Annotated in this window: 52 protein-coding genes and 3 pseudogenes (1 of these 55 only partly in view); 23 read left to right on the top strand and 32 right to left on the bottom strand. The window is 71.3% G+C overall.

All coding sequences use genetic code 11. The features are described 5' to 3' along the window. Positions 1-3,997 carry the 3' portion of an SbcC/MukB-like Walker B domain-containing protein gene (locus DFR69_RS31090; protein WP_244198548.1) on the top strand. Its footprint begins 680 nt before the window's first position, so only the last 3,997 of its 4,677 coding nucleotides appear in the window; its start codon lies beyond the left edge, outside the window; its stop codon occupies positions 3,995-3,997. Positions 3,998-4,199: 202 nt separating this feature from the next. Here DFR69_RS31090 and DFR69_RS31085 read toward each other — a convergent pair whose 3' ends face one another. Continuing rightward, positions 4,200-5,162 carry a helix-turn-helix transcriptional regulator gene (locus DFR69_RS31085; RefSeq protein ID WP_110041250.1) on the bottom strand — a complete coding sequence of 321 codons (963 nt, stop codon included), beginning with the start codon at positions 5,160-5,162 and terminating at the stop codon, positions 4,200-4,202. Between the two features lie 84 nt (positions 5,163-5,246). On the opposite strand from DFR69_RS31085, the gene DFR69_RS31080 reads away from it, so the two are divergent. Next, on the top strand, positions 5,247-6,380 hold the full coding sequence (locus DFR69_RS31080; protein ID WP_110041326.1) for an epoxide hydrolase family protein: 1,134 nt from the start codon (positions 5,247-5,249) through the stop codon (positions 6,378-6,380). A gap of 15 nt (positions 6,381-6,395) precedes the next feature. Here the strand turns inward: DFR69_RS31080 and DFR69_RS31075 are convergent, their stop codons facing one another. The 6 genes from DFR69_RS31075 to DFR69_RS31050 all read right to left on the bottom strand — a co-directional run bounded on the left by DFR69_RS31075 (position 6,396) and on the right by DFR69_RS31050 (position 13,167). Beyond that, positions 6,396-6,914 (bottom strand): M15 family metallopeptidase, encoded by a 519-nt coding sequence (locus DFR69_RS31075; protein ID WP_244198547.1) that lies wholly within the window; start codon positions 6,912-6,914, stop codon positions 6,396-6,398. Between the two features lie 68 nt (positions 6,915-6,982). Then, a complete protein-coding gene (locus DFR69_RS31070) occupies positions 6,983-8,257 on the bottom strand; it encodes an MFS transporter (RefSeq protein WP_110041324.1) in 1,275 nt (424 codons plus the stop codon). Between the two features lie 47 nt (positions 8,258-8,304). Continuing rightward, a complete protein-coding gene (locus tag DFR69_RS31065; RefSeq protein ID WP_110041249.1) occupies positions 8,305-9,408 on the bottom strand; it encodes a PLP-dependent cysteine synthase family protein in 1,104 nt (367 codons plus the stop codon). Positions 9,409-9,509: 101 nt separating this feature from the next. After that, complete coding sequence (gene lpqS, locus DFR69_RS31060) at positions 9,510-9,896, bottom strand: putative copper homeostasis (lipo)protein LpqS (RefSeq protein ID WP_146229474.1); 387 nt, start codon at positions 9,894-9,896, stop codon at positions 9,510-9,512. Positions 9,897-9,995: 99 nt separating this feature from the next. Continuing rightward, positions 9,996-11,369 (bottom strand): ABC1 kinase family protein, encoded by a 1,374-nt coding sequence (locus tag DFR69_RS31055; protein ID WP_110041247.1) that lies wholly within the window; start codon positions 11,367-11,369, stop codon positions 9,996-9,998. A 121-nt stretch (positions 11,370-11,490) separates the two neighbouring features. Continuing rightward, complete coding sequence (locus tag DFR69_RS31050) at positions 11,491-13,167, bottom strand: fumarate hydratase (RefSeq protein ID WP_167456474.1); 1,677 nt, start codon at positions 13,165-13,167, stop codon at positions 11,491-11,493. A 220-nt stretch (positions 13,168-13,387) separates the two neighbouring features. On the opposite strand from DFR69_RS31050, the gene DFR69_RS31045 reads away from it, so the two are divergent. Then, positions 13,388-13,927: a MarR family winged helix-turn-helix transcriptional regulator gene (locus DFR69_RS31045; RefSeq protein ID WP_244198546.1), complete on the top strand. Its 540-nt coding sequence runs from the start codon at positions 13,388-13,390 to the stop codon at positions 13,925-13,927. Here DFR69_RS31045 and DFR69_RS34920 read toward each other — a convergent pair. The 3 genes from DFR69_RS34920 to mftE form a co-directional block, all read right to left on the bottom strand. Beyond that, the gene (locus DFR69_RS34920; protein ID WP_146229473.1) at positions 13,924-14,451 is read right to left on the bottom strand and encodes a hypothetical protein; all 528 of its coding nucleotides are present in this window, start codon (positions 14,449-14,451) and stop codon (positions 13,924-13,926) included. The two genes, DFR69_RS31045 and DFR69_RS34920, sit on opposite strands and share 4 nt — an antisense overlap. Before the next feature lie 125 nt (positions 14,452-14,576). Then, the gene (gene mftD, locus DFR69_RS31035; RefSeq protein WP_110041244.1) at positions 14,577-15,791 is read right to left on the bottom strand and encodes a pre-mycofactocin synthase MftD; all 1,215 of its coding nucleotides are present in this window, start codon (positions 15,789-15,791) and stop codon (positions 14,577-14,579) included. Further along, on the bottom strand, positions 15,788-16,492 hold the full coding sequence (gene mftE, locus DFR69_RS31030) for a mycofactocin biosynthesis peptidyl-dipeptidase MftE (protein WP_110041243.1): 705 nt from the start codon (positions 16,490-16,492) through the stop codon (positions 15,788-15,790). The genes mftD and mftE overlap by 4 nt, the downstream gene beginning before the upstream one ends. Before the next feature lie 63 nt (positions 16,493-16,555). On the opposite strand from mftE, the gene mftR reads away from it, so the two are divergent. The 6 genes from mftR to DFR69_RS31000 all read left to right on the top strand — a co-directional run bounded on the left by mftR (position 16,556) and on the right by DFR69_RS31000 (position 21,926). Further along, entirely contained in the window at positions 16,556-17,155 is a 600-nt protein-coding gene (gene mftR / locus DFR69_RS31025; RefSeq protein WP_110041242.1) for a mycofactocin system transcriptional regulator, read from the top strand. A gap of 119 nt (positions 17,156-17,274) precedes the next feature. Next, entirely contained in the window at positions 17,275-18,180 is a 906-nt protein-coding gene (locus DFR69_RS31020) for an STAS domain-containing protein (protein WP_110041241.1), read from the top strand. 11 nt (positions 18,181-18,191) lie between these two features. Then, the gene (locus DFR69_RS31015) at positions 18,192-18,575 is read left to right on the top strand and encodes an STAS domain-containing protein (RefSeq protein WP_110041240.1); all 384 of its coding nucleotides are present in this window, start codon (positions 18,192-18,194) and stop codon (positions 18,573-18,575) included. Beyond that, positions 18,565-18,978, top strand: coding sequence for an ATP-binding protein (locus DFR69_RS31010; protein ID WP_110041239.1), 414 nt, complete (start codon positions 18,565-18,567; stop codon positions 18,976-18,978). Before DFR69_RS31015 ends, DFR69_RS31010 begins: the two co-directional genes overlap by 11 nt. Further along, a complete protein-coding gene (locus DFR69_RS31005) occupies positions 18,971-19,594 on the top strand; it encodes a PP2C family serine/threonine-protein phosphatase (protein ID WP_110041238.1) in 624 nt (207 codons plus the stop codon). Before DFR69_RS31010 ends, DFR69_RS31005 begins: the two co-directional genes overlap by 8 nt. A gap of 10 nt (positions 19,595-19,604) precedes the next feature. Next, the gene (locus tag DFR69_RS31000) at positions 19,605-21,926 is read left to right on the top strand and encodes a SpoIIE family protein phosphatase (protein ID WP_110041237.1); all 2,322 of its coding nucleotides are present in this window, start codon (positions 19,605-19,607) and stop codon (positions 21,924-21,926) included. A 16-nt stretch (positions 21,927-21,942) separates the two neighbouring features. Here the strand turns inward: DFR69_RS31000 and DFR69_RS30995 are convergent, their stop codons facing one another. The 14 genes from DFR69_RS30995 to hutC form a co-directional block, all read right to left on the bottom strand. After that, a complete protein-coding gene (locus DFR69_RS30995; protein ID WP_110041236.1) occupies positions 21,943-23,439 on the bottom strand; it encodes a flavin-containing monooxygenase in 1,497 nt (498 codons plus the stop codon). A gap of 9 nt (positions 23,440-23,448) precedes the next feature. Further along, complete coding sequence (locus DFR69_RS30990; RefSeq protein ID WP_110041235.1) at positions 23,449-24,621, bottom strand: hydroxymethylglutaryl-CoA synthase; 1,173 nt, start codon at positions 24,619-24,621, stop codon at positions 23,449-23,451. Next, complete coding sequence (locus tag DFR69_RS30985) at positions 24,618-25,667, bottom strand: hydroxymethylglutaryl-CoA reductase (protein ID WP_110041234.1); 1,050 nt, start codon at positions 25,665-25,667, stop codon at positions 24,618-24,620. The genes DFR69_RS30990 and DFR69_RS30985 overlap by 4 nt, the downstream gene beginning before the upstream one ends. Position 25,668: 1 nt before the next feature. Beyond that, a complete protein-coding gene (gene fni, locus DFR69_RS30980; RefSeq protein WP_110041233.1) occupies positions 25,669-26,766 on the bottom strand; it encodes a type 2 isopentenyl-diphosphate Delta-isomerase in 1,098 nt (365 codons plus the stop codon). Continuing rightward, positions 26,763-28,178 (bottom strand): phosphomevalonate kinase, encoded by a 1,416-nt coding sequence (locus DFR69_RS30975; protein WP_244198545.1) that lies wholly within the window; start codon positions 28,176-28,178, stop codon positions 26,763-26,765. Before DFR69_RS30975 ends, fni begins: the two co-directional genes overlap by 4 nt. A gap of 107 nt (positions 28,179-28,285) precedes the next feature. Beyond that, positions 28,286-29,320 (bottom strand): diphosphomevalonate decarboxylase, encoded by a 1,035-nt coding sequence (gene mvaD / locus DFR69_RS30970; RefSeq protein ID WP_110041232.1) that lies wholly within the window; start codon positions 29,318-29,320, stop codon positions 28,286-28,288. Then, positions 29,317-30,363, bottom strand: coding sequence for a mevalonate kinase (gene mvk, locus DFR69_RS30965; RefSeq protein ID WP_110041231.1), 1,047 nt, complete (start codon positions 30,361-30,363; stop codon positions 29,317-29,319). The genes mvaD and mvk overlap by 4 nt, the downstream gene beginning before the upstream one ends. 76 nt (positions 30,364-30,439) lie before the next feature. Continuing rightward, the gene (locus tag DFR69_RS30960; RefSeq protein WP_110041321.1) at positions 30,440-31,243 is read right to left on the bottom strand and encodes a methyltransferase family protein; all 804 of its coding nucleotides are present in this window, start codon (positions 31,241-31,243) and stop codon (positions 30,440-30,442) included. Then, complete coding sequence (locus DFR69_RS30955; RefSeq protein WP_110041230.1) at positions 31,234-32,226, bottom strand: fatty acid desaturase; 993 nt, start codon at positions 32,224-32,226, stop codon at positions 31,234-31,236. The genes DFR69_RS30960 and DFR69_RS30955 overlap by 10 nt, the downstream gene beginning before the upstream one ends. Positions 32,227-32,284: 58 nt before the next feature. Continuing rightward, on the bottom strand, positions 32,285-33,556 hold the full coding sequence (locus DFR69_RS30950; protein WP_110041229.1) for a hypothetical protein: 1,272 nt from the start codon (positions 33,554-33,556) through the stop codon (positions 32,285-32,287). Next, entirely contained in the window at positions 33,553-34,629 is a 1,077-nt protein-coding gene (locus DFR69_RS30945) for a polyprenyl synthetase family protein (RefSeq protein WP_244198544.1), read from the bottom strand. The genes DFR69_RS30950 and DFR69_RS30945 overlap by 4 nt, the downstream gene beginning before the upstream one ends. A gap of 613 nt (positions 34,630-35,242) precedes the next feature. Further along, the gene (locus DFR69_RS30940) at positions 35,243-35,845 is read right to left on the bottom strand and encodes a hypothetical protein (RefSeq protein WP_110041227.1); all 603 of its coding nucleotides are present in this window, start codon (positions 35,843-35,845) and stop codon (positions 35,243-35,245) included. Between the two features lie 9 nt (positions 35,846-35,854). After that, a complete protein-coding gene (locus DFR69_RS30935; RefSeq protein WP_146229472.1) occupies positions 35,855-36,115 on the bottom strand; it encodes a hypothetical protein in 261 nt (86 codons plus the stop codon). Between the two features lie 350 nt (positions 36,116-36,465). After that, on the bottom strand, positions 36,466-37,245 hold the full coding sequence (gene hutC, locus DFR69_RS30930) for a histidine utilization repressor (RefSeq protein WP_186817497.1): 780 nt from the start codon (positions 37,243-37,245) through the stop codon (positions 36,466-36,468). A 141-nt stretch (positions 37,246-37,386) separates the two neighbouring features. Here hutC and hutU point away from each other — a divergent pair, with 141 nt between their 5' ends. From hutU to DFR69_RS30915, 3 genes are all read left to right on the top strand, one after another. After that, a complete protein-coding gene (hutU, locus tag DFR69_RS30925) occupies positions 37,387-39,066 on the top strand; it encodes a urocanate hydratase (RefSeq protein ID WP_110041225.1) in 1,680 nt (559 codons plus the stop codon). A 103-nt stretch (positions 39,067-39,169) separates the two neighbouring features. After that, positions 39,170-39,739 carry a TetR/AcrR family transcriptional regulator gene (locus DFR69_RS30920; RefSeq protein ID WP_110041224.1) on the top strand — a complete coding sequence of 190 codons (570 nt, stop codon included), beginning with the start codon at positions 39,170-39,172 and terminating at the stop codon, positions 39,737-39,739. Next, the gene (locus tag DFR69_RS30915) at positions 39,736-40,263 is read left to right on the top strand and encodes a hypothetical protein (protein WP_110041223.1); all 528 of its coding nucleotides are present in this window, start codon (positions 39,736-39,738) and stop codon (positions 40,261-40,263) included. The genes DFR69_RS30920 and DFR69_RS30915 overlap by 4 nt, the downstream gene beginning before the upstream one ends. Before the next feature lie 42 nt (positions 40,264-40,305). Here DFR69_RS30915 and acpM read toward each other — a convergent pair. Further along, positions 40,306-40,609, bottom strand: a pseudogene (gene acpM / locus DFR69_RS30910) (meromycolate extension acyl carrier protein AcpM). A 68-nt stretch (positions 40,610-40,677) separates the two neighbouring features. On the opposite strand from acpM, the gene DFR69_RS30905 reads away from it, so the two are divergent. Next, positions 40,678-41,625 (top strand): MerR family transcriptional regulator, encoded by a 948-nt coding sequence (locus DFR69_RS30905; RefSeq protein WP_208644078.1) that lies wholly within the window; start codon positions 40,678-40,680, stop codon positions 41,623-41,625. A gap of 325 nt (positions 41,626-41,950) precedes the next feature. Here the strand turns inward: DFR69_RS30905 and DFR69_RS30900 are convergent. Next, positions 41,951-42,487 (bottom strand): annotated as a pseudogene (locus DFR69_RS30900) (GNAT family N-acetyltransferase); the annotation flags it as partial. Between the two features lie 55 nt (positions 42,488-42,542). Between DFR69_RS30900 and DFR69_RS30895 the strand changes: the two are divergent. Next, the gene (locus tag DFR69_RS30895) at positions 42,543-43,118 is read left to right on the top strand and encodes a TetR/AcrR family transcriptional regulator (protein WP_110041221.1); all 576 of its coding nucleotides are present in this window, start codon (positions 42,543-42,545) and stop codon (positions 43,116-43,118) included. A gap of 3 nt (positions 43,119-43,121) precedes the next feature. On the opposite strand, the gene DFR69_RS35625 is transcribed toward DFR69_RS30895, so the two are convergent. From DFR69_RS35625 to DFR69_RS30880, 3 genes are all read right to left on the bottom strand, one after another. Then, on the bottom strand, positions 43,122-43,253 hold the full coding sequence (locus tag DFR69_RS35625; protein ID WP_261774653.1) for a dihydrofolate reductase family protein: 132 nt from the start codon (positions 43,251-43,253) through the stop codon (positions 43,122-43,124). Between the two features lie 92 nt (positions 43,254-43,345). Then, positions 43,346-44,911 (bottom strand): histidine ammonia-lyase, encoded by a 1,566-nt coding sequence (gene hutH, locus DFR69_RS30885; RefSeq protein ID WP_110041219.1) that lies wholly within the window; start codon positions 44,909-44,911, stop codon positions 43,346-43,348. Continuing rightward, complete coding sequence (locus DFR69_RS30880) at positions 44,908-46,347, bottom strand: amino acid permease (RefSeq protein ID WP_110041218.1); 1,440 nt, start codon at positions 46,345-46,347, stop codon at positions 44,908-44,910. The genes hutH and DFR69_RS30880 overlap by 4 nt, the downstream gene beginning before the upstream one ends. Positions 46,348-46,581: 234 nt before the next feature. On the opposite strand from DFR69_RS30880, the gene DFR69_RS30875 reads away from it, so the two are divergent. From DFR69_RS30875 to hutG, 3 genes are read left to right on the top strand one after another with little or no spacing between them, the layout of a single operon-like run. Continuing rightward, positions 46,582-48,018, top strand: a complete 1,437-nt coding sequence (locus DFR69_RS30875; RefSeq protein ID WP_110041217.1) for a purine-cytosine permease family protein — start codon at positions 46,582-46,584, stop codon at positions 48,016-48,018. A 12-nt stretch (positions 48,019-48,030) separates the two neighbouring features. Beyond that, complete coding sequence (hutI, locus tag DFR69_RS30870; protein WP_110041216.1) at positions 48,031-49,206, top strand: imidazolonepropionase; 1,176 nt, start codon at positions 48,031-48,033, stop codon at positions 49,204-49,206. Positions 49,207-49,213: 7 nt separating this feature from the next. Next, a complete protein-coding gene (gene hutG / locus DFR69_RS30865) occupies positions 49,214-50,137 on the top strand; it encodes a formimidoylglutamase (protein WP_110041215.1) in 924 nt (307 codons plus the stop codon). Here hutG and DFR69_RS30860 read toward each other — a convergent pair. The 3 genes from DFR69_RS30860 to DFR69_RS30850 are packed head-to-tail and all read right to left on the bottom strand — an operon-like array spanning position 50,128 to position 52,156. Next, positions 50,128-51,411, bottom strand: a complete 1,284-nt coding sequence (locus tag DFR69_RS30860) for an ArsB/NhaD family transporter (protein ID WP_110041214.1) — start codon at positions 51,409-51,411, stop codon at positions 50,128-50,130. The genes hutG and DFR69_RS30860 overlap by 10 nt on opposite strands. Before the next feature lie 10 nt (positions 51,412-51,421). Then, positions 51,422-51,880, bottom strand: a complete 459-nt coding sequence (locus DFR69_RS30855) for a CBS domain-containing protein (RefSeq protein WP_110041213.1) — start codon at positions 51,878-51,880, stop codon at positions 51,422-51,424. Positions 51,881-51,886: 6 nt separating this feature from the next. After that, positions 51,887-52,156: a cation:proton antiporter regulatory subunit gene (locus tag DFR69_RS30850; RefSeq protein ID WP_110041212.1), complete on the bottom strand. Its 270-nt coding sequence runs from the start codon at positions 52,154-52,156 to the stop codon at positions 51,887-51,889. Between the two features lie 177 nt (positions 52,157-52,333). Between DFR69_RS30850 and DFR69_RS30845 the strand changes: the two genes are divergently transcribed. The 6 genes and pseudogenes from DFR69_RS30845 to DFR69_RS30820 all read left to right on the top strand — a co-directional run. Continuing rightward, a complete protein-coding gene (locus DFR69_RS30845; RefSeq protein ID WP_110041318.1) occupies positions 52,334-53,320 on the top strand; it encodes a sensor histidine kinase in 987 nt (328 codons plus the stop codon). Further along, positions 53,317-53,970, top strand: coding sequence for a response regulator (locus DFR69_RS30840; RefSeq protein WP_110041211.1), 654 nt, complete (start codon positions 53,317-53,319; stop codon positions 53,968-53,970). The genes DFR69_RS30845 and DFR69_RS30840 overlap by 4 nt, the downstream gene beginning before the upstream one ends. A 205-nt stretch (positions 53,971-54,175) precedes the next feature. Beyond that, entirely contained in the window at positions 54,176-55,186 is a 1,011-nt protein-coding gene (locus DFR69_RS30835; RefSeq protein ID WP_244198543.1) for a FecCD family ABC transporter permease, read from the top strand. Next, positions 55,183-56,214: a FecCD family ABC transporter permease gene (locus tag DFR69_RS30830; RefSeq protein WP_110041209.1), complete on the top strand. Its 1,032-nt coding sequence runs from the start codon at positions 55,183-55,185 to the stop codon at positions 56,212-56,214. Before DFR69_RS30835 ends, DFR69_RS30830 begins: the two co-directional genes overlap by 4 nt. Then, entirely contained in the window at positions 56,211-57,023 is an 813-nt protein-coding gene (locus DFR69_RS30825) for an ABC transporter ATP-binding protein (RefSeq protein ID WP_110041208.1), read from the top strand. The genes DFR69_RS30830 and DFR69_RS30825 overlap by 4 nt, the downstream gene beginning before the upstream one ends. 38 nt (positions 57,024-57,061) lie before the next feature. After that, a pseudogene (locus DFR69_RS30820) lies at positions 57,062-57,303 on the top strand (ABC transporter substrate-binding protein); the annotation flags it as partial.

The raw sequence follows: 57,303 nt of genomic DNA, 5'->3' as shown, positions 1-57,303 counted from the left end.
GGCGCGCTCGTTCAGCGACATGGAGGAGGTCGGGCGCACCCTCGACGGGCTCGTCCAGGCCGACACCGCGACCCGCCGCTTCGTCGACGTGTATCGCAAATACCTGGCGGTGCAGGCGAAGTCCGATGTCGACCAGGTGCGGACCCGCCTGGACGCGGTGACCAACGCCTCGACCGCGCTGTTCGCGGCGACGGCCCTGCGCACCCGGCGCGAGGCCGACCGGACCGCGGCCGAGGCCAGGGCCGAGGAGGCCGACCGCGCCTACGAACAGGCCATCGCCGACCGCGAGAACCTGCAGCGATCCAGCGCCTACGAGGGCAAGCAGCAGCTCGACGACCTCGCCGACGCCGTGCGCAGGCTCGAGACCTCCGCCGCTGTGCACCGGGACAAGGCCGCGGAGGCGGGGCAGACGCTGCAGCGCCGCGCCGAGGAAGCCGAACGCGCCGCCGAGGCCGTCCGCACCGCGGCCGCCGCCCTGGTCCGCGGCGAGGACGCCCTGCGCGCGGCCGCCGAGGAGGCGGGCATCGAGTGGGTGGCGCCGGGTGCCGACGGCCGCGGCGACCAGATCACCGCCGCCGTGCGCGGGCACGCCGAGGAACGCGACGCCGACGTGCGCGCGGTCCGCAAGGCGATGAGCCGCTGGGAATCCCTCGCCGCCGAGCGCACCCGCGCCCAGCGCCTGGCCGAGCGCGCGGTGGAACTGCGCGACGCCGCGGCGGCCGAGGTCGCCCACGCCGAAGCCGCCGTCGCCCTGGCTCGTACCGAGTCCGCCGCCGCCCTGCGCGCGTGGTGGAAGACCAATGCCGCGGTATTCGCACCGACCACGGCCGGAGTCCCAGCCACCACGGATCGGGACGTCACCGCCGGCGAACCGGGTTCAGCGCGAGCCGCCCGGTCGTCGGACCGCGACACATCGGCGGCTTCTGACGGCACCGGATCGGGCGCGCAGGCCGCCGGACATGGCGCGGACCCGGATCCAGCTGACAGCGAAGCGGGCGGCCGAGCGACCGGAGCAGGCCCGTCGTACACGGGCTCCGACGGTGGCGCTGACGGGTCAGCCGACCTGTTCGCCGCGTTGGAGTGCGCGGTGACCGGGGCCGGCGCCGACGACGCGGCCTCCGCGCCCGAGGTGCTCGCCGAGTACTGCGAGCCGGTGCAGGACCGGATCCGGACGCGGCGGCAGGAGGCCAGATCCCGCGCTGCCGCCGCGGCGGCCCGCCGGGAAAGCCTTGTCGCCGAACGCCGGCGCGTGGCGGCCGAGCGCGATGACGCGCCACCCGCGCACCCCACCGACTCCGATGCGCACGCCGGACTCCCCGGCGCACCGCTGTGGCGCCTGGTCCGCTTCGCCGACACCGTGTCCCCGGCCGAGGCCGCGAGCATCGAAGCCGCCCTGCAGGCCGCGGGTCTGCTCGACGCCTGGATCTGCGGGCCCGACCTGCCACCGGTGGTCGACGGTGTCCGCTACCTGGTCCCCCTGCCCGTCGGCGCGCGGCCCGCGGGGCGCACGCTCGCCGAAGTCCTCGCCGTCGAAGAGGATTCCACCGACCTGCCCGTCCCGACCGAGACGGTCGCGGCGGTCCTCGCCTCCATCGCGCTCACCGAGGACGCGCCGCGTTCCGCGGTCGGCAACGCCGCGCACGCCGCGGGTTCCGGTGCGACAGCCGCCCTCCCGACGAGCGATCCCGCCGCGCGCCACCCGCTCACGCCGGACGCCGACGCCGATCCGACCGCCCCGGGCCACGTCGGCGCCGCGGGCGCGAGCGGCGGCCCGGCGACCTGCGACCGCACCGACCCGGTAGAGCGGCGCAGCGTAACTCCGAAACATGGTGCCGCCCAGGACTTCACGTGCTCGCACCCCACCGTGGCCATCGGCACCGGCGGAACGTTCGCGCACGGCCTGCAACTCGGCCGACACACCAAGGCGCACGCCGAGTACCTCGGCGCGACAGCACGCGCACGGCGCAGGGAGGCGCGCCTGGCCGAACTGGACGCGGCGATCGCCGACGCCGCGTCCGAGATCGAGACCGCGAAGACCGAAGAGTCGACTGCCGCAGCGGAATTGGCCGCGATCAGCGCCGCCGCGAAATCCCTCCCCCGCCCCTCGGCGATCACGGCCGCGTTGCGCGCGGTCGCCGAGACCGCGGGGCTCATGCGGTCCAGGACCGAGGCGGTCACCCAGGCCGAGCGTGAACTCGATCAGGCCGTCGCCGAGGCCACCGCGGCCGACAAGAAGCTGCGCACCACCGCGCAGGCGCATCGCACGCCGACCGAGGCGCGCGAGCTCGACGCCCTCGCGGCCGCGATCCGGCACTTCGAGAACACCGGCACCGGTCTGCTGCGGTTGCGCGCCGAACACGAGCGCGAACGCGAACGCGAACGCGAGGGCGCCGATCGGCACGACGAGGCCCGCGCGCTGGCGGAGGCGTTCGCCGAGGAGGCCGAGGCCGCCCGGCTCGGGTTCACCGAGCAGCAGCGCAAGCTGGAGACCCTGCGCGAGGCGCTGGGCGCGAGCGCCGCCGACATCGATCGCGACCTCGAGGCGGCCCGCGCCGCCATCGAGGCGGCCAAGGCCGAGCAGCGGGCCGCGCGCAAGGCGGCCAACGCGGCGATCGAGGCCGTCGGTGACGCCGAGGCCGCGTACCGCACGGCCAACGAAGCGCTGGCCACCGCGCTCACCGAGGTCCTGGCCGAGGTGCGCTGCCTCGCCCCGTACGCCCGGCCCGATCTGCTGAGCCTGCTCGGAGCATCGGTGGAGCACCGCTGGCCCAGCGCCGATGCCGCCTGGTCGACCCCGGAGCAGTTGCAGTACCGGATCGTCGCGGCCGGTCCCGAGACCGATCCGGTGGTGCTGCCCGAGGAGGTCGCCGCGCTGTTCACCGACCTCGACGCCGCCACCGCGTCGGTGAAGGCCACCGAGGCCGGGCGCAAGTCGACCCGCTCGGCCGTCACCAGCGCGTTGCAGGAGTTCGACGCGGCGCTCACCGCGTCGGGCCGCGACTACCGGCTGCACTGGGACGCCGCCGACGGGCTCACCGTGGTCGCCGTGCACGACGAGAACGGGCAGGCCGCGCTCGCCGATTTCGCCGCCCGCATCGACGCTGCCCGCCGCGATCAGGAACTGCTGCTCACCGACGCCGAGCGCCGCATCCTCGAGGACGCGCTGCTGACCGGGCTGGCCCAGCAGATCCACGAACGCACCACCGACGCCCGCGAACTCATCGCCAGGATGGGCGCGGAGATGAAGCAGCGGCGCATGTCCTCGGGCAATACGATCGGCGTGCACTGGGTGCTGGCCGACGGCCTGTCCGAGGCCGCCCGCGCGATGTGCAAGCTCCTCGATCGTGACACCGCCGCGCTGAGCCCCGAGGATCTGGGCGCGGTGCGCGCGCACTTCGCCGCCGAGATCCGCGCCGCCCGCACGGCGCACCCCGAACGCTCCTACCCGGAGATCCTCGCCGCCACCCTGGATTACCGCACGTGGCGGGTGTTCTCGTTCACGCTGATCAACGGCGACGGCAGCGAGGACAAGCTCACCGTGGCCCGGCACAGCGCGCTCTCCGGTGGTGAGCAGTCGGTCTCGCTGCATCTGCCGCTGTTCGCCGCCGCGCACGTCATGCTCGATTCCGCCGATCCGCAGGCGCCGCGCCTGCTCGCGCTGGACGAGGCATTCGCCGGCGTCGACGACAACGGCCGCAGCGAATTGCTCGGTCTGAGTGTGCAATTCGACCTCGACCTGTTCATGACCGGCTACGACCTGTGGATCACCTACGCCCACGTCCCCGGCTGCGCCCACTACGACCTCGCGCACTCCACCGCCGAGAACACCGTCAGCGCGACCCTGCTGGTGTGGGACAGCGGCGAACTGCTGGCCGAACACGACGGCGGCGACCTCACCACCGCCCTCGGCTCCCCCAACCGCCGCCGCGTCCCGAACACCATCGAGGGCGGCCTCACCCTGGAAGGCATGCCTGGCGAGCCGGCCCCAGTGGGCTGAATCCCCGCACAACCCGGCCGTGCAGACGGGATGCGGCCTGGACCACGGCGGCGAGACGTCGTTGAGCACCCACTGAGTCGGCGGGCGTCGGGATGGTCGCCACGCACAGTGTTGACGGCGGAACGCCGCGGCGGGCGCCGACGCACATGCTCTGCTGGCCGACGGTCGCGCAGGCGTCGACTCGGGGACGCGCCGGTGCCGCCTATCGGGTGTGGGCCTGCGCGATGCGCGCCGCGATCTCGCGCAGGCGCGCATCGAGTTCGGGCGAGTCCCGGATACGGAAGGGGACGCCCAGCGCGATGAGCTGGGTGGCGAGCCATTCGGGGTCGTCGTCGCGGGTCTCCACGAGACGGCAGGCCGTCGGTCCGGCGGCGACGAGGGCATCCGGGTGGGCGCCGAGCCTGCCCGCGACGCGGCCGAGCGCGGCGTCGATAGTCACGTCGACGCGGTATTCCGGTGTCGCCCAATCGGTCCGGCGGCCCGCGACATAGTCCGCCGCGTCGGCGGCGGGCAGCTCGCGAGCCGTACTCCGCGCGCCGGTCGGCTGCGGGGCGGTGATCCGGTCGGCGCGGAAACTGCGCCAGCCGTCCCGCTCGAGGTCGTAGGCGACGAGGTACCAGCGTCGACCCGCCGCCACGACGCCGAGCGGCTCCACATGGCGGCGTGATTCCGCGCCGTCCGCGTCGTGGTACCGCATCCGTACTCGTTCGCGATTGGTGACCGCGGCGGCGAGCACGGTCAGGATCTCCGGGTCCACAGTGGGTCCCGAGCCGGACCGCACGGCGACGGCCGTGCCGACGACCCGGACCCGGCGGCGCAGCTTCGCGGGCAGCACCTGCTCGAGTTTGGTCAGCGCGCGCACCGCGGCGTCCTCGATGCCGGCGACCGACTGCCCGGCCGCCACCCGCAGACCGACCGCGACGGCGACCGCCTCGTCCTCGTCGAGTACCAGCGGCGGCAGCGCCGAGCCCGCGGTGAGCCGGTATCCACCGGCGGCGCCCATCGCCGCGACCACCGGATAGCCCAGCTCGCGCAGCCGGTCGACATCGCGGCGGACGGTGCGGTCGGTGACGCCGAGCCGGTCGGCGAGTTCGCTGCCCGGCCACTCGCGGGGCATCTGCAACAGCGAGAGCAGACGGAGCAGGCGCGCGGCGGTATCGGTCATGACTTCATCCTCCCGCACAAGTAGGACCGATTCTGTCCTATATGACTTCTAGCGTCGATGACACCACCGACCGAGGAGTTCCCGATGACCGTTCGCCCCTTCCGCATCGACATCCCGCAGGCCGATCTCGACGACCTGCGCGACCGCCTCGCCCGCACCCGCTGGGCCGCCCCGCTGCCCGGCGCCGGCTGGGAGCGCGGTGTCCCGGTCGACTACCTGCGGGAGCTGGCGCGCTACTGGGCCGAGGATTTCGATTGGCGCGCACAGGAATCCGCGCTCAACGCGTTCCCGCAGTTCGTCACCGAGATCGACGGACTCGACGTGCACTTCCTGCACGTCCGCTCCCCCGAACCGGACGCGGTGCCGCTGCTGCTGACCCACGGCTGGCCGAACTCGTTCGTCGAGTTCACCCGCACCATCGGCCCGCTCACCGAGCCGCGGGCCCACGGTCTCGATCCGGCGCTCGCCTTCGACGTGGTGATCCCGTCGGTCCCCGGCTTCGGCTTCTCCGCCGCGCCTCGCCAGACGGGGATGAGCACGGCCACCGTCGCGCGCATGTGGACGACGCTGATGGCACGGCTCGGCTACGACCGCTACGGCGCCCAGGGCGGCGATCTCGGCGCCTACGTCGCGCCCGAAATGGCGCTGGCCGCACCGGATCACGTGCTCGGCGTGCATCTCGACGGCGGCATCGGCATGCCCACCGAGGCCGACGTGCCCACGATGTCCGCGGAGGATCTGGCCCAGTGGGAAGAGATGCAGCAGTGGATGACCGGCGGCGTCGACCACCACACCCTGTTGCGGGCGGCACCGCAGACCTTCGCGCTCGGCTGGAACGATTCGCCCGTGGCGCTGCTGGCGTGGATGATCCAGAAGTTCCAGGAGTTCACGCCCATGGCCGAGCTGGCCGAGGACGTGATCGACCGGGATCACCTGCTGACCAATGTCGCGATCTACTGGTTCACCCAGACGACGGGCTCGTCGTCGTGGCCGATGTACAACGGCGTGCGCGACGGCGGTTTCGGCTGGCCGATCGGTCAGAGCCTGGTGCCGACCGGTGTCTACGGCGGCGGGTCACCGCTCATGCGCAAGCTCGCCGACCGCGACAACAAGATCACCCACTGGCCCGCGGGCAACCCCGGCAACCACTTCGTCGCGATGGAGGAACCCGCGGCCCACGTCGCCGACCTCCGGACCTTCTTCGGCGCGCTGCGCTGACCGGCCGGCCCGGCGTCAGCGCAGGCTGGCGTCGGGCACCCGCGGCGGGCAGGGCGCGCCCGGCGCGGTGACCAGCTCGAAGTGCCACCACTCGTTGTCGAAGGTCCGGCACAGGCCCCATCGGTTGCCGTTGGCTTCCAGCCACTGGGCGCCGACCTGGGGGCCGACGTCGATCGCGTGGCCGGAGACGTGGGTGGACTCCTCCGGCGGCAGCACCCAGCGGCGGGCCTCCTCGGGGCTGCCGTAGGTGGCCAGACCGTCCTGCCAGAGCATGTCCTGCTCGGCGTGGGTGCGGTGGCCCGAGGTGATCGACAGCGGCACGTCTTCGGCGTGCGCCTGCTGTTCGGCGAGGGTGTAGGCCAGGGCCAGCGCGGGGTCGAGGCCCTCGGTGCCCGCGGCCGACTGGAACTGTTCGCGCTGGTCGGTCCCGCTCGGCTGGGCGGTGGCGAGGCCGACGCCGACGGCGGTGACGGCCGCCGCGGCCGTGACCGTCACCAGCATCCGGTCGGCCACTCGGCCGAGCACAGTAGTCATGCCGGAATACTATCGACGGTCCGATGCCCGAGCCGACCCGCGGTGGCCGGGCTCGGACACCGCCCAGGTCACCGCATGATCCGGTCCGGTTCGGCCCACGACTCGCCGCCGGTGCGGACGGGCCACCGGCCCGGCGGCGCCGTGTAGGGCGCCAGGTCGGCCCGCAGCCGATGCCGTCCCGGCGCCGGCCGGATCGCACGGTGCACGGCGAACGCGGTGACCGCCCCGATCAGCACCAGTCCGGCCCAGACGAACCGGTCCGCCCCCGCCGCTCTGGCGGCGCCGAAGACGGCTCCCGTCGCCAGGTTGCCCGCCAGGATCGCGACGCCGACGATCGTGTTGTAGAAGCCGTAGTGGGTCGCGACGAGCTTGCCCTCGGCCATCGAGACGACGGTGTCCATCTCGAACGGGAACACCGCGGCCGTCCCGACCGCCAGTACGGCGGCCGCGAGCAGCAGGGCCACCGCCGCGGCCGCCGTGCCGAACGGACCGGAGCCCGGCACGAGAACCAGCGGAACGAACGCCGCCGCGAGCACACCGACCCCGATGACCAGCCCGCGCCCGGTTCCCCAGCGCGCACGAAACCGGGCGGTGATCCGCACCTGTCCGGCCACGGCGACGACGCCGGACACCACGAACACCAGCGCGGTCAGCGTCTGCGCGCCCGCTCCGGAGATGACCTCCGCCTGCAGCGGCAGCGCCAGATACACCTGGAACGAGAGTACATAGGACCCGCCCATCGCCACCGCGAACGCCACGAACCGCCGATGTCCGGCGATCGCGCGCCAGTCACCCAGCACCGACCCCGTCGCGGGGGCGCCACGCCGTTGCGGCAGCGCGCACAGCTGCGCCACCGACAGCACCGCGAACACCACGGCCGCCGCCCCCGCGACCCACCGGAAGTCCAAGCCCAGCAGCGCGATACCGACCAGCGGCCCGGCCAGGATGCCCGCCTGATAGAACACGTTGAACACCGCGAACGCCTCGACCCGCCGCTGCTCCCCCGCCTCGGCCGCCAGGTAGGCGCGCACCGCCGGATTGAACAGCGCCCCGGCGAATCCCGTTGCCGCCGAGGCGATCACCAACATCGGCAGCGAGGTCGCGAAGATCAGCGCCGCGAACCCCGCGGTGCGCAGCAGGCAGCCGGCGACGATGAGCGGCTTGTAGCCGAGCCGATCGGCCAGGGTGCCGCCGACCAGGAACATGCCCTGCTGGGAGAAGTTGCGCACCCCGAGCACCAGGCCGACGGCCCACGCCGCCAGCCCGAGTGGCCCCGACAGATAGCCCGCCAGGTACGGCATCAGCATGTAGAAGCCGAGATTGATGCCGAACTGGTTGATCATGAGCAGCCGGGCCGGGGTGTCGAAGCCGGCGAAGACCCGCAGTGTCTTCACACGATCACCGGCCCCGGCGCGACGGCGGTCGCCGCTGGATCGACCACCGTCGCGCAGCGGGTCCACGATTCGACCACGCGCTCGGCCGGGTGCGCGATGGTCGCGGGTTCGGCGGGCGGCGGGCCGGTGAGGAGATCGTGTGCGCGGCAATAGGTGTCGTTGTAGACGGTGTCGAAGTAGCGGTGCGGCCCGTCCGGGAACACCGCGGCGACCGTCGTCTCCGGCGCGGTGGTGCGCGCCACCCAGCCCGCGACGAGCGCGACCGCGCCGACACTCCATCCGCCGGTGGCGTAGTGCGTGGCCGCCAGCGCCCGGCAGGCCCAGACGGCCTCCGCCGGGGCGACCCAGTGGACCTCGTCGAACGCGGCGTAGTCGACGTTGGCCGGGTGGATGTTCGAGCCGAGCCCCCGCATGAGGCGCGGGCCCGCGGGCTGACCGAAGATCGTCGAGGCCACGGTGTCGACCCCGATCAGGCGCAGCGCCGGGTGGTGGCGCCGCAGGGCGCGGGCGACGCCGGCCGAGTGCCCGCCGGTGCCGACCGCGCACACCAGCACGTCGACGCGGCCCAATTGTTCGAGCAGTTCGTCGGCCAGTCCGGCGTAGCCGTCCGACGCGTCGGGGTTGCTGTACTGATCCGGGCACCACGCGGTGGGTGCGGCCGCGAGCAGGGCGGCGACGCGGTCGCGGCGCGCCTGCTGCCAGCCACCGACCGGGTGCGGGCGGTCCACCAGATCGACCCGCGCGCCGAACGCCGCCAGCATGCGGGCGACGATCGGTTCCAGGCCGGGATCGGTCACCACGGTCACCGGGTGACCGTGCTCGAGGCCGGCCAGCGCCAGGCCCAGTCCGAAGGTGCCACTGCTGGATTCGACGATCGGCGCGCCGGGACGGAGGTCACCGCGTTCCTTCGCGCACCGCACCATGTGCAGGGCGGGCCGGTCCTTCATCCCGCCGGGATTGAATCCTTCCAGTTTGGCCCAGAATCCCCGGTCGCCGGTGGCCAGTGGGGCACCGACCCACATGACCGGGGTGTTGCCGACCAGCGCGTGTGGCCGGGCGGCGAGCGCGGGAAGGGTCCTGTCGAGCGCGTGTTCCTGCATTGTCTGTCGCTTTCCTGTGGGCTCCGCCGGGCACGGCGGAGCTGGCGAGAACGGGCAGCGGACACCGGCCCACCCGCGGCGGGCGGCCTGGCGCTGACCGGTCAGCGTCGACAGATGCAGATCTGGCAGAGGATGTCGCGACCCCGGCGACACCGCGGGGAGGAGTGCGGCGGTGCGCGTGGCGCGAGCGCGGGATGACCCAGGCTCGCGAGCAGCACGAGTACCACCCCGGCGAACAGGCCCAGCGCGGGCAGGACGAGACCGCTGTCGGCCACCGCCGTGTCGGCGAGGCAGTGGTCGGGCAGCGGATGGTCGGGCACGGCGTGATCGGCCGCGGCCACGACCGCGGCGAGGAGCCCGGCCTCGTGGTGCTCGTCGTGATGCACCGTGGTGCAATCGATCACGAGCGCGCACAGCACCGCGACCACGAGCATCAGGGCGCGCACGGTTCCCGGGTGCGCGGCGGAACGGCCGGTCGACTGACCCACCGCACCTCCCTTCCACACACCGACGACGAACCCCGCCGACCAAGCTACTACGTCGATGCGTAGACGCTGGTCAGCGCGCCACCACGGTGCGGAAAGCGCTCAGTCGCCGCGTCGCCAGCGCGCGATCGCCCGGCCGAGATCGGTGCGCGGCGGCTCGTCGTAGAGCCATTCCCTGGCCAGGTGATGCCAGTTGGCGCTCGCCCGGAGCTGGCCGAGGGTGGCGAAGGTGAACAGGTCGGCCCGGCGGGAGAAGACGTGTTCGGGTGGGAGCAGCTGGCGGTGCATGCCCTGGAATTCCACCGCGCGCGGGTCGACGGCGAGCAGTACCGCGCTGGTGGCGAGTTCCGGGGTGATCGTCACCTCCTCGTCGAGCAGGTGCCATCCGCAGGCGGCCCACACATAGGCCAGGCACTCCTCCACGGTGACGCCCGCCTCCGGGTCGATGATGCCGCGTCCCACCCAGGCCGCGTACAGATCGTCGGGGCGGTTCTCCCCCGCCGCGCGTAGACAGGACCGCTCGAATTCCACGTGCTCGGGCGCCATCCGGTGATAGAGCCCGAAATCGACGAAGGCGAGCCTGCCGTCCTCGGCGAGCAGCACATTGCCCGGATGCGGGTCACCGCAGAACTCGTTGTCGGTGAACAAGGTGCCGAGATAGAAGCGGTAGATGAGCTCGCCGTAGTGGTCGCGCTCGGCGGCGCCCAGCTCCTGCAGGCGGGAGAACGGGTGGCCCGCGACGTATTCGGTCACCAGCACGTCCCGTGAGCAGTACTCCTCGATGGCGTCGGGCACGGTGATGAAGGGGTGGCCCCGGTAGCGCTGTGCCACCCGGTGCTGAGTGCGCGCCTCGCGCGGATAGTCGAGTTCGCTGCGCAGATTGTCGGCGATCTCCTCCAGCACACCGGTGTCGGCCATCGACGGCAGCACGGATCTGGCCATCTTGCTGAGGAATTCGAGGTTGCCGATATCGGCGTGGACGGCGCGTTCCACCCCGGGGTACTTCACCTTCACCGCGACCTCGCGCCCGTCGCGCAGGCGCGCGCGGTGCACCTGACCGAGGGAGGCGGCCGCGAGCGCGGTCTCGTCGAACTCGGCGAAGACGCCCGACAGCGGTCCCAGATCGTCTTCGACGACGCGGCGCGTCGTCGCGAACTCCATGGTCGGCGCGCGGTCACGCAGGGCGGCGAGCTGACGCCCGAACTGCTCGCGGTGGGACTCGGGCACGAAATCGAGGTCGAGCACCGACAGCATCTGGCCCAGCTTCATCGCCGAGCCCTTCATGCTGCCCAGCACCGCCACGATCTGCTGGGCGGTCTTCATCGCCGACCGTTCGGCCAGCACCTGCCTGGCCTCGTCGGTGCGCGCGAGCATCGACAGCCGCATCCCGAGGCCGCGCACGGTCTGTTCCGCGGCCAGCTGCCCGAGTGCGGCGCCACGCGCCACGCGCCCCTCTGGCACTCCGCCGGCCGCCATCGCCACCCCCGTCGAGCCGTCCAGCGTCTATCGGGCGTCACCCTACCCCGCGAATCGATCAAGCGCCCAGTAGACGACCGAAGACCCCGGCGGCGCCGGGGTCTTCGTGGGAGCGCGGTGCTTACACCCGTTCCTTCGAACGGGTGCGCACCCGCAGCGCGATGGGCTTGGAGGTCTCGGCGAAGAAGTCGTTGCCCTTGTCGTCCACGACGATGAAGGCCGGGAAGTCCTCGACGTCGATCTTCCAGACCGCCTCCATGCCGAGCTCGGGGTATTCGAGGACCTCGACGTTCTTGATGCAGTCCAGGGCGAGCCGGGCGGCGGGACCGCCGATGGAGCCCAGGTAGAAGCCGCCGTGCTCGTTGCACGCCTTGGTGACCTGGGCGGAGCGATTGCCCTTGGCCAGCATGACCATCGAGCCGCCCGCGGCCTGGAACTGGTCGACGTAGGAGTCCATCCGGCCCGCGGTGGTGGGGCCGAACGAGCCGGAGGCGTAGCCCTCGGGGGTCTTGGCCGGACCGGCGTAGTAGACGGCCATGTCGCGCAGGTACTGCGGCATCGGCTCGCCCGCGTCGAGGCGTTCCTTGATCTTGGCGTGCGCGATGTCGCGGGCCACGACCAGCGGGCCGGTCAGCGAAAGACGGGTCTTCACCGGGTATTTCGAGAGCTCGGCGCGGATCTCGTCCATCGGCCGGTTCAGGTCGATCTTCACCACGTCGCCGCCGAGGATCTCCTCGGTCTGCTCCGGAAGGTACTGGGCCGGTTCGGTTTCCAGCTGCTCCAGGAAGATGCCGTCCTTGGTGATCTTGGCCAGCGCCTGGCGGTCGGCCGAGCAGGACACCGCGATGGCGACCGGGCAGGAGGCGCCGTGGCGGGGCAGGCGGACCACGCGCACGTCGTGGCAGAAGTACTTGCCGCCGAACTGCGCGCCGATGCCGAACTCGCGGGTGAGCTGGAAGACCTCTTCCTCGAGCTCGAGATCACGGAAGGCGTGGCCGGTGATCGAGCCCTCGGTGGGCAGGTTGTCCAGGTAGTGCGCCGAGGCGTACTTGGCTGTCTTGAGTGCGAATTCGGCACTGGTGCCGCCGATGACCACGGCGAGGTGGTACGGCGGGCAGGCCGCGGTGCCCAGCGAACGGATCTTCTCGTCGAGGAACTCGAGCATGCGCTCGGGGTTCAGGACGGCCTTGGTCTCCTGGTACAGGAACGACTTGTTGGCCGAACCGCCACCCTTGGCCATGAACAGGAACTTGTAGACCGGGTTGTCGGCGTCGCCCTCGGTCGAGTACAGCTCGATCTGGGCGGGCAGGTTGGAGCCGGTGTTCTTCTCGTCCCACATGGTGATCGGGGCGAGCTGGGAGTAGCGCAGGTTCAGCGTGGAGTACGCGTCGAACACGCCGCGGCTGATCCACTCGGCGTCGTCGACGCCGGTCAGCACGCCCTCGCTCTTCTTGCCCATCACGATCGCGGTGCCGGTGTCCTGGCACATCGGCAGCACGCCGCCCGCGGAGATGTTGAGGTTCTTGAGCAGGTCGAGCGCCACGAAGCGGTCGTTGCCCGAGGACTCCGGGTCGTCGATGATCTTGCGCAGCTGGCGCAGGTGCGCGGGGCGCAGGTAGTGGCTGATGTCGTGGATCGCCGTCTCGGTGAGCAGCCGCAGCGCCTCGGGCTCGACCTGCAGGAAGGTGCGACCGTTGTGCTCGAAGGTGCTGACCCCCTCGGTGGTGAGCAGGCGGTACGGCGTGTCGTCGGCGCCGATCGGCAGCAGATCGGAATAGCGGAACTCCGGCGCGGTCACGAATCGCACTCCTCGGGTGGCTGGTCACAAAGCACTCGGAGCCTATCGAGCACCGCCACCCACCCCGCTGGTTAGGCAACCCTATGTGACGCGAAGAACGGAATTTGAACAAAGGTCGAGGTTGCACGTTCAACACAAACGGTGCTACCCATTCTCCGGACGGTGGCGGGGTGTGCACCGTTCCAATCCGAAGCCTGCACCTTCAGACTGGAGCTCGATCGTGACCGATCCACAGTGGCTCGATGATGTCGAAATGCGTGCCTGGCTGGGCTATGTCCGAACCCGCGACCTGATCGCCGCGGCGATCGGGCGCGACGCGGTCCGGGCCGCCGACCTCAGCTGGGTGGAGTACTCGGTCCTCGTGTACCTCGCCGACGCGCCGGGTCAGCGTTTGACCTTCGCTGACCTGGCCGGCGCACTCGAATGGTCGCAGAGCAGGCTCTCCCACCAGATCACCCGCATGCAGAAGCGCGGACTGGTGACCAGGGAGACCATGCCGCACGACCAGCGCCGCACGGTGGCCCGGCTGACGCCCGCGGGCGGGCAGTTGCTCACCACGGCGGCGCCCGCGCACGTGCGCAGTGTGCGCAAGCACATGATCGACGTGCTCGATCGCGGCCAGCTCGCCGCACTCGCCGAGATCTACGACGTGCTGATCAACCACCACCGCAGTGCGGCAGGGGGATTCGGGCCCACCGGGCGGGGCAGGTCCGCGGCCGAGACGGCCGAGGAGCCCGCCGCAGACATGGCGGGCGGCTAGCTCCCCGCGCTGCCGCCCCCACCGCTGCCGCCGCCACTGCTGTCGGGACGCTGCCCCAGGCCACCGCGCAGCACCTTGCCGCCCGCGGTGGGGACGCCGCGGTCGTACACTCCGCTGCCGGACGGCCGGACGAACGTGCCCGCGGCCAGCGCGATGGCGGCGCCGACAGCCGGGTACAGGAAGGTGTCGGTGTGCCGGTACCAGAAGGTCTTGTAACGGTCGTCGGAAGTGTCGCACTTCTCGTCGGCGACCCGGGTGTCGGTGCTGGTGTCGACGCACACGCCCACGGCCGTCGGCTGCGCGGTCCCGCTGGTGGTGGTCGTCGGCTTGACCGTGGTGGTCGTCTTGGTCGTGGTCACCGCGGGCCTGGTGGTCGTGGTCGCGCGGTGCGAGGTCGACTCGACTCCAGCGCCGCACCCGGCAGAGACGAGCGCGACCGCCACCACGGCGGGCAGCGTGCTGGTGACACTGCGCGACTTCATCATCCGGGCGCGACGGTTCCCGCCGCTGTCTCCCCCACTCACGTTTCCCCCTCGGGCACTGCGTTTTTCGGTCGGACACGATCGGTCACCGATGGTAGCGGCAGGCCAGGACGCGCGGACGCGAAAACACCCGCGGACTCCGGTCCGCGGGTGTTCGACCGGGAGGGCTAGCGGGCGAGATCCGCGGTGGTGAGCGGACGTTCGAAGCCAGCGGGAACCCCGAGGGCGCGCTCGAAACCGTCCGGCACGATGACGTCGCCGCGGTCCAGGTCGGCGATCGAGGTCTTGCGCAGGCCGAGCAGCGCGGAATCGATACCGCCGCGCAGGATGTCGAGCACGTTCTCCACGCCCGCCTGGCCGTTGGCGGCCAGACCCCACAGGTAGGCGCGGCCGATGAGCACCGCGCGGGCGCCCAGCGCCACGGCCTTGACGACGTCGCTGCCGCGCCGGATGCCGCCGTCGAGCACCACCTCGATCTGGCCGCCGACCGCGTCGGCGAGCACCGGCAGCGCCCGGATGGCGGCCGGGGTGCCGTCGAGGTTGTTGCCGCCGTGGTTGGACACCGAGATGCCTGCCACGCCCGCGTCGACCGCGCGCAGCGCGTCGTCGACCCGCATCACGCCCTTGAGCAGCACCGGACCGTCCCACTGGGCGCAGATCCAGGCGACGTCGTCCCAGTCCGGGGCCGGGGTCTGCATCCACTCGCCGTAGGCGCCGAAGAAACCGGGCGCCGCGCCGCCGCCGACGGCCATGTTGGGGGCGGTGAGGTCGGGGATGGAGCCCGAGCGCAGGTAGGTGGCCAGCCAGCGCGGCCGGGCGAGGGTCTGCGGCGCGAACTTCATCATGGTGCGCAGGTTCAGCGATTCGGGGATGACCGGGCTGCCCCAGTCGCGCCCGTGCGAGAACGACCAGTCCAGCGTGAGGATGAGGCCCACCGCGCCGGCCGCCTTGGCCCGCGCCATCCGCTCGAGGATCTGGTCGCGGTTGCCACACCAGTACAGCTGGAACAGCGTGGACGGATTGGCCGCGATCACCTCTTCGATCGACTTGCTCGCGAAGGAGCTCAGTCCCATGGCGATCCCGCGCGCGGCCGCGGCCCTGGCGACGGCGACCTCGCCGTCGGGGTGCACCGCCTGCACGCCGGTGGGCGAGATCAGCACGGGCATCGAGACCTGCTGGCCGAGCACGGTGGTCGACTGGTCACGCTCGCCGATCGGGCCAGCGCAGTGCGGGGCGAAGCCGAGTTCGGTGAACGCGGTCTGATTGTCCTCGATGGTCTGGCCACGTTCCGAGCCCGCGATCAGCGCGCCGTACACCGACTTCGGCAGGCGCTTGCGGGCGCGGCGCTGCGCCTCGGCGACGGTCTCGAACCAGGGGTTCATCGATGTGATCCTTCCTCACGATCCTGCGGCCACCAGTGGCCCAGGTCTGTCCGTAACGCGGTGGTCGCCGCGCGCAGCAGCGCGGCGCCTTCGTCGGCGTTCGCCCCGGTGGGGTCGCCGAGAATTCCGTTGGGGCTGACCGCGCGCACACCGCCCGCGCGCAACAGCGGCAGCAGTTCGGTCAGCGGGCGCCCGTCGCCCGGTTCGGCCAGCTCGGGACGCACCCGCTCGGGGGTGAGCGCGAGCTGGATCGCGGTCTCGGTGCGGCCCGCGTGCGGGTCGCCGCCGTAGCCGGGTGTGAACAGCCGGACATCGCGTGATTCGGTGCGCAGCAGCGCCACCGCCCGCCGTAGCGCCTCGACATTGCCGCCGTGGCCGTTGACCAGCACGATCCGCGAGAACGTGTCGGTGGCCGAGCGGCACAGTTCGACGACGAGCAGTTCCAGCGCGGCCTGCCCGATCGACAGGGTGCCCGCGAACCCGGCGTGCTCGCCGCTGGCGCCGTAGGGCACGGCGGGCGCGACCAGCACGTCGGCGCGCTCGGCGGCGACGCGGGCGCACACGGCCGCGGCGATGTCGGTGTCGGTCGACAGCGGCAGGTGCGGGCCGTGCTGCTCGGTGGCGCCGAGCGGGATGAGCAGGATCACTCCCGTGGAGGCACATGCGCCCGCCTCGGGCCATGTGAGGTGAGCCACGAACATGGTCCGAACATTAACGACAGTCACTGACATAATCAAGGGCCCCGCGCGCCCTACTCTGTATCCATGTCCGCCCCGACACCGCGCGCGCACCGCGGTCGCCCGCCGCGCACCACGCGCCGCGAACTCGAAGTCATCGCCATGAAGCTGTTCGCCGAGCACGGCTTCGACGAGGTCACCGTGGAACGGATCGCGGCGGCCGCCGGGGTCAGCGAACGGACCTTCTTCCGGTACTTCCCGAGCAAGACCGAGGTGCTGTGGCACCAGTTCGACAACGAGGTCGCCGACCTGCGCGCGGCGTTCGCCGCCGTGCCCGACGACGAGCCGATGATGGCCGCAGTGCGCCGGATCGTGGTGGCGGCCAACCGCTATCGCGCCGAGGACATCCCTGAACTGCGCACCAGGATGCGCCTGGTCTCCGGGGTTCCCGCGCTCTCGGCGGGCGCGGGCGCACACTACGACGCCTGGGAACGCGCGGTCGGCGAATTCGCCGCCCGCAGGCTCGGGACCGGCGCCGACGACCTGATCCCGCTGGCCGTCGGGCGCACCACCCTGGCCGCGGCGCGGGCGGCCTTCGACGCCTGGCTGACCCGCGGCGACACCGACCTGACCGAGTACCTGGACCGCGCGCTGCGGGCACTCGAGCGCGGGTTCGCCCCGTCGTAGCGGGAGTGCGCTGGGTAACCCGCACGTTTGCGCGGCATCGGGGGTGGGGTATGAGTAGGCTCGAGTCGATGCGCGCCGCGCGTCCGAACCGATGTCCGTCGAAAGGGGCAGGAGTTTCCATGTCCGAGGTGTCCACGAGTCTTTCGACGGATTCGGTGCCAGCGCGCCCTGTCGACAATCTCCTGCCTCAGCTGGTCGAGCACCTCAGGCAGAACCGCACCGCGCTGCGCGAGGAATGGGCCCGCCGCATCACCGAGGCCCAGCTGCTCACCGCGATGACCCCGGAGGAGATCTTCTCCGAGGCGACCTCGATCTTCGACAACTACGTCGAGGTGCTCGAGACCGGTAGCGTCGAGGCCCTGCAGGCCTACGCCCGCGATCTGTCCGAGCGCATCATTCCCCGGGGCGTCGAGACCGACGAGGTCCTCGGCATCGTGCTGCTGCTGCGCGACGTGCTGGCCCGATCGCTGTTCTCGAAGTACCAGTCGAACTTCGAGATGCTCAACCAGGTGCTCGACGCCTACGAGCCCGCCGCCAACCGCATCGCCAACACCGTGGGCGTCTCGTTCGTGCAGGAACGCGAGCGCGTGATCAGCCGCCAGCAGGAGGCCATCCGCGAGCTGTCCACCCCGGTGCTGCAGGTGCGCGAGCAGCTGCTCATCCTGCCGATCATCGGTGTGCTCGACTCCCAGCGCGCCCGCCAGCTCACCGAGCAGTTGCTGCGCGCCATCCGCGCCAACCGCGCCAAGGTCGTCGTCATCGACATCACCGGTGTGCCCGCGATCGACTCCGTGGTGGCCAACCACCTCGTGCAGACCGTCGACGCCTCCGGCCTGATGGGCGCCAACGTCATCATCACCGGCCTGTCCTCGGAGATCGCGCTGACCCTGGTGACGATCGGCCTGGATCTGTCCAAGATGAACGCCGTCGGTGACCTGCAGGGCGGCATCGAGGAGGCCGAACGCCTGCTGGGTTACGAGGTCTCTCGGGTCACCGAGCGCCTGGTCGAGCGAGACGGGCGCTGATCAGGCCCACCATGCCGGTACCTATTCTCAAACAAGGCACGTTCCTCATCGCCTCGGTGCAGTCGGCCCTGACCGACGCCGACACCGAGCGCTTGCAGGACGACCTGATGAAGCAGGTCAGTCGCTATCGCGCGACCGGCATCATCGTCGATGTCACCGCCATCGACGTCATGGACTCCTTCGCCGCGCGCTCGCTGCGCACCATCGCGCACATGACCCAGCTGCGCGGCGCGGAGACGGTCATCGTCGGCTTGCAGCCCGAGGTCGCCTTCGCCATGGTGCAGCTCGGGCTGACCTTCGAGGACATGCACACCGCGCTGGATCTGGAAGAGGGCCTCGCCTGGCTCAACCGGCACCCGCGCAGCCGAAGAGACGGTCGTGACAGTGGCCGCTGAGCAGGTTGCGATCGCGGTCAAGGTGTCCGAGGACATCGTGACCGCACGTCAGGCCGGGCACGAGCTGGGGGCTCAACTCGGCTTCACCCTCACCGACCGCACCATGATCTCCACCGCCATCTCCGAAATCGCCCGCAACATCACCAGTTACGCGGGCAGCGGGGAGATCCGGCTGCTTGTCGACCTCAGGGAGGGCCGTCGGGCTCTCGTCGTCCAGGCCGAGGACCAGGGTCCCGGCATCCGGGACATCCCGCGCGCCCTGGAGGACGGGTACTCCACCGGCCGCGGACTCGGTCTCGGCCTGCCCGGCGCGCGCAGGCTGATGGATCGGCTCACCATCGATTCCGCCCCGGGACGCGGGACGTTGATCGAGATGTGGAAGTGGGTACCCGACGGTGCATGAAGACGGGATCATCGGCCGCACGGAATGGTCGACGGCCGGTCGGGCACTGCCCGGGCAGGACGTCTCCGGAGACCGCGCGGTCGTCCTCGACACCGGCGACGGCGGGGCGCTGTTCGGCGTGCTCGACGGCCTCGGGCACGGTGCGGCGGCCGCCGACGCCGCCGACCGCGCGATGGTCATCCTCTCGGACAACCGTGGCGAACCGCTGGATGTCCTGATGGTGCTCTGCCATCGCGCGATGGTCGAAACCCGCGGCGCCGCGGTGTCGTTGGCGCTGATCGGTCCCGGCGAGACGCTGCAGTGGCTCGGCGTGGGCAATGTCGAGTCACGCCTGCTCACCCGCGGCCCGGCCGGTCCGGAACTGCGCGCGACGATGCTGCTCACCGGCGGCATCGTCGGCTACCGGCTGCCCTCCCACCTGCAACCGCAGACCCTGCCGATCCGGCCGGGCGATCTGCTGCTGATGGCCACCGACGGCATCGTCGCGGTCGGCCCCGAATCCATCGATCTGGCACGCCCCGCCGCCGCGATCGCGAGCGACCTGCTCGCGCGTGACGCCAAGGACACCGATGACGCCCTGGTGCTCGCGGCCCGCTACCGCGGAGCCTGCCCATGAGAGGCCGCCGATGAGCGCTGTCCTGGCCGCATTCCTCGACGACTATTCGGCGGCGTTACGCCGTCACGTCGCCGCGCCCGGCCAGGCGGGCCTCACCGAGGGCTACGACCTCGGCAGGCGAGCGCTCGTGGAGGACATCAGCCTGCTCGACCTCACCGAGCACCACTACCGCACCGTCGCCGAGTTCGCGGGCCGGCCCGCCGACCCGCGCGGCGCCGAGGTGGCGCTGGAGTTCCTGTTGCAGACCATGGCGGCGCTCGACATCGCCACCCGCGGCTACCTCGACGGAACCCGCCGCTACGAGCAGCAGCGCTCGCGCGCCGAGGATCTGGCCGGACGCGACGCGTTCCGCACCGCGCTGGTGGAATCGCTGCAGGACGGCTTCTTCGTCGCCGACTCGCAGGGCACCATCGTCGAGGTGAACTCCGCGTTCGGGGTGCTCACCGGCTACGACGCCGATCAGGTGCCCTATCCCCTGCCGCATCCGTGGACCCTCTCCGAGCGCGCCGGATATCCCCAGATCGGTACGGACGCTTCACGTTTCGTGATGCCGATCCGGCACCGCGACGGGCGCGAGCGCTGGCTGGCGGTGAGCGCGAGTTCACTGGTGAAGCAGGAGAACAACGAGCAGATCTTCGTCGGCACGGTGCGCGACGTGACCGCCGAGCACGACGCGCAAGCCCGCGATCAGGCCGCCTCCCGACTGGCCACCGCGGTGGGCGCGGCGACGAGCATGGTGGAGGTGCTCGCCGTCGGGCTCGACGAGCTGCGCCGCACCATGGGGGCGCGCACCGCGCTGGTGGCGGTGTGGCCGAGCCGGACCGGGCAGCCCGATGTGTACTCGTGCGGCGAGCCGCCGGCGGAGGACGCCGAGAACATCGAGGGCGCACCACGATTCACCGCCGCGCCGGTGCCGGACCCGTCCGGCCGGATCACCCTCGACGACGAGACGCGCGGCCTGCTCGACCGGGCGCGCAGGCAGCCCGCGCGCGGGCTGTCGGCCATCACCGGCGAGGACAGCGGGGTCGACGCGGTGGTGGCACCGCTGGGCGAGACCGGCGACGCCGCGCTGTGGGTGCGCTTCGGGGCGCCGCGCGTGATCAGCGCGGCCGACTGGGCGCTGTATTCGCTGCTGGTCGGCCATCTCAGTGTCGCGCTGCAGCGTGCCCGCAACTTCGACCAGGCCCGCGCCACCTCGCTGACGCTGCAGCGCGCGATGCTCGGCCCGATCGAGCTGCCGCCGCGGTTCTCGGTGCACTACGAGCCGGCGCTGCCGCCGCTCGAGATCGGTGGCGACTGGTACGACGTGGTGCCGCTGCGCGACGGCACGATCGGCGTGGTGGTGGGCGACTGTGTGGGCCGCGGCCTGTCGGCGGCGGTGGTGATGGGCCAATTGCGCACGGCCGCACGGGCTCTGCTCCTGCGCGGGGCCGGACCGGCGCAGCTGCTCAGCGAGCTCGATGCCGTGGCCGCGCGGATTCCGGGCGCCATGTGCACCACCGTGTGCGCGGCCGTGCTGGATCCCGAACGCGGCATGGTGCGCTACTCCAACGCGGGCCACATGCCGCCGATCCTGGCGCCGCCCGGCGGACCGGGACGAATCCTCGAGGGCGGGCGCGCGGTGCCGCTGGCCACGTTCGAGACCCCGCGCAGGCCGGAGGCCACCACGGCGCTGCCGCCGGGGGCCACCCTGGTGTTGTTCACCGACGGCCTCGTCGAACAGCGCGGCTACGACATCGACGAGGGCTTCGTGAAGATCGCGGGCGTGCTCAGCGAGACCGGCGGCGCGCTCCCCCGCGACGTCGCCGACGCGGTGCTCTCCCGCCTGTGCCCGCCCGCCGGGTACGACGACGACGTCGCGATGGTGGTCTACCGCCAGCCGCCCGAACCGCTGCACCTCGACATCCCCGCCGCCGCGGCGGAACTGACCGGCCTGCGCCGGGACCTGTACCGCTGGTTCGCGACCGCGGCGGTCCCCCACGACCTGGCCGCCGACCTGGTCGCCGCCGCCAACGAGGCGTGCAGCAACAGCGTCGAGCACGCCTATCGGGACGCCGAGCCGGGGCGGGTCACCCTCACCGCGACGTGCGAGGGCGACCGCGTGGTGATCGAGGTCGCCGACACCGGCCGCTGGATCCCGACGCCCACCGATCCGGGCTTCCGTGGCCGCGGTGTGGAGATGATGCGGGTGCTCACCGAGGATCTGGAGTTCGGCCACGACGAGAACGGCACCCGCGTGCGCATGTGGGTGACGTTGCCGTCGATCACCTTCCCGACCGCCAATCCCCTGCGCGGCTCCACCCGTCCGTCGGCGCTGCACGCCCGCGCCTGACGGCCGGGGCGGGCCGTCAGGACCCGGTCGTCGTCTCGTAGGCCTCCAGGTCGAAGGTGCGCAGCTGACGGCGGTACCGGAAGCTGAAGTCCGGCCACAGGGCCGAGTTGCGGCCGTGCTTGTCGATGAACCAGCTGTCGCAACCGCCGGTGACCCACACGGTGCGGGCCATCTTCGGCTCGAGCGCGCGGTTGTAGGCGCGCTGCACGTCCAGTTTCACCTCGAAGGTGCGCAGGTCGCGGTCCGCCATGGTGGTGATCGCGTCGAGGAGGTAGGCGATCTGCGACTCGATGACGTAGATCAGCGAGGTGTAGTTCAGCCCGGAGTTGGCGCCCAGCATGAGGAACATGTTGGGGAACCCGGCCACCGTGACGCCCTTGTAGAGCTGGTAGCCCTCCTCGTCGGCGGCCTCGGCCATGGTGCGGCCGTCGCGGCCGGTGTAGAGGTTGTAGGTCGGCGAGTCGGCCACGTGGAAGCCGGTGGCCAGGACGATGGCGTCGACCTCGCGTTCGGTGCCGTCCTCGGTGACGATCGAACCGGCGCGCACCTCGGCGATGCCGTCGGTGACCAGGTCGACGTTGTCCCGATCGATCGCGCGGTAGAACTTGTTGGACACCAGCATTCGCTTGCAGCCGATCGGGTGTCCGGGCACCACCTTCCGGCGCTTGGCCGGATCGCGGATCTCGAGCCACATCTTGGCCCGGCCGACCAGCTCCAGCGCCTTGCCCGTCCACGGCGCCTTCACCTGGGTGATGACGAAGAACTCGCGCATCAGGTAGATCAGCCCGCGCAGCAGCCGCTGCAACCCGGGTAGCCGCCGGAACGCGAAGCGCTCCACCGCCAGGTACGGCCGGTTCAGCTGCGGCATCACCCAGGTCGCCGTGCGCTGGTACAGGTCAAGGCGCGCGACCTCGGGGGCGATCGAGGGAACGATCTGCACCGAGGAGGACCCGGTGCCGATGACGGCGACCTTCTTGCCCGCCAGACTCGCCTCGTGATCCCAGCGCGCCGAATGGAAGATCTGGCCCTCGAAGCTCGAAAGCCCCTTGATGTCGGGCAGTTTCGGCTCGGCGAGCACGCCGGCGGCGGAGACCACGAAGTCGGCGGTGAACGCGCCACGGGAGGTGTCGACCTCCCAGTGCGCCGCGGCCTCGATCCAGCGCGCCCCGGTCATGGCGCAGTCGAACAGGTGCTTGTCGCGCACGCCGTACCGATCGGCCAGACCGCGCAGATACTGTTCGATCTCGGCCTGCGGGGAGAACGAACGCGACCAGTTCGGGTTCAGCGCGAACGAGTACGAGTACAGGTGCGAGGGCACGTCGCAGCCCGCCCCGGGATAGGTGTTGTCGCGCCAGGTCCCGCCCACGTCGGGTCCGCGTTCGACCACGACGTAGTCGGTCAGACCGCGCTGACTGAGCCGGATCGCGGTGCCGAGGCCGGACAGGCCGCTGCCGACGATCAGCACGCGGACGTGCCGCCGGGCCGGCGCACCGGATGTGTTGCTACTGCTCATGGCGTGACCTCAGCGGGCTTCGTAGATGCGTTTGTGGCCGGATACCGCGGCGAGCCGGAACGGGCGACGCGTTTGCTCGGGCATGGCGTGGTAGGCGCCGTCACTGGGCGAGCCGGCTTCGTGCAGCGCGCGGTAGTGCTCGTAGCCGATGAGTTCGCGCGAGGCGATGGCGGCCCGGTTGGCCTCGGTGCGCAGGTGGTCGCGGTAGCCGGGGACGACTGTGCCGCTGAAGAATTCGGCCACGCTGCCGGACCCGTAGCTGATCAGGGCCAGTGCGCGATCGGTGAGGTCGTCCGCGTGGTCGAGCAGCGCGGCCAGGCCGAGGTAGAGGGAGGCGGTGTAGCTGTTGCCGACGGTGCGGTTGTAGTGGGTGGTGGCCCCGATCGCGGCCTCGATCGCGGCGGAATCGGCGGTGTGGCCCTGGCTTTCGAGCAGATGCCGGTGCGCCTTGTAGGCCATCTTGGTGAAGGGCTGGTGATAGCAGAACGCGGCGAACTCCGCGAGGTCGCGCCCGCCCTGGCGCCGGTAGTCGCTCCAGGCCTCCTGGGCGGCCTTCTGGTAGGCGTTCACCGAGGTCTTGCCGTCGACGATGGCCTCGGAGCGGTAGTTGGGCCGCCAGAAGTCCATGATGTCGGCGCTGTAGAGCCCCGAGTGCGGGTCCAGCGCCAGGATGGCGGGATCCGCGGTGACCAGCATCGCGACCGCGGCGGCGCCCTGGGTGGGCTCGCCGGGGGTGTCGAGCTCGTACTTGGCGATGTCGGCGGCGATGACCAGCACCCGCTGCGCCGGGTCGCGGGCGATCAGTCCGGCGGCGAACTGCAGTCCGGCGGTGCCGCCGTAGCAGGCCTGCTTGAGCTCCACCACGCGCGCGGCGTTGGGCAGCCCGATCAGCGAATGCAGGTACAGCGCGGCGGCTTTGGACTGGTCGACGCCGGTCTCGGTGGCCAGCAACACGGTGCGGATGTTGTCGGTGCCGTGCCGTTCGAGGATGGGCGCCGCGGCCGCGGCCGCGATGGTGACGATGTCCTCGTCGGCGGCGGCGACGCTCATCTTCTCCTGGCCGATGCCGAGGTAGAACTTGTCGCGGTCCACGCCGAGTCGCTCGGCGAGGACGGCGTGGTCGAGGGCGTAGTGGGTGGTGGCGAACGACAGGTCGTGAATGCCTACGGCGAGTGTGTTCATCGTTGTGTTCCGTTGCTCGTGGTTGACCGCTCGAACTGGGTGTGGGCGCGCATCAATTCGCCGCGGTTGGTCTGGGCGGCCATCAGCGACAGCTCGCCGCACAGCACGGTGGCCGCGGCGATGACGGCGAGGCAGCGCGCGTTGGCGCCGGGCTCCCGCTCGGCACGGCAGCCGAGGCGCTCGAGGTTCTCGTCCACGAAGCTGGCGTGTTTGCCGTTGCCGACGGTCCCGACGATCAGGTTGGGCAGCGTGCACGAGAAGTACAGGTCACCGTCGCGGTCCTCGGCGTGGGTGACGCCCTGGGAGCCCTCGACGATATTGGCCGCGTCCTGACCGGTGGCCAGGTAGAACGCGAGCAGCATGTTGGCGTAATGCGCGTTGGCGGAGCGGATTCCGCCGGCGAGCAGGGTGCCGATCAGGTTCTTGCGGATGTTGAGTTCCACCACCTGGCGGGCGGTGGTGTGCAGGCGCTGCTCGACCACCGCGCGCGGCACCAGCAGTTCGGTGACGACGTTCTTGCCGCGCCCCAGGATGCCGTTGACCGCGGTGGCCTTCTTGTCGGTGCAGAAGTTGCCCGAGATGGAGCCGTAGCGCACACCGGACACGGTGCTCAGGATGTGGTCCATCAGGTGATCGCTGGCGAGCGTGGCCATGTTGTGGCCCGAGGCGTCGCCGGTGCTGAACTCGAAGCGCAGGAACAGCAGGTTGCCGTTGATCTGGTGGTGCAGGTCGATCAGGCGGGCGAAGCGGCTGCTGCCCGCGACCACCTCCTGCAATTCGGCGAAGCGGTCCTTCAGCTGCCGCACGGCGGTGAGCGCGGTGTAGGCGTCGTCGGCTTCGAGCAGGATCGAGCGGGTCATCCGCTCGTCGATGAGGGTCGCGACGATGCCGCGCTCGGACAGCGTCGAGATCCGGGCGCCGCGGCCGACCGAGGGCCACAGCGGTGTCTCGTAGGTGGCGAGTGGGACGTCGACGGCGTCGTCGACGATCGTGCCCGTGATGCGTATCGGGCCCACCCACTGCAGTGGGACCGCCGCGTACGACATGTCATTCACCGATGACTCCTCCTCGGTCTCTCGATTCGCGCCACCAGGGACTCCGGTGGGCAAGGGCGGCCGCGTCGATGCCGCGCAGTGCGCAGAAACTCGCCACCTCCCCGGTGATCAGCAGGTCGCACCCGGCCAGGTCCGCGGGGGTGCGGGCGCCGAGCACGGTCAGGATCTGCCGCAGCTGGTCGAGCCAGGTGCGGATCTGGGCGACCAGCGCGTCGGTGTCGGCGCGCACGACGGTGTCGAGGAAGGCACCGGCGACTCCGGTGGCGCTCGCGCCGAGCGCCAGCGCCCTGGCGATGTCGAGCGGCGAGCGGATTCCGCCGGAGGCCGCGATGTCGATGCCGTCCAGGCCCGCGCAGTCCAGCAGGCAGGTGGGGGTGGACTGGCCCCAGCTCTCGAGGAACGCGAAATCGCCCGCGGGGCGGCGCGAGTTCTCGATGCGGGCGAAGTTGGTGCCGCCGCGGCCGCCGACGTCGGCCACCGAGACCCCGGCGTCGCGCAGCCACGCGACGGTCTGCCTGCTCAGGCCGAACCCGACTTCCTTGACGATCACCGGGATCGGGACGTGCGCGACGAGGTGCTCGATCTGGCGCGGCCACGAGCCGAAGGAGCGATCGCCCTCGGGCATCACCACTTCCTGCACCGCGTTGAGATGGATCTGCAGCGCGTCGGCCTCGAGCAGCTCGATCGCGCGTAGCACCTGCTCCAGCGACGCGGTCGCGTTGACATTGGCCATCACGAAGCCGTGCGGATTCTCCCGGCGCAGCACCCGATAGGTGTCGGCCACGGCGGGATCGCGGAAGAACGCGCTCATCGACCCGGCGGCGATGGGGATGCCGGTCTCGCGGGCGGCCACGGCCAGTTTCCGGTTGATCTCGCCGGTCTTGGCGCTGCCGCCGGTCATCGCGTTGACGTAGAGCGGTGTGTCCCACTGCTTTCCGGCGACGTCGACGGCGAGCGAGACCTCGCCGCTGTCGATCCCGGCCAGGGCGTGGTGCACGAAGGTGACGCAGTCGAAGTCGTTGCCGCCGGAGTCCGCGCGGCGCTGGTCCACCGCGTGCCGGACGTGGTCGTCCTTGCGGTCGGCGATCATGAGTCCTCCTCTGCGCGTGGGTGGATCCGCAGCGGCAGCGGACGGATGCCCGCCGCGACCCAGCGGTCGGTGAGTTCGGCGAGGGCGGCGGTGCTGGTGTTCTCGATGACGGCGATCCCGCAGTCGCCGCCGCCCGCGCCGGAGGGTTTGGCCGCCGCGCCCACCGCCGCGGCGGCCGCGCACAGGGCGTGCAGCCGCGGGGTCATGATGCCGAGTTGGGCGGTCTCGTCGAGGCCGAGCAGAAGTTCACGGGCACAGTCGATTTCTGCGCGGATCGCCGGGACGTCGCCGGCGTCGACGGCCGTGGTCAGGCGCTGGACGCAGTCGTTGCTGCGCGCGTTGAACACGGTCCGGTCACCGCGCGCCCGGGTGGCGGCGCCGACCAGGGCCGGGGTGGAGGCGGGGCTCCCGGTCCAGCCGACCCGGAGGGCGAGGCCGGGCGGTGTGGGCAGCGGGCGGACCGACAGGCCCGGCCACGGTGCGCGCAGGGCGGCGCCGACCCCGCCCCGAGCCACGGTCTCGGCGACAAGGCCCCGGTCCGGCGACCCGTAGGCGAGCCAACCGCCCCAGGTGGCCGCGGCCACGTCACCCCCGGAGGCCCGCGGAGCGACAGTAATCGTCGCGAGCATCGCCAGCCGGTACCGATCCATCGCGCTGAGCTCGAGCTCGTGGAACCGGGCGAGCGCGGCCACGGTCGCTACGGTCACGGCCGCACTGGAGCCCAGGCCGTACTTGCGGCCGTCGACGTCGCTGAGATCGGTGGAGACCGCCAAGACATAACGGCGAGCGGTGATTCCACGCTCGGTGCGCAACCGGTCGAGGATCGAGACCGCGGCGAAGACGTACGCGAACGCGGCCGGCACCGCGCCGTCGGGCGTCGCGGGCACGAGCCGATCGCCCTCGCGACGACAGGCCAGCGACACGCCGCCGTCCAGGTCGGAACGCAGCGTGATCTCCGGCAACGGAATGACGTGGCCGGTCGTCGGTGCGGGCTCGTCTGTGCGGTGCCACGACACGGTGCCGTCGATATCGGAACGCAGCGTGGTCCCCGGCGTCGAAGTGACGCGGCCGGTGGCCGGGGCGAGCTCCTCCGCGCGGTGCCGCGACGCGGTGCTATCGATATCGGAACGCTGAATGATCCCCGGCGTCCGAGCCACCCGGCCGGTGGCAGGTGCGGCCTCCTCCGCGCGGTGTGAGGTGGCGTCGATGTCGGCGGCGGTCACCGTGGCGGTCGCGTAGCGGTCGACGGCGGTGAGCACCGCGAGATTCCCCGGCTCGACGACGGCGTACTCGCCCGCGATGAACAGCTTGCCCGGCGCGCGACAGGTGACCGACTGGCGAGACCCGCCGAACGCCGGATCCTCCTGCCGCCCACCGTGACCCGCGGATGCCGGCCGATCGGGAGCGCCCACCGGGCCGGCTCCCTCCGCGGACCCGCCCACCGGTCGCCGGTCGTCACGGCCTGCCGGCGATGGCCGGTCGTGCGCGAGGACCGGGACCGGTCGGGCTTCGTGCCCGCTCATCGGTCGCCACCTGTCGTGCACCGCACCCCGGGACCGATGTGGGCGGTGCGGGTGGTGACGAACTCGCCGAGTGCCTCGATCCGGGCGGCGACGACGGGCGCGTCGGCCCTGGCGCACAGCACCTTCACGTTCGGGCCGGCGTCGATGGTGGCGTAGGCGGCGATGCCGTCGGCGCGCAGGGCAAGGACCTCGTCGAGGACTGCCAGCGAGTGCGGCGAGAGGTAGCGGACGCCGGGGCGCGCGGCCAACATGGTGGCGTGCATGCCGAGGGCATTGCGTTCGGCGATCTCACCGATGGCCGGAAGATCCTGGCGGGCAACGGCTTCGCGCATCTCGGCGAGGTCGATCCGGGAGGATTCGGCCCAGGGCCGGTAGAGCGGCGAGGTCTCGGTGGTGCGGCGCATGGCGTCGCGGCTGGACACCGCTTTCGCGCCGGCCGCCACGATGCCGAGAACGAGCGCGGGGTCGAGGCCCTCCCCGCCGATCGGTTCGGCGAACGAGGCCAGATCGCCTGCCTCACCGTCCCCTTCGCCGGCGTGCCACACCACGAATCCGCCGAAGATCGAGCGCGCGGCCGAGCCGGAGCCGCGCCGGGCCAGCCGCGAGAGCGCGCGGCCGTCGAGGTCGAGGCCGTAGGCGGCGGCCGCGGCCGTGGCCAGGGCGGCGAACCCACTGGCCGAGGACGCCAGGCCCGCGCCGGTCGGCCCCGCGTTGGCGGTCACCACCGCCGCGCGTTCGGTGCGGCCCGCCCTGGCGCGGACGAGGTCGAGGAATTTCTCGACGCGGGTCAGCGCGGCGCCGGTGGCCGGGGCGTCGTTGAGTTCCACGGTGTCGGCGGGCCCGTCGATCAGCTGGACCGAGGTGGTGGTCGGGAAGACGTCGAGGGTCAGCGACAGGCTTCCCGTGACGGGCAGGAACAGCGTCTCGTCCCGCTTGCCCCAGTACTTCACCAGGGCGATGTTCGGGTGGGCGACCGCCGTGGCGGCCCCCTCCCGCGCGGACGCGACGGGGAGTGCGGCGGGGGAAGTCATGGGTGTGTCTCGCGATCCGGTGTCGAGGCGGTGGAGGACGGCGCGGGCGACCGCAGGCTGCGGGCGGTGACGGTCCAGGTCCGCACGGCGCCCGCCGCACGCAGCGCCGCGCTCACGGAGGGAGCGGTCCCGGTCGCGGTGAGCGCGAGCACGCACCCGCCGAGCCCGGCGCCGGTGAGCTTGGCGCCGAACGCGCCCGCGTCCCGCGCGGCGGTGACCAGGGCGTCGATCCGCGGTGTGCTGACGCCGAGTCCGGCGAGCAGGTCCTGGAAGTCGAACATCGCGGTGCCGAGTTCCGCGACGCGGCCCTCGCTGAGATCAGTGGCGGCGGAGCCGATCAGTTCGGTGGCCCGGCGCAGGACGCGGCGCGCTGACCGTGGATCGGCGTCGAGTGTGCGCCGGACCCCGGCGACCGCCTCGTGGGTGGACCCGGGGACGCCCGTGTCGGCGATGACCAGCTCGGCGTCGACCGCGATGCCGATCGGCCGGGCGGTGCCTCGCTGGAACAGGATCGGTCCGTGCGCCAGCACGGCACTGGCGTCGATCCCGCTGGCCCTGCCGTGCGCGACCTGTTCGCCGCACTGCACGCAGTCGTAGAGGGTGGCGGCGTCGAGCGCGCGCCCGTACAGGTCGGCGACCGCGCGGACCGCCGCGCCCGCGCAGGCGGCGCTGGAGCCGAGGCCCCTGGCCAACGGGATGTCGCACTCGACGTCCACCTCGACCAGCACACCGGTCATCCCCCACCGGCGCAGCGCTTCCTCGACCGCGACGCGCGGCCCGGACGGCGGTCCGCCCTCGCCCGCTTCCCCCGCGAGGAAACGGAAGTGGCCGTCGGCGCAGACCTCGCGCGGCCCGGACCGGCCGGGCCGGGCGATGGCGCGCACCGGCAGCGCGGGCAGCGGGAAGGCGATGGCCGCCGTGCCATGGACCACGGTGTGTTCGCCGAGCAGAATGGCCTTCGCGTGCGAACGGCCGACGCCGACCGCCGGTTCCGGCGCCGCGGCGTCATCGCTGACGCGCTCTCGAACGGGCTGACCGTTCACGTCGATTCCTCTCCCGAACTCGGGCGATGCCACCCAGCGTGCCGGCGGACGCCGGAACACACTGGGCGGCAGGCCCTCACGGTTGCCGAGTCGATCGGCCGAAACTGCGGAGCACGGACGGGAAGAACGCGGGAACCTGCGCGGCGTAGGCGCGGTAGGACGCGCCGAAGCGCGCGATCAGGTCACGTTCCTCCAGGTAGGTGCCCAGCAGGATGTAGCCGGTCAACCCCAGTGCCCACACCAGATGCCCGACGGTGAACGTGCTGGCGAACCAGAACGACACGAGCAGACCGGTCATCAGCGGATGCCGCACGAGGCGGTAGACGCCGTTGACCTGCAACCGGTCGACGGTGGCGTCGGGCACCTGGATCACGTATTCGCGATAGGCCTGGCTGATGCCGAGCAGGTGGAAGTGGTTGAGCAACAACGTGGCCGCGTAGACGAGCACGAAACCCAGCCAGAACCCGGCGTCGAGCGCCAGCCCCACCGTGCCCTCGGCCGACCAGAGTTCGGCCGGGATGGGCTGCCAGGCCAGCATGATCACCCACATGACCAGGCACACCATCACGATGTAGACGGTCCGCTCCAACGCCTCCGGCACCCAGCGGGTGACGAAGGCCTTGAAGGCGGGCCTGGCCATCCCCGAGTGCTGCAGGCCGAACAGCGCCAGCAGCAGCACGTCGATGATCAGCGCCGGCACGGTCGACAGGTGTGGCCCCTTGTCGATCGTCTTGGGCAGGAACCACCCGCCGGCGAACAGCAGCATCAGCGGCACGGTGATGCCGGCGATGCCGTAGACGGCGAACGCGAACAGGAACGGGACCAGCCGGGTGCGGCTGGTCACGACCGCGCGCGCCTGGGTGGGCGTGATCAGATCCATGCGAACCACGGCAGGTACCGCGAGCGCACGGTGCCCTCCTCGATGCGCTTCTCCAGCTTGGCCTTCCACTTGTTGCCGTAGCGCTCGTTGAGGAACCCGCCCGGCCAGAACAGGCGCCAGCCGGACTGCGCGACCATCCAGTACGGGACGATGACGCCGGGATTGACATCGCGCATGTAGTCGAGCTTGTCCGGGATCTGGCTCCAGTGGATACCCGGGTACCGGTGGTGCACGCTGTGGTAGCCCTGGTTGAAGATCAGGAAGTTCAGCACGTTGCCCGCGTTGTTCAGCGAGGTGCTCGGGTCGTCCTCGAAGCCCTTGGCCGGCGCGTGACTCAGCCACGCGAAGTAGCCGGCGTTGACCTGGGTGATCAGGAACGGCACCCAGTAGAACAGCACGAAGCGATCGAAATCGACCAGGTACCAGACGGTTCCGATGACGAGCGCGTACAGCGCCATGTCGAGCAGGAACTGGTGGCGGGTCCGCTTGCGGCGCGGCGCCGGGTCGGCGGCGGCGAGCGTGCGGATCGTGTGGATCTTGACGATGGCGCCGTAACGGACCCAGTACCAGATGGCGCCGAGGCCCTTCTCCATGCCGGTGGTCGAGGTGACGTCACCGGGGCCGTCGTTGAACCGGTGGTGGTTGAGGACGTGCACCTCGCGCATCTCGGCGGCGGTGAGGTTGCCGGGCAGGCAGCACAGGAAGTCGACGACCCGGTTCGGGAACTTCGACACGAACAGCGGCCGGTGGGTGTGCATGTGCATCACGCCGATGGTGAGCGAGAGGTTCAGCAGCGACAGCACGATGATCAGCGGCACCGCCAGGTACCAGTTCGTGGCGGCGGGCACGAACAGGCCCAGCGCCAGCATGCCGATCCACAGGGCGATGTGCAGCAGCGGACCGACGTTGGAGGCGTGCTCGAGCTTGAGCACGCGTTTGCTGAACGGGGCCTGTTCGGGCGCGACGGGCGTTCCGGTGCTCATGCGAGAGCTCCTTCGCTAGTGGTATCGGGGACGATGAGCGCGGATCTGGGGCGAGTGCTCATGGGCGGCTCCCTGGGGTGCTGGTGTCGAGGGCAGCGAGTTGAAGTCTCGTGGCGAGGGCCCGCAGCGCCGCGGGTTCGTGCGGGGGCACGCGTTCCATCGCGCCGAAGGCCAGGTGATCGGCGATCATCATGGTGCGCACCTCGGCGTCGGGCAGTTCGCCGGTGAGCGGGCCCTCGGGCAGAGTCCGCACGAGCGTGAACGTGGTGTCGACGATCAGCGGAACCAGCGAGGTCGGCATCGTGGCCGGGTCGCCGGCGCCGAGCACCTCGGTGGTCCGGTTGGCGCCGTCGGCGAAATCCGGTGAGGCGTCGAGCATCCGGTGGATCGCCAGGTCGGCGCTGCGGCGCACCCGGTCGAGCATCCTCGTCCAGTACTTCGCCGAGGACGCCGCGAGCAGGGCCGCGCCGACCTTGCGCCGATAGGGCGCGGGCGCGTCGACGACCGCGCACAGGAACGCGGTGGTGGTGATGGTCATGTACGCCATCGCCGCCCGCGCGCCCAGGCTCGGGGTGCCGGGGCCGAGCCTGCCGAGCAGGGCGAAACCGCCGAGCGCGGGACCGAGCAGTTGCAGCATCACCCGACGCTTCAGCTCCTCGCGGTCGGCCACGCCGTAGATCTCGAGTTCGCCGTCGCGCAGGTCGTTGGCGGACTGGGCGATCACGGCGACACAGCCGGTCAGCTCGCGCAGGTCGGCGTCGGACAGCACGCCGTCGGCGACCAGGGCGCAGGCGTAGTGGGTGACACGGCCGAGCACCCCCTCGCTGTAGGCGACGCGCGAGAGCGGGCTCTCGATGTTGCGCGCCATCACCGCGGCGACGTCGGTGAGCACGGCGGCGACGCGCTGTCTGCCCGCCGGGGCCAGCGCGGTCACCAGGGCGCGGATGTCGTCGATGCGCGCGGCGAGCAGCCGGTCGACGGCCTCGCTGTCGCGGGCCTCGCTGGTCACCGCGGGCAGGGCGGGTGGCGCGATGTCGCCGGTCCCGTCGAGGTAGCGCGCCGCGGCGAGCACCGCGGTGCCCGCGACCGCGCGGTCGCTGAGGTCCTCGAACGCGTCGAGCACCCGGCAGGCCAGCAGCGCCGCGGTCGCCTCCGCCCGCAGGTGCGCGGGCAGGAAGCTCACCGAGATGCCCAGGTTGCGTCCGGCCGGGATCAGGGCCAGCCGCGCCAGTTCCTCGGGCGTCGACGCCGCCCGCAGCGCCGCCAGGTCCGGTGCCCGGCGCAGGGTGCGCAGGCCGTGGGCCAGCGCGCCGATTCTGGTCTGTCTCATCGGTTGATCACCTGCCGCAGGAGTTCGCGGAGGTCGTCGCGGGCCGGCGAGGGCGGGAAGATCTCCAGCGCGGCAGCGGCCTTGTCGGTGGCGCCGAGCGCGACCGCGCGGGCGGCGGCGGTGGCGCCGGACTCGACGAGATCGGTTTGCAGTGTGGCGCTGGAGGTTTCGTCCGACAGCCACATCTGGACGGCACCGGGCCTGTCGGCCAGCCATTCGATGACCGGCCAGGTCGGCACCCGGCGTTCGAGGTCACCGCCCGCGTCCTTGCCCAGTTCGGGGCCGCCCTCGATGTCGCGGACGTCGTCCATGATCTGGAAGGCGAGCGCGAGCTGATCGGCGTATTCCATCAGCGCGTGCAGCCCGTCGTGGTCGGCGCCGCCCGCCGTGCCGCCGTAGGAGCAGGACAGCCGGAACAGCGTGCCCGTCTTGGCGCCGGCCACCAGTTCGTAGTGGCGGCGCAGCGCGGACGCCTCGACGGCCGGCGGCAAGGTTTCGATGAGCTGGCCGAACGACAGGTCCGAGAGCCGGTCTGCGTAGGTGATGCCGGGCGCGTCACCGAGACCCGCGAACACCGCCGGGTGCTCGGCCAGCACCTGCGCCACCACCTGCATCGCGGCGCCGGCCAGGTGGAATCCGGCCCTGGCGGCGACCCGCACGCCGAACGCGGCGGGGACCGAGGGGGCGCCGCGGCGCAGCAGCGAGCCGTCGCAGATGTCGTCGTGCAGCAGCGAGGACTCGTGCAGCATCTCCATCGCGCAGGCCAGATCGATCGCCGCCGACCGCGGCGCGGCGGCCGCCTCGGGCAGCAGTCCGGCGCAGGCCAGCACCAGCCTGGCCCTGACCCGCTTGCCGGGTGCGGCCAGCACGTGCCGATAGATGTCGTCGAATTCGCCACCGGTGAGCAGGATTTCGCGCAGGCGCTCGGTGACCAGTGGGATCAGCTCGACCGGTCCGGCGGACGGTCTTGGCATGACCGCCACCTGGTCGCCCTGGTGCTCCGCCGAGTCCCGGCGGTGGGTGGAAGGTAGCGCGAGATCGTCCATGGCGCTGGTCTCCTTTGGTGTGGTCACGGTGGCAGTGCGGTTCACCCCGACGGTGCGCAGAGGGTCACGGGGGTCAGGCGGCGGTCTGTCGTGGTGACGTCTCACAACTACCGGGCCCGAGCATCCCGATCGCTGGCTACCGACGGGTAGTTTTGTAGAGCTGTCACGGAATTGTCAAGCGCGACAACAGGTTTCAGATCTGTTTTGTGAATCACGTTGTGCCACAAACCGACTCGAGGCGAGATTCAACTTCACCAGACGCGGGCAGCACTGGGCGCGGAAGTAGAGGAAGCGCGAAAACAGCTGCGTCTCGAGCGCTTCGGTGGGCAGTGGCCCGTCGTGGACCACGCGGGCGTTGCGAGGGGTCGAGAAGGGGCGGCGGGTACCACCACGATGTGGACCACTCGAACGACATCGCCTACTGGCGAGTACGACGCGACTCTACGTCCACGACCGCGCGCTCGCGAATCGAGCGTCTCGCTTGGTGAGATCCCCACGAATCCGGCCCCGGGAATTCGGCCGAGTTCCCAAATCGGGACCGCCGGCGCACGAGTACCCTACTCCCGGTTGACATTTCACCCCGCGATGTCACACGGGCACCGGCGTCTGACCAGATCGAGAGCCGTTTCGGGAGCCCGGATCAGCGCGCCGCGCTCCCGCCGAAGACGAGCAGCTCGGGCAGCGGCCGATCGAGAACGGGGGTCGCGGGACGCGGCGCGGGACCACGCCGGACCACGGTGCGGTGATGGGCCACGACGACCCCGCACACCCGCACCGACGTCGAGATCAACGCTTCCGCCAACGGCAGATCGTCCTCGCGGCAGGCGTAGACCGAGAAGCGCACCGTACCCGCCTCGGCCGGCTTCTCCTGCGGGATGGCCTCGGCAGGGCAGCTGGACAGGAGCATCACCGCGGCGGCGAAATCCTGGAACGGATCACCCGTCGCGAGGTCGTCGCCCGCCACCACCCTCGCGAAGACGTTTCGCAGGCAGGGCCTTTCGGGAATCTCCTCGGCCCGCTCGATGCGCGACCAGCGGCACAGCGCGGGGTGGTCGGCGATGTCGGAGCGGCCTGCCCAGCGGCGCGCGCCCGCGGTGAGCAACCGATCGGCGGTCGCGCGCCAGCGGGCGGAATCGTCGATCCGGGCGACGACGCGCAGGCGGCGGCAGTCATCGGCCCCGGGGGCGAGGAACGGTTCGATCGCGGGAACGGCAGGACCGACGGCCGGACGTTGCGTCTGCACGGTGGCCCCCTAGCGAATGCCGGACCCGGGTGACGGCGGCGCGGCGGCGGCGCCCCGCCGCCAGGCCAACCGGAAGGACACGATCGCGGCCAGCACGGCGCCGATCAGTACGAGGGTCACGGCCGCCAGCACCACGGCCCCGGAGACGCCGACGCCGGCGTGGCGGGCGATCAGCGCCGACGCCAGGACAGGACCCGCGGTGACGAGGACCGGGATCAGCAGGAGCAGGCCGACGGTGACGAGCGTGGTCGGCGCCATTGTCGATGTCATGACGGAAAAGCCCTGCCGGGAAGTCAGCATGTGCGGCCCCGACTGCCGCGTGACTGTAGCCATTTCCGCCCTCTCCGTTACCTGAAGGGAACCCAGCGAACCATGGGCTATTCAAACTACATCGCACGCCACACCACTCCCGTGATTCGTCACGAAAAGGTGATAACCCGAGATCGGCGCGGTGCGCACAGAAAAAGGAATACCGAGGTCAGGGCGGCATTCTTGATTAACCACAAGTTTGCTGACAATTCGTCGAATTCAGGTTCGATAACAATTCTGAGCAGACCCGGCGCGGCGCGGCGCAATTGTCACCAGCCAGTGGGTGCACCGGCCGGAACACATTCGGCCCGCTATTCCCCGAGCGCGGACGTGGAACCGAAACTTCCTTCGAGTCGATTACGCGATCCGGGATGAATCAACCGGGCGGCACTGACCAGACCACCCGAGGACCACGTCCGGCGCCGGATCAGCAGGCACGGTTCGTCCGCCTCGATGCGCAGCAGCGCGCACTCCTCCCGCGTGGCGCGCACCGCCTCCACGACGTGCTCGCCGCGGATCAGCGGCGCCACCTCGCTGAGGTAGGTGTTGGGCGTGACGGCGGTGAAGTCCTGGGCCAGATACTCGGGCGCCTGCGCCGGATCGACGTAGCGGTCCTCCACCTGAATCGGCACGTCGTCCTCGATGTGCACCAGCAGCGAGTGGAACACCCTGCCGCTCATCGCGTTTCCGAGCACCGGATGCCGGGCGTCGGCCTCCTCCGCGCGGACGAAGACCACCTCGGTGCGGTGGCGATGACCGCGCCGGGAGATCTCGTCGGCGATGTTCCTGACCTCGAACAGCGGCGAGGCGGCCTTGGTCGGCGCGACGAAGGTCCCCACCCCCATCACCCGGTTGAGCGCGCCGTCGGCGGTGAGGTCACGCAGGGCGCGGTTGATCGTCATCCGGGACAGGCCCAGCGCGTTGACCAGCTGATTCTCCGACGGGATCTGCTCGCCCTCGACCCAGCGCCCGCCCTTGATCTGCGCCATGATCAGCTGCTTGACGCGTTCGTACGCCGCGAATTCGGTCCCCAGTTCGCCGTACAGCGCGGCCAGGTCCGCATCGACCACTTCGATCGCCACCACCGGTATCCGTTCCCTCAGTTTCCCCAGAGAATACGTTGCCCCCGAGCGAGGCAGCGCGCTTGACAACGCACTTGTATATACAGGACTATACCACTAGTCTGGATTTCAGTGACCCAGGACACAGCCGTCTTCTCGAGGAGTGAACCGATGACCGACGCCCCCATCCAGCCCGCATCCGGACCACGGCCCGTGTCCGCCCCGCGCGGATCCCAGCTGCACACGCGGGGCTGGCAGCAGGAGGGCGCGCTGCGGATGCTGATGAACAACCTCGATCCCGAGGTGGCCGAGCGCCCCGACGATCTCGTCGTCTACGGCGGCACCGGCCGCGCGGTTCGCAGCTGGGCGGCGTTCGACGCCATCGTGCGCACCCTCCAGACCCTCGCCGACGACGAGACCCTGCTGGTGCAGTCGGGCAAGCCGGTCGGCGTGTTCCGCACCAACGAGTGGGCCCCGCGCGTGCTGCTCGCGAACTCGAATCTGGTCGGCGACTGGGCGAACTGGGCCGACTTCCGCAAGCTCGAGCAGGCCGGGCTGATGATGTACGGCCAGATGACCGCGGGCTCGTGGATCTACATCGGCAGCCAGGGCATCCTGCAGGGCACCTACGAGACCTTCGGCGCGGTGGCGCGCAAGCGGTTCGGCGGCACGCTGGCCGGCACCATCACGCTCACCGCGGGGGTGGGCGGCATGGGTGGCGCGCAGCCGCTGGCGGTGACCATGAACGAGGGTGTCGCGCTGTGTGTCGACTGCGATTCCGCGCGCATCGAGCGCCGCATCGCGCACCGCTACCTCGACACCAGGGCCGAATCGCTGGAGCAGGCACTGGAACTCGCGATCGCCGCCCGTGACGAGCGCAGGCCGCTGTCGATCGGTCTGGTCGGCAACGCCGCCGAGGTGTTCCCGCGCCTGCTGGCCATGGACGCGCCCATCGACATCGTCACCGACCAGACCTCGGCCCACGATCCGCTGTCCTACCTGCCGATCGGGGTCGCGCTCGAGGACTGGCACACCCTCGCCGAGAGGGACCCGGCCTGGTTCACCACCGAGGCGCAGGCCTCGATGGCCAAGCACGTCGAGGCCATGGTCGGATTCATGGACAAGGGCGCCGAGGTGTTCGACTACGGCAACTCGATCCGCGACGAAGCCCGCAAGGGCGGCTACGACCGGGCCTTCGCGTTCCCCGGCTTCGTGCCCGCCTACATCCGCCCGCTGTTCGAGGAGGGCCTCGGCCCGTTCCGCTGGGCCGCGCTCTCGGGTGATCCGAAGGACATCGCCGCCACCGACCGGGCGATCATGGAGCTGTTCCCGGAGAACGAGCACCTGAAGCGGTGGCTCACGATGGCCGGCGAGAAGGTGCAGTTCGAGGGGCTGCCCGCGCGGATCTGCTGGCTCGGCTACGGCGAACGGCACCGGGCCGGACTGAAGTTCAACGAGATGGTCGCCTCGGGTGAGCTGTCGGCGCCGCTGGCCATCGGCCGCGACCACCTCGACTCCGGTTCGGTGGCCTCCCCCTACCGCGAGACCGAGGCCATGGCCGACGGTTCCGACGCCGTCGCCGACTGGCCGCTGCTCAACGCCCTGCTCAACACCGCCTCCGGCGCTTCGTGGGTCTCGATCCACCACGGCGGCGGCGTCGGCATGGGCCGCTCCATCCACGCCGGCCAGGTGTGCATCGCCGACGGCACCGACCTGGCCGCCCGGAAGCTCGAGCGGGTCCTGACCAACGACCCCGGCATGGGCGTCATCCGGCACGTCGACGCGGGCTACGAGCACGCGGCCGACGTGGCTCGCGAGCGCGGGGTGCGAATCCCCATGCAGGAGAGCTGATCCCCCGCCGCTGCCCGCCCCGTCATCGGTGCGGGCGGCGGCGCACGCTCCTCCCCTCGACAAGACCCTTTACTCTGACTGACCGGTCAGCCATGATTGGTTCATGCCGAAATCGGTCGACCGCGCCGCCCGCCAGGAGGAGATCCTGCGCGCAGCCGCCACCGTCTTCGCCGACAAGGGCTTCGCCGCCACGCGTGTCGAGGACGTCGCCGCGGCCGCCGGCATCGCCAAAGGCAGTGTCTACCTGTACTTCCCGAGCCGGGACTCCCTGCTCGCCGGCGTCTTCGACAGTTATGCGCGGCGTTCGGCCCAGGTGCTCGCGGAGGTCGGCGACGGTCCGGCACTCGAACGGCTGGAGCGGCTGATCCGCGCAGCGCTGGCGATGCTCGCCGAGCACCCCGAGCACGCCCGGGTGCTGCTCGACGTGTGGGCCGCGAAGCCGCCGATCGACATGGTCGCGGTCTACGGCGAATACCGGGCGACCATCACCGCTTTGCTGCGCGAGGCCGCGGCCGCGGGCACGGTCCGCGACGGAGTCGACGAGCGGTATGCCGCGGTGATCGTCGGCGCGATCGAGGGCTGTCTCATCCAGTCGCTGGTGGACCCGACGGTGTCGCTGCCCGACCTCGCCGAGCCGGTCGTGCGGGTCTGTCTGACGGGGCTCCGGCGATGACGCTCACCGACCGGCTCATCGCGCCGGGCGCGACCCGGCCCGAGATCACCCTGGGATTGGCCGTCGCCGCCTGCGGCGCGGCCGGCGCGGCGGCGCTCGCGGTGCGCGCGCAGCACCCGTGGTTCGCCGTCGCCGTGATCGCGGTGCTGGCGTTCGATCTGTTCGGTGGCGCCGTGGTCAACGCGATGGGCTCGGCCAAGCGGTGGTATCACCGGCCGGGGCGGACGGCCGGACATCATCTGGGTTTCGTGGCGATCCACATCCAGCCGTTCCTGCTGGCCGCGGTGGTGCCCGCGTTCAGTTGGGCGGCCGCCGCGACGGTGTACCTGGTGACCCTGGCCGGCGCGGTCGTCGTCACCGCGACGCCCGCCGGACTCCGCAGACCGGTCGCGTTCGCCGTCACGACCCTCGGACTGCTGGTGGTCACCGGACTGCTCACCGTCCCGGCGGAGGTGGGCTGGTTCGCACCGGTACTCATGATCAAACTGCTTCTCGCGCACCTGCTTCCGGAAGACGCGGCGTAGGGGCGAGGTCGCCCGCACCGGCGCCGGTGCGGGCGGTCCCGGTCAGTCGCCTCGGCGTTCGCGGAGTTCGGCCTCCATCTCCGCGGCGAGGAGCGGGCGTTCGGCCTCCATCTTCTGCACGTAGGCGACCGCGTCGCCGACCGTCCGCACTCGACAGGTCCTCGTCGGGGATCTTCACGTCGTACTTGTCCTCGAGCTGGACGGCGATCTCCACGAGCGAGAGCGAGTCGATCTCCAGTTCCTCGACGAAGGATTTCTCCATCGTCACCTCGTCGGCCTCGATACCGGTCACCTCCTCGATGATCTCGGCGATGCCTGCGACGATTGCTTCCTGCGTGGTGGTCACGAAACTCCTTGTCCGGTGGGCAGTACCGGTACGGTAAAAGCTCTACTGGGGTGGAGGTTCAAGGGATTGTGACGGACAGCACAGGCGAGGCCGCGTTGATCGGCATCGGGGAGTTGGCGCGCCGCACCGGGTTCGCCGTGCGCACGATCCGGTTCTACTGCGACGAGGGCCTGCTGGCGGCGCACCGCAGTCCCGGAGGTCATCGGGTGTTCGACGCGGACAGCGCCGCCGAACGGCTCGGGCTGATCCGGCGGCTGCGGGCGCTGGGGCTCGGGCTGGGGTCGATCACCGAGGTCGTGCGGGGCGAGCGGTCGCTGGCGGAGGTCGTCGCGGCCGAGAGCGCGCGCGTCGACCTCGAATTCCGCGCGCTGGCCTGGCGGCGGGCTTCGCTGCGGGCGCTCGACGCGGTCGCTCCGGCGCGGCGGGACGAGCGGCTCGCTCTGCTCGCCGCCGCCCAGGACGGCCGGGCGGTGCACGGCGAACTCGTGCGCTTCTGGCGGCGGATCCTCGCGCCGATCCCGCGCGGGCACGTCGAGACGTATGTGGGCTGGAATGTGCCCGAGCCACCGGTGGACCCGTCGGTCGAGGAGGTCGTCGCCTACGCCGAACTGGCCGCGCTCGCCGCCGATCCCGCCGTGCGCGGCGCGGTGCGGCACCAGCTGTGGCGGAGCAGGCCCGAACTCGTGCGCGACCCCACGGCGCTCTACGCCGAGATCGACGAGGCCCTGGCGGAAGTGGTCGCGCTGGTTGCCGCGGGAGCGCCGCCCCAGCCCGGCCGCGCGCTCGATCGGTTCGTCGCCTCGCACGCGGCCGCACGCGGCGAACACGACTCGCCACACTTCCGCGCACAGCTCGTGCGGGACGCGGCCGACACCGACCACCGCGTGCGCCGCTATTGGGACTGCACCGCACTGCTTCTCGGCGACCGGATCACCGTGGGACGAGCCCTCCACTGGGTGCACGGCGCGTTGACCCACCCGCCCGAGGACGAACGAGCAGATTCCCACTCACCGTAGCGAAGCCGACCGGCCGCGTTCACGGCCCGCAAGTCATGAGCCGAACCGCCGCTCCGACAGAGTGGGCGTCCGCCGGTCGCGAGCTCACGCACGCCGCCACCGCCGTGCCGGCCCGGCAACCCGCCGGTGGCGAATCATCGCCGACCGCCTCCGCACTGCGGGCGCCGTGGCCGACGAACTCGCGCCCGACCGCCACCTCCACGTGGTGTCACGACCCTCGGCGGCGAACGCGCGCACGACCGCCGCGGCTCCGCGTAGTGCGGCGCCCCGTTGACGCCGGGGTGGCGGCCAACGACACTGCTGTTCCGGGCGTGACGAGCAGCGGCTATCCGCAGCGGACTGTGGTGGCCGGGGTCAGATCCAGGGTCCAGTCCTGGCCGCGGATGGCGTGGCCGAAGCTGTGGCGGGGCTCGTCGGTGGTTCGGGTGAAGCCCGCCGCTTCGTAGATGCGGTGGGCCGAGGACTGGGCGTCGGTGGTCCACAACGTGATTCGGGTGTTGCCGGTGGCGCGGGCGAAGGAGAGGACCCGGTCGACGAGCGCGGTGCCGACCCCGAGGCCGCGGGCGGCCGGGGTGACCAGCAGCGTGCGCAGTACCGCGACGCCGGGCTCGGCGCCGCGCACGCAGAGCACACAGCCCGCGCGGACGCCGTCGACCTCGGCGATCCAGGCGGCGTCGGTGGCCGGGTCGCGCCGGGTCGCGTAGTCGCCGACGATGCCGGCCACCAGCGCCTCGAAATCGGTGTTCCAGCCGAACTGTTCGGCGTAGATCTCCCCGTGGGCCTGCACGATCCAGCCCAGATCGCCCGGCCGATCGGCCGCGCGGATCACCACACTCGTCTCGTCGCGCATCAGCCACCTCGCCTGCCGAACATCCGATTCACTGAAACGAGTGTTTCAGTAGCTGTAGGCTACCGGCATGGCCCTCGCGTCGACAACCCCCTCCGCTCGGCAGACCGAACTGCTCGAGGCCGCCTACCGGTACGCGCTCGAACACGGGCTCGCCGATCTCTCGCTGCGCCCGCTCGCGGCCGCCATCGGCTCCAGCCCACGGGTGCTGATGTTCCTGTTCGGCAACAAGGACGGCCTGGTCCGGGCACTGCTCGCGCGCGCACGCGCCGACGAACTCGCCTTCCTCGGCGAACTGACCGACCGGCCCGCGCCCGCCGACCTCGCGGCCGCCGTCGCCCAGGTCTGGCACTGGCTCGCCGCTCCCGGCCATCGCCCGCTCCTGCGCCTGTGGTCCGAGGCCTACGCCCGCTCACTGGTCGAACCCGACGGCCCCTGGTCGGGCTTCGCCCGCGCCACCGTCGACGACTGGCTGACCCTGCTCGCCCGTTTCCAGCCCGCCGGCGACAGCGCCGACGCCGTCACCGACCGCACCCTCGCCCTGGCCGTGTTGCGCGGCTGTCTCCTCGACCTGCTGGCCACCGGCGACGAACCCCGCGTCACCGCCGCCGTCGACCGGCACCGCGCCACCCTGCGGGGCCGCTGATCGCTATCGGTAGTAGTGCAGCGACAACGCGCCGGTGTCGGGGAACGTGGTCGCGGTGGCCAGCTGCCAGCTCGAGGCGTATTCATCGGGCAGGACGCGCACGCCGGCGCCGAGCGTGCGCGGCACGATCGTCAAGTACAGATCGTCGACGAGTCCGGCCGCGAGCAGACCGCGAATGATGGACAGGGCCCCCGACGACCTCGCCGGGGCCCTGTCGGAGGGGTGGCTCAGCCGAGGGGGCCGGTGACCGATTCGGCCGCGGCGAGCAGGGCGCCGGAGGCGGCGAGCTCGACGGCGGCCTCGATCTCGGGGGCGAGATAGCGGTCGGTGCCTGGGCCGGGGACCCGGGTGCGCAGGGTCTCGCGCACCGCCGCGGTGGCCGGTGCCGGAGTGAGCGGGGCGCGCAGGTCCAGCGCGCGGGCCGCGGTGAGGGCCTCGATGGCGAGCACCCTGGTCAGGCCGTCGATGGCGCGGCGGAGTTTGCGGGCGGCGGACCATCCCATGGAGACGTGGTCCTCCTGCATCGCCGAGGACGGGATGGAGTCGACCGAGGCGGGCGCGGCGAGCCGCTTGAGCTCGGAGACGATCGCGGCCTGGGTGTACTGGGCGATCATGTGGCCGCTGTCGACACCGGGATCGTCGGCCAGGAACGGCGGCAGCCCGTGGTTGCGGGCCTTGTCCAGGAAACGGTCGGTGCGCCGTTCGCTGATGCCGGCGACATCGGCGACGACGATCGCGAGGAAGTCCAGGACATAGGCCACCGGGGCGCCGTGGAAGTTGCCGTTGGACTCCACGCGCCCGTCGAGGGTGACCACGGGATTGTCGACGGCACTGGCCAATTCGAAGCCGGCCACGCGTTCGGCGTGGGCGAGGGTGTCGCGGGCGCCACCGGCCACCTGCGGCGCGCAGCGCAGCGAATAGGCGTCCTGTACCACGGTGCAGTCCGGCGTCGCGTGGCTGGCCACGATCGCGGAATCGGCGAGCAGGCGGGTCATGTTCGCGGCGGCGACGGCCTGGCCGGGCTGTGGCCGCAGGGCCTGCAGGTCGGCGGCGAAGACCTTGTCGGTGCCCAGCAGGCCCTCGACGCTCATGGCCGCGGTGATGTCGGCCAGGCGCAGCAGCGCGCGCAGGTCGTGGCAGGCGAGCACGAGCATGCCGAGCATGCCGTCGGTGCCGTTGATCAGCGCGAGGCCCTCCTTCTCCTCGAGCTCGACCGGCGTGATGCCCGCGGCGGCCAGCGCCTGGGCGGCGGGCATCAGCTCGCCGTCGGCGTCACGCACCGTGCCCTCGCCGAGCACGGCCAGCGCGACGTGCGCCAGCGGCGCGAGGTCGCCGGAACAGCCGAGGCTGCCGTACTCGTAGACCACCGGCGTGATGCCGGCCGAGAGCAGCGCCGCGTAGGTCTCGGCGACGACCGGGCGCACGCCGGTGCGGCCGGTGGCCAGCGTCGACAGGCGCAGCAGCATGAGCGCACGGACGACCTCGCGCTCCACCTCGGCGCCCGAGCCCGCCGCGTGCGAGCGCACCAGGCTGCGCTGCAACTGCTTGCGCAGCTCGAGCGGGATGTGGCGCACAGCCAGCGCGCCGAACCCGGTGGACACGCCGTACACCGGCTTGGGGTCGGCCGCGAGCGCCTCGATGCGCCTGCGGCTGTCCCCGATGGCGGCGAGTGCCTCCGCCGACAGCGACACCGCGGCGCCGTCCCTGGCCACCCGCACCACATCACCGGGCGACACCGCGCCGGTGCCGACGACGACCGGGGCCACCGCGGTCAGATCCGAGTCGATGCTCACTGCGCTTCTCCATTCCGAACAACACTGGGGGACAAAACTTTTCCGTCGTCTACCGGGACGGGCACCGGTTCGGGCGCGGCCGGAACCGGGCGCACCCAGAGGCGGAACGCCAGGCACAGCAGCGCCAGCCACACCGCGCCGACGACCAGCGCGACCCGGCTGTCGGCGTCGAAGGCGATCACCGCGATCACGAAGATCAGGAACGCGATGGTGACCAGCTGCCCGTAGGGCCACAGCGGCACCGGGAACTTCAGCGCCGCGACCTGCTCGGCCGACATCCGGCGCCGCGAGCGGTACTGCGAGAACAGGATCATCAGCCAGACGAAGATGGTCGCGAAGGTGGCGATCGAGGCGATCACCAGGAACACCCGGTCCGGGATGAGGTAGTTGAGCAGCACACCGACCAGCAGGGTGACGGTCATGATGACGACCGTCATCCAGGGCACGCCGTTGCGCGAGACCCGCCGCATCACCGCGGGCGCCTGACCACGCTGGGCCATGCCGTACATCATCCGCCCCGCACCGAAGATGTCACTGTTGATGGCCGACAGCGCCGCGGTGATCACCACGACGTTCAGCACCGCCGCGGCGGGACCGAGGCCCAGACTCTGGAAGATCTGCACGAACGGGCTGCCTTCGTCGCCGATCGTCTGCCACGGGTTGATCGCCATGATCACCGCGAGCGTGAGCACGTAGAACAGGATGATCCGGACCGGCACCGTGTTGATGGCGCGCGGGATGGTGCGCTGCGGGTCCTCGGCCTCGCCCGCGGTGATGCCGATGATCTCGGTGCCGCCGAAGGCGAACATCACGATGGCGAAGCAGGCGACGAAGCCGCCGAAACCGGTCGGGAAGAAGCCGCCGTCCGACCACAGGTTCGTCACGCCGGTCGCCGTGTCGTGCAGGCCGAAGCCGAAGATCAGCACGGCGATGCCGCCGGCGATCATCGCGAGGATGGCCACGATCTTGACCAGGCTGAACCAGAACTCGACCTCGCCGAAGACCTTCACGCTGAGCAGGTTGATCGCGCCGATGAAGAAGATGATCGACAGCACCCAGATCCAGCGGGGCACGTCCGGGAACCAGAAGCCCATGTACACGCCGAACGCGGTGACATCGGCCAGGCAGACGATGAGCATCTCGAAGGTGTAGGTCCAGCCGGTCATGAATCCGGCCAGCGGGCCGAGATGCTTGCTGGCGTACTCGCCGAACGAGCCGGCCACGGGATTGCTCACCGCCATCTCCCCCAGCGCGCGCAGCACGAGGTAGATCGCGGCGCCGCCGATCAGATAGGCCAGCAGGACCGAAGGGCCTGCCCGGTGGATCGCTTCCGCGGAGCCGTAGAACAGGCCGGTGCCGATGGCGGAGCCGAGCGCGATGAAACGGATGTGGCGCGCGGTGAGTCCCCGCGTCAGCACAGCGACGGGTTTGTTCAAACCATTCTCCCGGGATCGGAAAGGCGCACGGCGGGTGTGATCACTCGACGGATCACCCTGTGGGGCCGGTCACAACGACCGTACATGTATAAACCTGTATATACAGCCTTGTCAACGCGCTCGACGTCGGGCGGCAGCCTAACGCTTGACGAACCTGTCTATACAGGCATATACATATCGGACGTGACCTAGCGCACATGCCCGGTCACGCGTCTCGCAGAAAGACAGGCCGCCATGACCACCACCGGCAGCACCGAGGACCTCCTCGTCCCCGAACGACGCACCATCGACGTCGTGCCCGACAGCGAGCGGCACGGCACGCCGCGCAGTCAGTTCACGCTCTGGTTCGGCGCGAACATGCAGATCACCGCCGTCGTCGACGGCGCGCTCGCGGTCGTGTTCGGCGCCGACGCGCTGTGGGCGATCATCGGCCTGCTGCTCGGCAACGTCTTCGGTGGCGCGGTGATGGCGCTGCACTCGGCGCAGGGCCCGCGCATGGGTCTGCCGCAGATGATCTCGAGCCGGGCGCAGTTCGGCGTCAAGGGCGCGGTCGTGCCGCTGGTGCTGGTGATCCTGATGTATCTCGGCTTCGCCGCGACCGGCACGGTGCTGGCCGGGCAGGCGGTGAACAACATGCTGCACGTGGACGATCCGGTGATCGGCATCCTGATCTTCGGCGCGCTCACCGCCTTCGTCGCCGTCACCGGGTATCGGTTGATCCACGTCGTCGGGCGGGTGGCCACCGTCGTCGGGATCATCGGATTCACGTACCTGACGGTCCGGTTGTTCGCCGAGTACCCGGTGGCGGATTTCGTCGGCGTGATCGGCTTCGACGTGACGACGTTCCTGCTGGCGGTCTCGCTGGGCGCGGGCTGGCAGCTCACCTTCGGGCCGTACGTCGCCGACTATTCGCGCTACCTGCCGCGCAGCACCAGCGAGCGCACCACCTTCTGGTCGACGTTCCTCGGCAGCGTCCTCGGCTCGCAGTGGGCCATGACCTTCGGCGCGCTGGTGGCCGCGGTGGCGGGCAAGACCTTCCTCGCCGACCAGGTCGGCTTCCTCGGCACGCTGGCCGGGCCCGCGGTGCTCGCGTTCTGCGTGTACCTGGTGATCGTGGTGGGCAAGCTGACGGTGAACGTGCTCAACGCCTACGGCGGGTTCATGTCGATCCTGACCACCGTCACCGCCTTCGACGGCCGCTCGCAGATCTCCACCCGGGCCAGGGCCCTCTACATCGTCGGCTTCGTCGGGGTGTCGATGGTGATCGCGATCGCCGCGAGCGCCGACTTCCTCGACAACTTCAAGAACTTCGTGCTGGTGCTGCTCATGGTGTTCACGCCGTGGAGCGCGATCAATCTGATCGACTACTACCTGATCTCGAAGGAACGGGTCGACCTGCCCGCGCTCTACGATCCGCACGGGCGCTACGGCGCCTGGAACGTGCCCGCGCTGGTCTGTTACGCGCTGGGTGTGCTGGCGCAGATCCCGTTCCTCGCGCAGAAGCTCTACACCGGTCCGGTCACCGAATTGCTCGGCGGCGCCGACATCTCGTGGATCGTGGGCATCGTGTTCACCGGCGCGATCTACTACCCGGTCGCGCGGCGCACCGCCAACCCGCCCGACCGGATGATCTACCCCGCCCACACCGACATGGTCGACGCCCGCGTCTAGGAGGACATCGCAGTGCCAACCACCGCACTGACCGCCATCGGCACCCTGGTCACCAACGATCCCGCCCTCGGCGACGGACCGCTGGGCATCCGGCACGACGCCGCCGTCGTCTTCGAGGACGCGAACGTCGTGTGGGTCGGCGACAGCGCCGACGCGCCCGCCGCCGACACCGGCGTCGATCTCGGTGGCCGCGCGCTGCTGCCCGGCTTCGTCGAATCGCACGCGCATCTGGTCTTCGCCGGGGACCGGGCCGAGGAGTTCGCGGCCAGGATGGCCGGGCGCCCCTACGGCGCCGGCGGCATCCGCACCACCATCGCGGCGACCAGGGCGGCCACCGACGACGAGCTCGCCGCGAATGTGCGGCGGCTGCTGGACGAATCGGTGCGGGCGGGCAGCACGACGGTCGAGTGCAAGAGCGGTTACGGCCAGACCGTGGAGGACGAGTTGCGCAGCGTGCGGATCGCGGGCCGGTACACCGACGAGGTGACCCTGCTCGCCGCGCACGTGCCGCCGCCGGAGTACGCCGGTCGCGCCGACGAGTACGTGCGGATGGTCGTCGACGAGATGATCCCGCGCTGCGCGCCACACGCGCGCTGGATCGATGTGTTCTGCGAACAAGGCGCCTTCGATCGCGACCAAGCCCATGCCGTGCTCTCGGCCGGGATCGCGCACGGGCTGGTGCCGCGCGTGCACGGCAATCAGCTGCACCAGGGTCCCGGCGTGCGGCTGGCGGTGGAGCTGGGCGCGGCCTCGGTGGATCACGTCGTCCACATCGACCACGCCGATCTCGACGCCCTCGCCGGCGGTGACACGGTGGCCACCCTGCTGCCCGGCGCCGACTTCTCCACCCGCAACAGCTATCCGGGGGCCAGGGCCCTACTCGACGCCGGGGTCACCGTGGCGCTGGGCGCCGACTGCAATCCGGGCACCAGCTACACCACGAGCCTGCCGTTCTGCATCGCCCTCGCGGTGCGGGAGATGCACATGACGCCCGACGAAGCGGTGTGGGCCGCGACCGCCGGTGGCGCGCGCGCCCTGCGCCGCACCGATGTCGGCGCGCTCACCCCCGGCGCGCGCGCCGACGCGGTCGCGCTCGACGCGCCCTCGCACCTGCACCTCGCCTACCGTCCCGGTGTGCCGCTGATCAGTCAGGTGTGGCGTGGCGGCGCCCTCGTCCACCCGAACTGAGACGCCGATGACCTTCGAATCCTGGACCGGCCGTGTCGACGGCGACTCCCCCGAGCATCTGCGCTGGCATCAGGCCGTCACCGAGCACACGCCGGGTGGCGAGCCGGGCGCGTGTGTGTTCGTCGGCTTCGCCAGTGAGGCCGGGGTGCGCCGGAACAAGGGCCGCCCCGGCGCCGCGCAGGGTCCCGACGCGTTGCGGCGGGCGCTGTCGCCGATGGCGTTGCGCACGCCGCTGCGCGCCTACGACGCGGGCACCGTCACGGTGACGGGCGACGAACTGGAGGACGGCCAGCGCCGTCTCGGCGAGCGGGTGTCGGCCCTGCTGGACGACGGTGCCTTCCCGGTGGTCCTCGGCGGTGGGCACGAGGTCGCCTACGGCACCTACCTCGGCGTCGCCGGATCGGCTCGGCGCACCCCCGGCACGACCGTCGGCATCCTCAATCTGGACGCGCATTTCGACCTGCGCCCCGATCCGGTCCCGAGCTCGGGTACCCCGTTCCGGCAGATTCTCGAGTCCGACGCGGACGTGCGCTACGCCGTGCTCGGCATCAGCCAGCCGAGCAACACCACCGTCCTGTTCGACACCGCCGAGCACTTCGGGGTGCGGTACCTGCTCGACGACGACTGCGACCCCGAGCGTGCTCGCGCCTTCGTCGACGACTTCCTGGCCGACATCGACCTGCTGTATCTGACGATCGATCTCGACGTGCTGCCCGCCGCGGTCGCGCCGGGCGTGAGCGCGCCCGCGGCCTACGGTGTCGCGCTGCCGACGATCCAGGCGGTCTGCGATCAGGTCACCGCGAGCAGGAAATTGGCGGTGGTCGACGTCGCCGAGCTCAATCCCGAGCTCGACATCGACCAGCGCACCGCCAGGACCGCCGCGCGGCTGATCCACCGGATCGTCACCGGGCACCGCCGCGATCAGAAATAGCGCAGCCACACATAGATCCAGGCCATCGTCGTGCTGACGAGGGTGACCAGGATGCCGTAGCGGGTGAACTGCCAGAACGAGATCCGCTGCCCGGCGCGCGCGGCGATGCCGAGGGCCACGACGTTCGCGCTGGCCGCGACCGCGGTGCCGTTGCCGCCGAAGTCGGCGCCGAGCGCGAACGCCCACCACAGCGAGCGGCCGGTCGCCGGGTCGGGCGCCCCGGCGACCAGGCCCTCGACCACCGGCGCCATGGTCGCGGTGTAGGGAATGTTGTCGACGAACGCGCCGAGCAGCGCCGACCCGAAGACCAGGGCGGTGGCGGCCAGGAAGTAGTCGTGACCGACCAGGTCGATCGCGGCGGCGCCGAGCGCGGCGATCACGCCGGTGTGCACCAGGCCCGCGACCATCACGAACAGACCCATGAAGAAGACCAGGGTCGGCCACTCCACCTCGTGCAGGATGTCGCCGATGTCCAGGCCGGAGACCAGCACCATGGCCCCGGCCCCGATCAGCGCGATCACCGACGGCGACACGTGCACGATGCCGTGCAGGCAGAACCCGAGGATCACCCCCGCCAGCACGACCAGCGACCGGACCAGCAATTTCGGATCGCGGATCGCCCGCCGTTCCTGCAGCGCCATGACCGCCTCCACCGAGCCGGGATCGGTGCGCAGCGCCGAGCGGAACAGCAGCCGGGTCATCAGCACGAACACCGCGAAGGTGAGCACGACGATCGGCGCCATGTGCGCCAGGAAGTCGTTGAAGGTCAGCCCCGCCCGGCTGGCGATGATGATGTTGGGCGGATCGCCGATCAGGGTCGCCGCGCCACCGATGTTGGCGGCCAGGACCTCGGCGATGAGGAACGGCTGCGCGGCGATGCCGAGCCGCTTGCACACCACCACCGTCACCGGGGCCACCAGCATGATGATGGTGACGTTGTCCAGGAACGGCGAGGCGACCGCGGTGATCAGCATGAGCATCACCATCAGCCGGTACGGTCTGCCGCGCGAGCGCTTGGCCGACCAGATCGCCAGGTAGTCGAACAGGCCGGTCTGCTTGACGACACCGACGATGATCATCATCCCGAGCAGCAGGAAGATGACGTTCCAGTCGATGCCCTCGTGCGGGGAGAAGAACACCTGCTCGCCGGGGATCAGCCCGAGCACCGCCATCAGGCCCGCCGCGATCAGGACGGTCTTGACCTTGTCGGCGCGCTCGGTCGCGATGAGGAAGAAGGCGACCACGAAGATCAGCACGGCGAGCGCGGCGGCCATCACGGAGTCCTCAGTCGCCGGGGCCGGTGACGGCCAGGCTCGTCAGCAGCCGCTCCAGGGTGATCGCGCCGCGCAGCACGCGGGCGCGGTCGACCACGGCCAGCAGCGGACTGTGCTTGCGCGCCATCAGGATCGCGATCTCGAGCAGCGTGGCGTCGGGGGTGACCGTGGCCGGGGAGACCGCACCGTCGGGGAGGCAGTCGCCGACGGTCAGACTGCCCGGCTCCTGCCAGAACAGATCGGCGTGCACCTCGTCGATCGTGCGGACCAGCGTCGGATCGTTCTGATAGGAACCGGGGATCACCAGGCGCAGGACCTGGGTGCCCGGCAGGACGGCGACGGGCCGGTCGGCGGTGTCGACGACGATCAGGCCGGGCAGCCGGTTGACGACCATGAGCCGCACCGCCTTCGCGACGGGATCGCTGGGCCGCACGGTGGGCAGGTTGATCGCGATGTCGCCGGCGCGCACGGTGCCTCAGTCCCCGTCGACGGCGAGGTGGGCGACGCGCCGCTCCAGCCGGGTCAGCCGGTCGTGCACGGAGCCGGTGTGCAGGAGTTCGGCGATCTGATCGGCCTCGTCGGGCGCCAGCGTGATGTCGGCGGCCGGTTCGTCGCTGCCCGCGGCGTAGGTCAGCAGGTGCCGCACGCCGGTCGACTCGGTGAGCAGCGCGAAGCGGACCCCGTGGCCGGTGCGGAAGTGGTGGAGCACGCCGGTGCCGGGGATCGTGGTCCGATCGGTGTCCATCGCGAGCGGTCCTTCCTGACGTGGTCGACGGGCTGTGCACCGAGTCTCGGCGAGCAGGGCCGCCGCCACCATCGGCCGCGACACCCATTTCCCGCTGCTCAGCGGGCCTCGGGCAGGGTGTGGAATGGGTGTCGGACCCCATGGACACACAGGAGGCGCGCCAGCATGCTGGGTGGTATGAACCGTCGATCGGCCCGTACCCCGGTGACGGCGCTGTTCTGGCGGGTCTGCCTGCTCAACGGGGTGGTGTTCACCCTCGGCACCCTGGTGCTCGCGCTCTCCCCCGCCACCGTCTCGACGCGGGTGCGGCTGACCGAGATCCCGGTCCTGGTCATCGGGCTCGCGGTGATCCTGACCGCCAACGCGTTCGCGCTGCGCACCAGCTTCGCCCCGCTCGACGAGCTCGTCACCACGATGCGCCGGGTCGATCCCCCGCACCGCGCGGCCCGGCTGGACCGGCACCTCGGCGGGGATTTCCACCAGCTCATCGAAACCTTCAACGCCATGCTGGACCGGCTCGAATCGGAGCGGTCGGTCGCGGGCGCCACCGCGCTGGCCGCCCAGGAGGGCGAGCGGCAACGCATCGCGCGCGAGCTGCACGACGAGATCGGGCAGAGCCTGACGGTCGCGCTGCTGCGCCTCAAACGCGTCCTCGACCGCGCCCCCGCCGACCTGCGCGACGAGGTGGAACAGGCGCGGGAGACCGTGCGCGGCTGCCTCGACGAGGTGCGCGGGATCGCCTCGCGGCTGCGTCCCGACGTGCTCGAGGACCTCGGCCTGCACAGCGCGATCAACGCGCTGTGTCACGAGTTCGCGCGCTCGGCCGGCATTCCGGTGCACCGGCACCTTGACCCGGAATGGAGTCGTCTCGACCCCGACATCGAGCTGGTCTGCTATCGGATCGCCCAGGAGAGCCTGACGAACGTGCTGCGCCACGCGGGCGCCGACGAGGTCCACCTGCGCCTGGTCACCGGCCCTGATCGGGTCCTGCTGCAAGTGACCGACAACGGCCGCGGCGGGGTCGACGAAAGCGGGGCGGGCGTGCGGGGAATGCGTGAACGCGCCATCCTCGTCGACGGCGCGCTCACCATCACGTCCCCGGCCGCCGGCGGCACCTCGGTCGAACTCGCCGTGCCCGCGCGAGGGAACGGAGCACACCCGTGAGCGAACCGACCCGCATCCTGCTGGCCGACGACCACGCCCTGGTCCGCAGCGGCCTGCGGATGATCCTGGACAACGAGCCCGATCTGCGCGTGATCGCCGAGGCGGCCAACGGCTTCGACGCGGTGACCGCGCTCGCCGACGACCGCATCGACCTGGTCATCCTCGATATCGCCATGCCGAGGATGACCGGTATCCAGGCCGCCAGGGAGATCCATCGCACCCGGCCCGGCGTCCGCATCCTGATGCTGTCGATGTACGACAACGAGCAGTACTTCTTCGAAGCACTGAAGGCCGGGGCCTCGGGATACGTGCTCAAATCCGTGGCCGACCGCGATCTCATCGAGGCGTGCCGGGCCACCATGCGTGGGGAGTCGTTCCTGTATCCGGGCGCGATCACGGCGCTGGTGCGCGACTATCTCCAGCTGGCCAGGCAGGGCGCCACGCTGCCCGAGACGATCCTCACCCCGCGCGAGGAAGAGGTGCTCAAACTCATCGCGGAGGGCAATTCCGCCCGCGACATCGCCGCGACCCTGGTGATCAGCGTGAAGACCGTCGACCGGCACCGCGCGAACATCCTGCAGAAGCTGGGTCTGCGCGACCGCCTCGACCTCACCCGCTACGCGATCCGCGCCGGATTGATCGAGCCCTGACGGTCTTTCCGGCCACCGTGTTGCAGCTTTAGGGTTGCCTACCCTAAAGTTCTGCGTGATCCGGTTCGCAACCCTCGCAACTCGGCGGGTGGTGACGACCGCGCCGTCGTCTCGTATCCGCACGTCGACCGATCCGCATGCACCACAGCGCTTCTCGCCTGCCCGACGGCCAGGCGCGCCGGGTCGTGCGCGATGAGGGATGCTGGTGACAACTCTCGCCCCGCGCGCCCCGGCGCTTCGCCGGGCCGCCGTGTTCGCGCTCGGTCTGGCGGCGTTGCTGCTGCTGATCGTGCTGAGTCTCGCGTTCGGGTCCCGCTCGGTCCCCGTCGGCACCGTCGTCGAGGCCGTCCTCGGCCAGGACGTGGGCCGCGACGCCGCGGTCGTCACCGGGATGCGCTGGCCGCGCACCCTGGTCGGGCTCGCGGTCGGCGCGGCGCTCGGTCTGGCCGGCGCGATCGTGCAGGGCGTGAGCCGCAATCCGCTGGCCGCGCCGACGACCCTGGGCATCAACGCGGGCGCGGCGCTCTTCGTGGTCGCCGCCATCTACGCGCTCGGGCTCAGTCAACCGGCGCAGTACGTCTGGTTCGCCTTCGCCGGCGCGGCGGTGGCGGCAGCGTTCACCCTGGCGCTCGGCCGGCGCGCCGGCGACCTCGACCCGATCCGGCTGGTCCTCGGCGGCACGGTCGTGCAGCTGGTGCTGGCCTCGTGGACCTCCTCGGTGCTGCTGTTCAGTGAGCGCACCCTCGACGAGGCCCGGTTCTGGCTGGTCGGCTCGATCGCGGGCCGCGACTTGTCGGTGCTCGTGCCGCTGCTGCCGTTCCTCGGCCTCGGCGCGCTGCTCGGGCTGGCGATCACCGGCGGGCTCAACGCCCTTGCCCTCGGTGACGAGGCGGCCGCGGCGCTCGGTGTCCCGGTCACCCGGATCCGCACGATCGGCATGGTGGCCGTGGTGCTGCTGGCCGGGTCGGCCGTGGCGGTGGCCGGACCGATCGCGTTCATCGGGCTCGCCGCGCCGCATCTGGTGCGGCTGGTCGCGGGCAGCGATCACCGGATCCTGCTGCCCGGCTGCCTGCTCGCGGGCCCGCTGCTGCTGTTGGGCGCCGACATCGTCGGCCGGATCATCATGCGGCCCACCGAGATCGAGGTCGGGATCATCACCGCGTTCCTCGGCGCGCCGCTGCTCGCGGTACTCGCCACCAGAAAGGTCCGCCGATGACGACTCTCGCCGTTCCCCTGGCCCGGTCGACGTCCGCGCGAGTGCGCGGGCTGGCCCTGCTGCTCGTGCTCGCCCTGATCGGCATCGTGCTCGCCTCCCTGGCCACCGGCGAGGTGCCGATGAGCGCGCTCACCGCCGCCCGCGCCGTGTTCGGGCTCGGTGACCGCGGCGAGGTCTACATCGTGCAGGAGTTCCGCGCGCCCCGGGTCGCCGCGGGCGTGGTCGCCGGGGCAGGCCTCGCCGTCGGCGGCGCCGTGCTGCAGCGGCTGTTCCGCAATCCGCTCGCCTCGCCCGATGTCATCGGCGTGACCGGCGGCGCCTCGCTCGGCGCGGTGGTCGTCCTGGCGGCGGGAGTGAGCCTGCAGGCGATTCCGCTGGCCGCGCTGGCGGGCGGACTGGTCGCGGCCGTGGCGCTGGGCGCCATCGGCTGGCGCACCCAGGTGTCGACCGCGCGGCTCGTGCTGGTCGGTCTCGCCATCCAGGCCGGGCTTGCCGCGGCCGTGAACCTGGTGATCGTGCGGTTCCCCCGCGAGCTGGCCGGCTCGGCGATGCACTGGACCGCCGGGTCGCTCTACGGGCGGACCTGGCCGGAGGTGACCGGCGCCGCGCTCTGCTCGCTGGTGGTGCTCGCGGTGCTGTGCACCCAGTACCGCACGCTGGCCGTGCTCGATCTCGGCGACGACTCCGCGGGCGGGCTCGGCGTCGGTGTCTCCGGCGCGCGACTGCGACTGCTGCTCACCGCGGTCGCGCTGGCGGCACTGGCGGTGGCCATCTCGGGGCCCATCGTGTTCGTCGCGCTCGCCGTGCCCCAGCTGGTGCGCCTGCTGTGCGGGCCGCCGACCGCAGGATCGCTGGCCGTCACGGGACTGGCCGGGGCGACGCTGCTCACCGGCTGCGACTACATCGCGCAGCACCTGCTTCCGGTGGAAGGGCTGCCCGTCGGCCTCGTCACCACGACCGTCGGCGCGCCGTGGCTGCTGTGGCTGCTCGTGCGCGACAGCGACCCCGCGAAACGGAGAAACGCATGACCGGGCAACCGAGGAACGAGCTCGCCACCCGTGAACTGGCCCTGCGCTACGGCGAGCGCACCATCATCGACGGGCTCGACCTGGTGCTGCCCGGCGACGCGGTGACCGCCATCGTGGGCCCCAACGCGTGCGGCAAGTCGACGCTGCTGCGCGGGCTGACCCGGCTGCTGCGGCCCGCCGGCGGCACCGTCACCCTCGACGGCGCCGACATCCACCGGATGAGCGCCCGCGCGCTGGCCCTGCGACTCGGGCTGCTCCCCCAGCAGCCGATCACGCCCGAGGCCATCACCGTCGAGGCGCTCGTGCGGCTCGGCCGGTATCCGCATCAGAAGATGTTGCGGCCCTGGTCCTCCGACGATCAGGCGGCGGTGGAGGACGCCATGGCGCGCACCGGCACCACCGCCCTGCGCGCGCAGTCCGTCGATCAGCTCTCCGGCGGGCAACGGCAGCGCGCCTGGATCGCGCTGGCCCTGGCCCAGGACACCGACCTGCTCCTGCTCGACGAACCGACCACCTTCCTCGATCTGCGCCATCAGCTCGACGTCCTCGACCTGGTCGCCGACCTGAACACCGAGGCGGGCCGCACCGTGGTGATGGTGCTGCACGACCTCGGCCAGGCCGCCCGCTACGCCGACCACCTGGTGGTGCTGCGCGACGGCGCGCTGGCCGCGGCCGGTCCGCCGGCCGAGGTGCTCGACGCCGAGCTGGTCCGCAGCGTGTTCGACGTCGAGTGCCGGGTGATCCCCGACCCCGAAACCGGTACCCCGCTGGTGATCCCGCTCGGCCGCGCCGCCCGCGTGCGCGCCTGAGCCCCGACCCTTCCTCCCCGACAAGAAAGTGAAATCCCATGTCCCTGTCACGACTCCGTAGCCACGGCATCGGCGCCGCCGCGGGCGCCCTGATCGCGCTCACCGCGCTCGTCGGCTGCGGAACCGATTCCGCCCCCGCCGAATCGGCCAACCCCGCCGCCGACTCCGCGAGCTTCCCGCGCACCCTCGACACCGTGATGGGCCAGGTGACCATCCCGAAGGCGCCCCAGCGCGTGGTCGTGCTCGACACCGCCGAACTCGACTCGACCACCCTGCTCGG

The organism is Nocardia neocaledoniensis (assembly GCF_003182135.1).
Taxonomy (GTDB): Bacteria; Actinomycetota; Actinomycetes; order Mycobacteriales; family Mycobacteriaceae; genus Nocardia; species Nocardia neocaledoniensis.
The sequence above is the reverse complement of the archived record's forward strand: the minus strand, read 5'-3'. Positions and strand labels throughout refer to the sequence as shown.

Excerpts from the sequence above, each read along its gene's own strand:
- DFR69_RS31075 (WP_244198547.1), bottom strand. The coding sequence starts at position 6,914 with ATGACTACTGTGCTCGGCCGAGTGGCCGACCGGATGCTGGTGACGGTC.
- mvaD (WP_110041232.1), bottom strand. The coding sequence starts at position 29,320 with ATGACTTCCCCCGCCGCACTCCCCGTCGCGTCCGCGCGGGAGGGGGCC.
- DFR69_RS30950 (WP_110041229.1), bottom strand. The coding sequence starts at position 33,556 with ATGAGACAGACCAGAATCGGCGCGCTGGCCCACGGCCTGCGCACCCTG.
- mftE (WP_110041243.1), bottom strand. The coding sequence starts at position 16,492 with ATGTTCGTGGCTCACCTCACATGGCCCGAGGCGGGCGCATGTGCCTCC.
- DFR69_RS31070 (WP_110041324.1), bottom strand. The coding sequence starts at position 8,257 with ATGATCAACCAGTTCGGCATCAATCTCGGCTTCTACATGCTGATGCCG.
- mftD (WP_110041244.1), bottom strand. The coding sequence starts at position 15,791 with ATGAACCCCTGGTTCGAGACCGTCGCCGAGGCGCAGCGCCGCGCCCGC.
- DFR69_RS30955 (WP_110041230.1), bottom strand. The coding sequence starts at position 32,226 with ATGAGCACCGGAACGCCCGTCGCGCCCGAACAGGCCCCGTTCAGCAAA.
- DFR69_RS30850 (WP_110041212.1), bottom strand. The coding sequence starts at position 52,156 with ATGGACACCGATCGGACCACGATCCCCGGCACCGGCGTGCTCCACCAC.
- DFR69_RS30990 (WP_110041235.1), bottom strand. The coding sequence starts at position 24,621 with ATGAACACACTCGCCGTAGGCATTCACGACCTGTCGTTCGCCACCACC.
- DFR69_RS31020 (WP_110041241.1), top strand. The coding sequence starts at position 17,275 with ATGTCCGAGGTGTCCACGAGTCTTTCGACGGATTCGGTGCCAGCGCGC.
- DFR69_RS30860 (WP_110041214.1), bottom strand. The coding sequence starts at position 51,411 with ATGGCCGCCGCGCTCGCCGTGCTGATCTTCGTGGTCGCCTTCTTCCTC.
- mftR (WP_110041242.1), top strand. The coding sequence starts at position 16,556 with ATGTCCGCCCCGACACCGCGCGCGCACCGCGGTCGCCCGCCGCGCACC.
- DFR69_RS30935 (WP_146229472.1), bottom strand. The coding sequence starts at position 36,115 with ATGACATCGACAATGGCGCCGACCACGCTCGTCACCGTCGGCCTGCTC.
- DFR69_RS31055 (WP_110041247.1), bottom strand. The coding sequence starts at position 11,369 with ATGGCGGCCGGCGGAGTGCCAGAGGGGCGCGTGGCGCGTGGCGCCGCA.
- DFR69_RS30920 (WP_110041224.1), top strand. The coding sequence starts at position 39,170 with ATGCCGAAATCGGTCGACCGCGCCGCCCGCCAGGAGGAGATCCTGCGC.
- DFR69_RS30845 (WP_110041318.1), top strand. The coding sequence starts at position 52,334 with ATGAACCGTCGATCGGCCCGTACCCCGGTGACGGCGCTGTTCTGGCGG.
- DFR69_RS31000 (WP_110041237.1), top strand. The coding sequence starts at position 19,605 with ATGAGCGCTGTCCTGGCCGCATTCCTCGACGACTATTCGGCGGCGTTA.
- DFR69_RS30985 (WP_110041234.1), bottom strand. The coding sequence starts at position 25,667 with ATGTCGTACGCGGCGGTCCCACTGCAGTGGGTGGGCCCGATACGCATC.
- DFR69_RS31015 (WP_110041240.1), top strand. The coding sequence starts at position 18,192 with ATGCCGGTACCTATTCTCAAACAAGGCACGTTCCTCATCGCCTCGGTG.
- DFR69_RS30915 (WP_110041223.1), top strand. The coding sequence starts at position 39,736 with ATGACGCTCACCGACCGGCTCATCGCGCCGGGCGCGACCCGGCCCGAG.
- DFR69_RS30995 (WP_110041236.1), bottom strand. The coding sequence starts at position 23,439 with ATGAGCAGTAGCAACACATCCGGTGCGCCGGCCCGGCGGCACGTCCGC.
- DFR69_RS30825 (WP_110041208.1), top strand. The coding sequence starts at position 56,211 with ATGACCGGGCAACCGAGGAACGAGCTCGCCACCCGTGAACTGGCCCTG.
- DFR69_RS30875 (WP_110041217.1), top strand. The coding sequence starts at position 46,582 with ATGACCACCACCGGCAGCACCGAGGACCTCCTCGTCCCCGAACGACGC.
- hutG (WP_110041215.1), top strand. The coding sequence starts at position 49,214 with ATGACCTTCGAATCCTGGACCGGCCGTGTCGACGGCGACTCCCCCGAG.
- DFR69_RS31085 (WP_110041250.1), bottom strand. The coding sequence starts at position 5,162 with ATGACCGATACCGCCGCGCGCCTGCTCCGTCTGCTCTCGCTGTTGCAG.
- DFR69_RS31065 (WP_110041249.1), bottom strand. The coding sequence starts at position 9,408 with ATGCAGGAACACGCGCTCGACAGGACCCTTCCCGCGCTCGCCGCCCGG.
- DFR69_RS30895 (WP_110041221.1), top strand. The coding sequence starts at position 42,543 with ATGGCCCTCGCGTCGACAACCCCCTCCGCTCGGCAGACCGAACTGCTC.
- hutU (WP_110041225.1), top strand. The coding sequence starts at position 37,387 with ATGACCGACGCCCCCATCCAGCCCGCATCCGGACCACGGCCCGTGTCC.
- fni (WP_110041233.1), bottom strand. The coding sequence starts at position 26,766 with ATGATCGCCGACCGCAAGGACGACCACGTCCGGCACGCGGTGGACCAG.
- DFR69_RS30960 (WP_110041321.1), bottom strand. The coding sequence starts at position 31,243 with ATGGATCTGATCACGCCCACCCAGGCGCGCGCGGTCGTGACCAGCCGC.
- DFR69_RS31080 (WP_110041326.1), top strand. The coding sequence starts at position 5,247 with ATGACCGTTCGCCCCTTCCGCATCGACATCCCGCAGGCCGATCTCGAC.
- DFR69_RS30830 (WP_110041209.1), top strand. The coding sequence starts at position 55,183 with ATGACGACTCTCGCCGTTCCCCTGGCCCGGTCGACGTCCGCGCGAGTG.